General features: G+C 40.1%; 59 protein-coding genes, 1 tRNA gene and 1 pseudogene (1 of these 61 only partly in view). 30 read left to right on the top strand and 31 right to left on the bottom strand.

Annotated features, from left to right (window positions below; translation table 11 throughout):
* Nucleotides 1-66, bottom strand: partial view of a 50S ribosomal protein L9 gene (gene rplI, locus QUB80_RS00885; protein ID WP_289787615.1) — the beginning only. Its footprint begins 393 nt before the window's first position; the window shows 66 of its 459 coding nt (coding positions 1-66); it begins with the start codon at nt 64-66; the stop codon falls past the left edge of the window.
* Nucleotides 67-570: 504 nt separating this feature from the next.
* A complete protein-coding gene (gloB, locus tag QUB80_RS00880; RefSeq protein ID WP_289787614.1) occupies nt 571-1407 on the bottom strand; it encodes a hydroxyacylglutathione hydrolase in 837 nt (278 codons plus the stop codon).
* Between the two features lie 363 nt (nt 1408-1770).
* Here gloB and QUB80_RS00875 point away from each other — a divergent pair, with 363 nt between their 5' ends.
* From QUB80_RS00875 to QUB80_RS00830, 10 genes are all read left to right on the top strand, one after another.
* Nucleotides 1771-1980: a hypothetical protein gene (locus QUB80_RS00875; RefSeq protein WP_289787613.1), complete on the top strand. Its 210-nt coding sequence runs from the start codon at nt 1771-1773 to the stop codon at nt 1978-1980.
* 75 nt (nt 1981-2055) lie between these two features.
* Entirely contained in the window at nt 2056-2979 is a 924-nt protein-coding gene (locus QUB80_RS00870; RefSeq protein WP_289787612.1) for an alpha-1,2-fucosyltransferase, read from the top strand.
* 21 nt (nt 2980-3000) lie between these two features.
* Nucleotides 3001-3849: a glycosyltransferase gene (locus QUB80_RS00865; protein ID WP_289787611.1), complete on the top strand. Its 849-nt coding sequence runs from the start codon at nt 3001-3003 to the stop codon at nt 3847-3849.
* 10 nt (nt 3850-3859) lie between these two features.
* The gene (locus tag QUB80_RS00860; protein ID WP_289787610.1) at nt 3860-5035 is read left to right on the top strand and encodes a glycosyltransferase family 4 protein; all 1176 of its coding nucleotides are present in this window, start codon (nt 3860-3862) and stop codon (nt 5033-5035) included.
* A gap of 191 nt (nt 5036-5226) precedes the next feature.
* Nucleotides 5227-7482: an ATP-binding cassette domain-containing protein gene (locus tag QUB80_RS00855; RefSeq protein WP_289787609.1), complete on the top strand. Its 2256-nt coding sequence runs from the start codon at nt 5227-5229 to the stop codon at nt 7480-7482.
* Entirely contained in the window at nt 7479-8690 is a 1212-nt protein-coding gene (locus tag QUB80_RS00850) for a glycosyltransferase family 4 protein (protein WP_289787608.1), read from the top strand. The genes QUB80_RS00855 and QUB80_RS00850 overlap by 4 nt, the downstream gene beginning before the upstream one ends.
* Nucleotides 8691-8803: 113 nt before the next feature.
* Nucleotides 8804-9766: a glycosyltransferase family 10 domain-containing protein gene (locus QUB80_RS00845; protein ID WP_289787607.1), complete on the top strand. Its 963-nt coding sequence runs from the start codon at nt 8804-8806 to the stop codon at nt 9764-9766.
* A 3-nt stretch (nt 9767-9769) separates the two neighbouring features.
* Nucleotides 9770-10744 carry an Npun_R2821/Npun_R2822 family protein gene (locus tag QUB80_RS00840; RefSeq protein WP_289787606.1) on the top strand — a complete coding sequence of 325 codons (975 nt, stop codon included), beginning with the start codon at nt 9770-9772 and terminating at the stop codon, nt 10742-10744.
* A 7-nt stretch (nt 10745-10751) separates the two neighbouring features.
* Entirely contained in the window at nt 10752-11624 is an 873-nt protein-coding gene (locus QUB80_RS00835; protein ID WP_289787605.1) for an Npun_R2821/Npun_R2822 family protein, read from the top strand.
* Between the two features lie 22 nt (nt 11625-11646).
* Nucleotides 11647-12681 carry an Npun_R2821/Npun_R2822 family protein gene (locus QUB80_RS00830; RefSeq protein ID WP_289787604.1) on the top strand — a complete coding sequence of 345 codons (1035 nt, stop codon included), beginning with the start codon at nt 11647-11649 and terminating at the stop codon, nt 12679-12681.
* 97 nt (nt 12682-12778) lie between these two features.
* Here the strand turns inward: QUB80_RS00830 and QUB80_RS00825 are convergent, their stop codons facing one another.
* The 5 genes from QUB80_RS00825 to QUB80_RS00805 form a co-directional block, all read right to left on the bottom strand.
* Entirely contained in the window at nt 12779-13165 is a 387-nt protein-coding gene (locus tag QUB80_RS00825) for a type II toxin-antitoxin system VapC family toxin (RefSeq protein ID WP_289787603.1), read from the bottom strand.
* Entirely contained in the window at nt 13162-13398 is a 237-nt protein-coding gene (gene vapB / locus QUB80_RS00820; protein WP_289787602.1) for a type II toxin-antitoxin system VapB family antitoxin, read from the bottom strand. Before vapB ends, QUB80_RS00825 begins: the two co-directional genes overlap by 4 nt.
* A gap of 313 nt (nt 13399-13711) precedes the next feature.
* On the bottom strand, nt 13712-13960 hold the full coding sequence (locus tag QUB80_RS00815) for a hypothetical protein (protein WP_289787601.1): 249 nt from the start codon (nt 13958-13960) through the stop codon (nt 13712-13714).
* Nucleotides 13961-14120: 160 nt separating this feature from the next.
* Nucleotides 14121-14495: a hypothetical protein gene (locus tag QUB80_RS00810; RefSeq protein ID WP_289787600.1), complete on the bottom strand. Its 375-nt coding sequence runs from the start codon at nt 14493-14495 to the stop codon at nt 14121-14123.
* Between the two features lie 70 nt (nt 14496-14565).
* Nucleotides 14566-16302, bottom strand: a complete 1737-nt coding sequence (locus tag QUB80_RS00805; RefSeq protein ID WP_502875265.1) for an ABC1 kinase family protein — start codon at nt 16300-16302, stop codon at nt 14566-14568.
* A 470-nt stretch (nt 16303-16772) separates the two neighbouring features.
* Here QUB80_RS00805 and QUB80_RS00800 point away from each other — a divergent pair, with 470 nt between their 5' ends.
* From QUB80_RS00800 to QUB80_RS00785, 4 genes are all read left to right on the top strand, one after another.
* Complete coding sequence (locus QUB80_RS00800; RefSeq protein ID WP_289788111.1) at nt 16773-17729, top strand: 50S ribosomal protein L11 methyltransferase; 957 nt, start codon at nt 16773-16775, stop codon at nt 17727-17729.
* A 32-nt stretch (nt 17730-17761) separates the two neighbouring features.
* A complete protein-coding gene (locus QUB80_RS00795) occupies nt 17762-18649 on the top strand; it encodes a helix-turn-helix domain-containing protein (protein ID WP_289787598.1) in 888 nt (295 codons plus the stop codon).
* An 86-nt stretch (nt 18650-18735) separates the two neighbouring features.
* Nucleotides 18736-19428 carry an O-methyltransferase gene (locus QUB80_RS00790; RefSeq protein ID WP_289787597.1) on the top strand — a complete coding sequence of 231 codons (693 nt, stop codon included), beginning with the start codon at nt 18736-18738 and terminating at the stop codon, nt 19426-19428.
* Nucleotides 19429-19639: 211 nt separating this feature from the next.
* A complete protein-coding gene (locus QUB80_RS00785; protein ID WP_289787596.1) occupies nt 19640-19834 on the top strand; it encodes a DUF2795 domain-containing protein in 195 nt (64 codons plus the stop codon).
* A gap of 50 nt (nt 19835-19884) precedes the next feature.
* Here QUB80_RS00785 and QUB80_RS00780 read toward each other — a convergent pair whose 3' ends face one another.
* Both QUB80_RS00780 and QUB80_RS00775 read right to left on the bottom strand, forming a co-directional pair.
* Nucleotides 19885-20316 carry a cytochrome P450 gene (locus QUB80_RS00780; RefSeq protein ID WP_289787595.1) on the bottom strand — a complete coding sequence of 144 codons (432 nt, stop codon included), beginning with the start codon at nt 20314-20316 and terminating at the stop codon, nt 19885-19887.
* Complete coding sequence (locus QUB80_RS00775) at nt 20264-20509, bottom strand: hypothetical protein (RefSeq protein ID WP_289787594.1); 246 nt, start codon at nt 20507-20509, stop codon at nt 20264-20266. The genes QUB80_RS00780 and QUB80_RS00775 overlap by 53 nt, the downstream gene beginning before the upstream one ends.
* A 270-nt stretch (nt 20510-20779) precedes the next feature.
* Here QUB80_RS00775 and QUB80_RS00770 point away from each other — a divergent pair, with 270 nt between their 5' ends.
* Nucleotides 20780-20956: a hypothetical protein gene (locus tag QUB80_RS00770; RefSeq protein ID WP_289787593.1), complete on the top strand. Its 177-nt coding sequence runs from the start codon at nt 20780-20782 to the stop codon at nt 20954-20956.
* An 8-nt stretch (nt 20957-20964) separates the two neighbouring features.
* Here QUB80_RS00770 and QUB80_RS00765 read toward each other — a convergent pair.
* Nucleotides 20965-21363: pseudogene (locus QUB80_RS00765) on the bottom strand (hypothetical protein); the annotation flags it as partial.
* A gap of 1124 nt (nt 21364-22487) precedes the next feature.
* On the opposite strand from QUB80_RS00765, the gene QUB80_RS00760 reads away from it, so the two are divergent.
* On the top strand, nt 22488-23336 hold the full coding sequence (locus QUB80_RS00760; protein ID WP_289787592.1) for a lysophospholipid acyltransferase family protein: 849 nt from the start codon (nt 22488-22490) through the stop codon (nt 23334-23336).
* Here the strand turns inward: QUB80_RS00760 and QUB80_RS00755 are convergent.
* Both QUB80_RS00755 and QUB80_RS00750 read right to left on the bottom strand, forming a co-directional pair.
* Nucleotides 23333-24463, bottom strand: coding sequence for an NAD-dependent epimerase/dehydratase family protein (locus tag QUB80_RS00755; RefSeq protein WP_289787591.1), 1131 nt, complete (start codon nt 24461-24463; stop codon nt 23333-23335). The genes QUB80_RS00760 and QUB80_RS00755 overlap by 4 nt on opposite strands.
* A 56-nt stretch (nt 24464-24519) precedes the next feature.
* Entirely contained in the window at nt 24520-25431 is a 912-nt protein-coding gene (locus QUB80_RS00750) for a hypothetical protein (protein WP_289787590.1), read from the bottom strand.
* Nucleotides 25432-25500: 69 nt separating this feature from the next.
* Here QUB80_RS00750 and QUB80_RS00745 point away from each other — a divergent pair, with 69 nt between their 5' ends.
* Nucleotides 25501-25692 carry a hypothetical protein gene (locus QUB80_RS00745; RefSeq protein ID WP_289787589.1) on the top strand — a complete coding sequence of 64 codons (192 nt, stop codon included), beginning with the start codon at nt 25501-25503 and terminating at the stop codon, nt 25690-25692.
* Nucleotides 25693-25713: 21 nt separating this feature from the next.
* Here QUB80_RS00745 and QUB80_RS00740 read toward each other — a convergent pair whose 3' ends face one another.
* Both QUB80_RS00740 and QUB80_RS00735 read right to left on the bottom strand, forming a co-directional pair.
* The gene (locus tag QUB80_RS00740) at nt 25714-26325 is read right to left on the bottom strand and encodes a DUF4126 domain-containing protein (protein ID WP_289787588.1); all 612 of its coding nucleotides are present in this window, start codon (nt 26323-26325) and stop codon (nt 25714-25716) included.
* A 216-nt stretch (nt 26326-26541) separates the two neighbouring features.
* Nucleotides 26542-26751, bottom strand: coding sequence for a hypothetical protein (locus QUB80_RS00735; protein WP_289787587.1), 210 nt, complete (start codon nt 26749-26751; stop codon nt 26542-26544).
* A gap of 175 nt (nt 26752-26926) precedes the next feature.
* Here QUB80_RS00735 and mnmE point away from each other — a divergent pair, with 175 nt between their 5' ends.
* A complete protein-coding gene (gene mnmE / locus QUB80_RS00730; RefSeq protein ID WP_289787586.1) occupies nt 26927-28309 on the top strand; it encodes a tRNA uridine-5-carboxymethylaminomethyl(34) synthesis GTPase MnmE in 1383 nt (460 codons plus the stop codon).
* 359 nt (nt 28310-28668) lie between these two features.
* Here mnmE and QUB80_RS00725 read toward each other — a convergent pair whose 3' ends face one another.
* On the bottom strand, nt 28669-28839 hold the full coding sequence (locus tag QUB80_RS00725; RefSeq protein WP_289787585.1) for a hypothetical protein: 171 nt from the start codon (nt 28837-28839) through the stop codon (nt 28669-28671).
* Between the two features lie 198 nt (nt 28840-29037).
* Between QUB80_RS00725 and QUB80_RS00720 the strand changes: the two genes are divergently transcribed.
* The 3 genes from QUB80_RS00720 to QUB80_RS00710 all read left to right on the top strand — a co-directional run bounded on the left by QUB80_RS00720 (nt 29038) and on the right by QUB80_RS00710 (nt 31214).
* A complete protein-coding gene (locus tag QUB80_RS00720) occupies nt 29038-29457 on the top strand; it encodes a BlaI/MecI/CopY family transcriptional regulator (protein ID WP_289787584.1) in 420 nt (139 codons plus the stop codon).
* Nucleotides 29457-30296, top strand: a complete 840-nt coding sequence (locus tag QUB80_RS00715) for a M56 family metallopeptidase (RefSeq protein ID WP_289788110.1) — start codon at nt 29457-29459, stop codon at nt 30294-30296. Before QUB80_RS00720 ends, QUB80_RS00715 begins: the two co-directional genes overlap by 1 nt.
* Nucleotides 30297-30428: 132 nt before the next feature.
* The gene (locus tag QUB80_RS00710; RefSeq protein ID WP_289787583.1) at nt 30429-31214 is read left to right on the top strand and encodes a 3-hydroxybutyrate dehydrogenase; all 786 of its coding nucleotides are present in this window, start codon (nt 30429-30431) and stop codon (nt 31212-31214) included.
* A 14-nt stretch (nt 31215-31228) separates the two neighbouring features.
* Here the strand turns inward: QUB80_RS00710 and QUB80_RS00705 are convergent, their stop codons facing one another.
* The gene (locus QUB80_RS00705) at nt 31229-32041 is read right to left on the bottom strand and encodes an alpha/beta fold hydrolase (RefSeq protein WP_289787582.1); all 813 of its coding nucleotides are present in this window, start codon (nt 32039-32041) and stop codon (nt 31229-31231) included.
* A 246-nt stretch (nt 32042-32287) separates the two neighbouring features.
* Between QUB80_RS00705 and dhaL the strand changes: the two genes are divergently transcribed.
* Nucleotides 32288-32911: a dihydroxyacetone kinase subunit DhaL gene (gene dhaL, locus QUB80_RS00700; RefSeq protein WP_289787581.1), complete on the top strand. Its 624-nt coding sequence runs from the start codon at nt 32288-32290 to the stop codon at nt 32909-32911.
* A 111-nt stretch (nt 32912-33022) separates the two neighbouring features.
* A complete protein-coding gene (locus tag QUB80_RS00695) occupies nt 33023-33601 on the top strand; it encodes a sugar O-acetyltransferase (protein ID WP_289787580.1) in 579 nt (192 codons plus the stop codon).
* Between the two features lie 255 nt (nt 33602-33856).
* On the opposite strand, the gene QUB80_RS00690 is transcribed toward QUB80_RS00695, so the two are convergent.
* From QUB80_RS00690 to cysS, 6 genes are all read right to left on the bottom strand, one after another.
* Nucleotides 33857-34153 (bottom strand): S1 RNA-binding domain-containing protein, encoded by a 297-nt coding sequence (locus QUB80_RS00690; RefSeq protein WP_289787579.1) that lies wholly within the window; start codon nt 34151-34153, stop codon nt 33857-33859.
* A 123-nt stretch (nt 34154-34276) separates the two neighbouring features.
* The gene (locus tag QUB80_RS00685; protein ID WP_289787578.1) at nt 34277-35215 is read right to left on the bottom strand and encodes a geranylgeranylglycerol-phosphate geranylgeranyltransferase; all 939 of its coding nucleotides are present in this window, start codon (nt 35213-35215) and stop codon (nt 34277-34279) included.
* Between the two features lie 344 nt (nt 35216-35559).
* Nucleotides 35560-36906, bottom strand: coding sequence for a TldD/PmbA family protein (locus QUB80_RS00680; RefSeq protein WP_289787577.1), 1347 nt, complete (start codon nt 36904-36906; stop codon nt 35560-35562).
* Between the two features lie 213 nt (nt 36907-37119).
* Nucleotides 37120-38562, bottom strand: coding sequence for a TldD/PmbA family protein (locus tag QUB80_RS00675; RefSeq protein WP_289787576.1), 1443 nt, complete (start codon nt 38560-38562; stop codon nt 37120-37122).
* A 116-nt stretch (nt 38563-38678) separates the two neighbouring features.
* Nucleotides 38679-39809, bottom strand: a complete 1131-nt coding sequence (locus QUB80_RS00670; RefSeq protein ID WP_289787575.1) for an AI-2E family transporter — start codon at nt 39807-39809, stop codon at nt 38679-38681.
* 73 nt (nt 39810-39882) lie between these two features.
* Entirely contained in the window at nt 39883-41397 is a 1515-nt protein-coding gene (gene cysS / locus QUB80_RS00665; RefSeq protein ID WP_289787574.1) for a cysteine--tRNA ligase, read from the bottom strand.
* Between the two features lie 132 nt (nt 41398-41529).
* On the opposite strand from cysS, the gene QUB80_RS00660 reads away from it, so the two are divergent.
* The 4 genes from QUB80_RS00660 (at nt 41530) to QUB80_RS00645 (ending at nt 44398) form a co-directional block, all read left to right on the top strand.
* Nucleotides 41530-42636, top strand: a complete 1107-nt coding sequence (locus tag QUB80_RS00660; RefSeq protein ID WP_289787573.1) for a CobW family GTP-binding protein — start codon at nt 41530-41532, stop codon at nt 42634-42636.
* Nucleotides 42637-42884: 248 nt separating this feature from the next.
* Nucleotides 42885-43337, top strand: coding sequence for a D-aminoacyl-tRNA deacylase (dtd, locus tag QUB80_RS00655; RefSeq protein WP_289787572.1), 453 nt, complete (start codon nt 42885-42887; stop codon nt 43335-43337).
* Nucleotides 43338-43450: 113 nt separating this feature from the next.
* Nucleotides 43451-43786, top strand: a complete 336-nt coding sequence (psb28, locus tag QUB80_RS00650) for a photosystem II reaction center protein Psb28 (RefSeq protein WP_289787571.1) — start codon at nt 43451-43453, stop codon at nt 43784-43786.
* 93 nt (nt 43787-43879) lie between these two features.
* Nucleotides 43880-44398, top strand: a complete 519-nt coding sequence (locus tag QUB80_RS00645) for a MogA/MoaB family molybdenum cofactor biosynthesis protein (protein ID WP_289787570.1) — start codon at nt 43880-43882, stop codon at nt 44396-44398.
* Nucleotides 44399-44890: 492 nt separating this feature from the next.
* Here the strand turns inward: QUB80_RS00645 and ilvC are convergent, their stop codons facing one another.
* Nucleotides 44891-45886 carry a ketol-acid reductoisomerase gene (gene ilvC / locus QUB80_RS00640; RefSeq protein ID WP_289787569.1) on the bottom strand — a complete coding sequence of 332 codons (996 nt, stop codon included), beginning with the start codon at nt 45884-45886 and terminating at the stop codon, nt 44891-44893.
* Nucleotides 45887-45944: 58 nt separating this feature from the next.
* Nucleotides 45945-46817, bottom strand: coding sequence for an aldo/keto reductase (locus QUB80_RS00635; protein WP_289787568.1), 873 nt, complete (start codon nt 46815-46817; stop codon nt 45945-45947).
* 185 nt (nt 46818-47002) lie between these two features.
* Here QUB80_RS00635 and QUB80_RS00630 point away from each other — a divergent pair, with 185 nt between their 5' ends.
* Together QUB80_RS00630 and QUB80_RS00625 are read left to right on the top strand one after the other, a co-directional pair.
* Nucleotides 47003-47542 carry a DUF4359 domain-containing protein gene (locus QUB80_RS00630; RefSeq protein WP_289787567.1) on the top strand — a complete coding sequence of 180 codons (540 nt, stop codon included), beginning with the start codon at nt 47003-47005 and terminating at the stop codon, nt 47540-47542.
* Between the two features lie 162 nt (nt 47543-47704).
* Nucleotides 47705-49237 (top strand): SagB/ThcOx family dehydrogenase, encoded by a 1533-nt coding sequence (locus QUB80_RS00625; protein WP_289787566.1) that lies wholly within the window; start codon nt 47705-47707, stop codon nt 49235-49237.
* A 693-nt stretch (nt 49238-49930) separates the two neighbouring features.
* Here QUB80_RS00625 and QUB80_RS00620 read toward each other — a convergent pair.
* The 7 genes from QUB80_RS00620 to QUB80_RS00590 form a co-directional block, all read right to left on the bottom strand.
* Nucleotides 49931-50007: transfer RNA gene (locus tag QUB80_RS00620), tRNA-Met, on the bottom strand.
* Nucleotides 50008-50047: 40 nt separating this feature from the next.
* Nucleotides 50048-51001, bottom strand: a complete 954-nt coding sequence (locus QUB80_RS00615; protein WP_289787565.1) for an asparaginase — start codon at nt 50999-51001, stop codon at nt 50048-50050.
* A gap of 96 nt (nt 51002-51097) precedes the next feature.
* Nucleotides 51098-51598, bottom strand: a complete 501-nt coding sequence (locus QUB80_RS00610; RefSeq protein ID WP_289787564.1) for a CGLD27 family protein — start codon at nt 51596-51598, stop codon at nt 51098-51100.
* The gene (rsfS, locus tag QUB80_RS00605; RefSeq protein WP_289787563.1) at nt 51595-52056 is read right to left on the bottom strand and encodes a ribosome silencing factor; all 462 of its coding nucleotides are present in this window, start codon (nt 52054-52056) and stop codon (nt 51595-51597) included. The genes QUB80_RS00610 and rsfS overlap by 4 nt, the downstream gene beginning before the upstream one ends.
* 122 nt (nt 52057-52178) lie before the next feature.
* On the bottom strand, nt 52179-52775 hold the full coding sequence (yqeK, locus tag QUB80_RS00600; protein WP_289787562.1) for a bis(5'-nucleosyl)-tetraphosphatase (symmetrical) YqeK: 597 nt from the start codon (nt 52773-52775) through the stop codon (nt 52179-52181).
* 197 nt (nt 52776-52972) lie between these two features.
* A complete protein-coding gene (locus QUB80_RS00595; protein WP_289787561.1) occupies nt 52973-54244 on the bottom strand; it encodes a glycosyltransferase family 4 protein in 1272 nt (423 codons plus the stop codon).
* A 575-nt stretch (nt 54245-54819) separates the two neighbouring features.
* A complete protein-coding gene (locus QUB80_RS00590; RefSeq protein WP_289787560.1) occupies nt 54820-55821 on the bottom strand; it encodes an anti-sigma factor antagonist in 1002 nt (333 codons plus the stop codon).
* A 289-nt stretch (nt 55822-56110) separates the two neighbouring features.
* Here QUB80_RS00590 and QUB80_RS00585 point away from each other — a divergent pair, with 289 nt between their 5' ends.
* On the top strand, nt 56111-56908 hold the full coding sequence (locus QUB80_RS00585; RefSeq protein WP_289787559.1) for a 7-carboxy-7-deazaguanine synthase QueE: 798 nt from the start codon (nt 56111-56113) through the stop codon (nt 56906-56908).
* Nucleotides 56909-57301: the final 393 nt, after the last annotated feature.

Genomic DNA, 57301 nt, shown 5'->3' with positions numbered 1-57301 from the left:
TAAGTCGCCGGATCTGCCCAGCTTTCTGACATCCTGAGTTAAAACTAACTGCACGCGTTTCGCCATTGTTTTTCTTTTTTCTCTGTTGCTTGTAAAATCTCAATATCTTGGGGTTCAGCAAGATAGTTCACAACAAGTGTAGCTTTATCCCCAGGAGCGTTTGCTTATAGCCAATCAACCTAGAGATCCTAGCGAAATATAGGGTGCGATCGCAAGTCTTAAAACTCCTAATTTTATTTATGGGTTCTGACTGTGCTTGCTGCCTCCTGTCTTGAAAATGGGTGTGGGGGAGCCACTGCGGTGGTGAACCAGCACTGCGGGAGGGTTTCCAACGGACAGTTCCTACAACGGGGGAGACCCCCCCAACGGACTGTCCTCCTCCACAGGTGACTGGTGAAAGGGTCTCCCGGCATAAAGCACGTGGCGTCATCTGGCGTGTGTAAGGGTTTAGGGGTGTAGGGGAAGAAATCTGTATAACTACTGCCCAATGCCCTTTTTCATACTTGGTGGTGTACTAAGTTCATAGGGACTACCTTCTGCCGTCTGCCTTCTGCATAGCTGCCTTCTTCATTAAAATCTATCTTTCATTCCTCGCAGGCGGGCAAAGGTTTGCACCGAATCTTTACTCTTAGTTGCTGATTGTAATGCTGGCTGATCCCAACGTAAAAAGGGATTTGTACGTTTCTCAATTTCTAGCAGTGAGGGAACAGTAGCTTCTCCTCGATTGCGATATGCCTTCACTTCATCATATCTTTGCTGTAAGTGGGGATTATTACCATCCACTGTGAGAGCAAATTGTAAATTTTTTAATGTATATTCATGAGCACACCAAACTCGTGTATTCTCAGGCAGAGAACGAAGTTTGCTTAAAGATTCTACCATTTGCGTTGGTGTGCCTTCAAATAAACGACCGCAGCCGCCAGCAAAAAGTGTATCACCACAAAATAATTCTCCTGTCTCTTCTGGGTTCTGAGGAGGGAAGTAGTACGCGATATGAGCGCGGGTATGCCCAGGTACAAAGATTACTTCTGCAACTCTATCTGCAAACTTAACGCGCTCGCCTTCTTGTAAAAATACTTTTTGTCCGGGTATTCTTCCTCGATCCTCTGCTCCACCGTATACTTTCACATCCGGAAACAGTTGTATCAATTCTTTATTGGCACCCACGTGATCTGAATGATGATGTGTGTTAAATATTGCTACTAGATTTAACTTTAATTCATGAAGTTTTTTTAAAACTGGCTGTGCTTGTGCTGGATCGACAACAGCAGCAATATTTTTTTGGCGATCGCCGTACGCGCCCGCCGATGCTGTGGTTGTATAGCAACCACAGTCACCCCTGTTCGGGCGATCACACAACAAAAAAATATAATTGTCAGAAAGTGCTTCTAGACGAAGTACTTGCATTTTCTGTACTCCCTGATAAATCAATAAGGTTTATATTGTTGAGATTAGATCTCGCATTATTGTTAAAAAAAATTAACTAATAACTGTAATTTTACTGAAAGTTTGTCCGACTCAGTAAAAGTGTCTTAATTTATCCGTAAAACTTCTGTGGGTGTAAAAGTAGATACAAAGATAGATTTAGTATTGTGAGCACCTAAAATCTGCTCATAAATTTTAGTTAAACAGCTTCAATAAACTTGCTATCGGATGTTAATGTTCATAATTTTTATTATGACAATAATTTTCTCCTGTAAGCAAAGGTTGAGGAAATTTTGGCATGAGAGTTTTACACACATTATCAGATATATGAGTAATCAAAATTTAATGTATAAAACTATTGAAAACCAAGCAGAGTTAGCTGTTGAAAAAATTGTTAACAGAATTATCGCATCAGGAAAGATGAGCCGTAAAGACCATCTTTTGCTAACTTCAAGCGCACTTGCTAATGGTGAAATTAGTGACGAAAGTCGTCGCCAAATTAATCGTGTATTTGACTATCTTCAGACAAGTCGTTTGAAATTAGTTGATTGGTAAGATATAGAATGAATAACTACACAATTGCTCAGTTATTTATATCAAGCCAGTACAGCTCTTTTGTAAGTTATAAGTATGTTGGTAATATCTGCAAAGTCTGGGCAATTGGGAAATAGGCTCTTACTATTTGCTAATTTTATAGCATTTGCGCTGGAAAATAATTTGACAGTTTTGAACCCAGCATTTGAGGATTACGCGGAGTTTTTTGCAGCTACAGCTAGAGATTTACTTTGTTCTTATCCTGCTTCGCAATTTCCTATTATTGGTAATAAAACTCTACGCAATTTATACTATAAATTAAATCGCTATTTAGTTGATAGTAGGTATTTTGAAGTTATCGATATTAAGCGAGATAAACCATTTAATTGGAGTAATTCCAATGTCGTGGAAAAATTGCAACCAGGAAAGCTCACTTTTTTCCAAGGATGGTTATTTCGTGATGGATGGTTTGTAGCTGAAGTAGAGAAACTCCGCAAATATAAAGAAGCTATTCGTACCTACTTCCATCCTTTAAAAAAATATCAAGATAATGTATCACATCTAATATCTAGTATTCGTCAGAAAACTGATATTGTAATTGGCGTTCATATTCGACATGGAGATTATCGCCAGCATCAAGATAGCAGATATTTTTTTGAAGTGGAGCAGTACGTAAAAGTAATGGAATCGGCACAAGCTCTATTTCCGAATCAAAAAGTTACATTTTTGATTTGTTCTAATGAACAACAACAATATCATCACTTTCAGAAGTTATCTTATGTATTTGGCAATAATCATATAATAGAGGATTTGTATTCATTAGCTGAATGTGATTATATTATTGGCCCTCCTAGTAGTTATACTATGTGGGCATCTTTTTATGGGGAACGTCCTCTCTACATGATTAGGGATATTAACAAAAATGTAAATATTAAAGATTTTATTCAATTTTATGAATGGCAGGGTATTTTTCACCATAACGAAGACTGGAGTAAGAGTTACTGGGAATGGACGCATTAACAATAAAAAATTAAGAAATATATGACATTAAAAAGTAGAGGATTTATTACTATATTGACAGGTCTTTACTCTTTTCAAGATTGTATTCATTTTTTAGCATCAGTTAGAAAATTTCATCAAGAACCAATAATTGTTTTAATTGACCGTGTTCCCAAGATTTTATACCCTTTGCTCACCATTTTCAAAAATGTAATTCTCAAACCTGCTCCTGCAAATGAAAATACAGTTTTGGCATCGCGATTAGCAAAGCTAGCTTTATATGAAGCGTCTAATGAATTTGAGAAAACTATCTACTTGGATGCCGATATTTGCTTGCTTTCTGATATTAACGATGTATTTGAGTATTTAGATGAATATGATTTTTTATTAACTGAAGATGTACAACCTTCAATTGCTAAAGCTACAAACTTAGTGCGAGGCAAACAAGAAGATACTTTACCGAATGTTTTATCGATACTGCAATCTGTCGGTTTACCACTACAAGAAGATAGCATTCAGTATAATGGTGGTTTTATGGCTTTTAAAAAAACAGAGTCAACTAAAGTATTTTTTGAAAAATTTAAAGACTACTTTGAAATTGTCAGAAGCAATCAAGATAAATTGCTGTTAAAGGATCAAGGGGCTTTTGCTTCTGCGATCGCTACCGTGAAGCCAAGCATAAAAATATTATCGCCTACCTATAATTATCTGAGTAAATGGAAAGATTGCTATCAAAAAAATGACGAGCCTATTAAAGTGCTGCATTGTACTTACCCTTATAGACCTCAATATGCCAAAGATATTACTAGCTCAATTTATACCAAAGTAATTGATAAATTAGCTAAAGTGATTTTACCAAATCAAATTAAAAATCCTTGGCGGAAAAAATAATTATTTATATATGGTAAAAAGCAAAGAAAAATTAAAAATATCATTACTTGTCTGGAATTTATCAACCAATGATGGCTTTATTCGTGCTTCTTTGTTACAAACAGCCTTGCAAAAGCTGGGATATAAAACAGAAGTCCTGGGATTTTTATTTGGTAAAAATTTGTATGAAGCAATTCCTAAAAATACTGATATCTACGCTGTAGAAGGTGCAAGTTATCCCAAATTTTTCAAATCTATTGGAAAATTATTCAAGCATATTCAAGGAGATATTATTTATGCAATTAAGCCTCAACCAGCCAGTTTTGGCGTTGCGCTTTTAAATAGATTTTATACTCACCGTCCAGTAATTGTAGACATAGATGACTGGGAAATGAGTTGGCATGGTGGCGATAATTGGTATTACCGTCCTACACTCAAACAGTTTGCTAGGGATTTATTGAAACAAGATGGTGCTTTGAGAAATCCTAATCATCCTTTGTACTTAAAATGGATAGATAATTTAGTAAAAAAAGCTGATGCAGTAACGGTAAATACAAAATTTTTGCAGCAGCGTTTTGGAGGCACATTTATCCCTAATGGTAAGGATACCTCATTATTTAATCCTGCTCAATATGACAGTGATGCTAGTAAAAATCGCTATGGTTTATCTGGATATCGAATTTTAATGTTTCCTGGTGCGCCAAGACCATATAAAGGTTTAGAAGATGTTTTGATAGCGTTAGATAAAATTAATCAGCCTGATTTAAAACTAGTAATAGTGGGTGGCAGCCCCTATGATGACTATGATCGAGAACTTCAACAGCAGTGGGGACGTTGGATCGTCAAATTACCAAAGTATCCTGTTGATATAATGCCTGATGTGGTAGCTGCTGCTGATGTCATTGTTGTTCCACAGCGAGATACTCCCGAAACTCGTGCTCAATTTCCTCTAAAGTTAACAGATGGAATGGCAATGGCTAAACCTATACTATCAACAAAAGTAGGAGACATTCCCGATATTTTAGGTGAAACTGGATATTTAGTTGAACCTAGTTCTCCCGCACAAATTGCCGAGCAAATTGAATCAATATTTCAAAATTTAGATGCAGCAAATGAACTTGGCAGAAAAGCTAGAGAAAGATGTATTGAAAAATATAGCTTAGAGGCAATGGCATCTAGTCTAAAGTCGGTAATTTCTCGGTTGTGAATATACATATATAGTATTGAAAATTAAAGATTAGTTAGATGTAATTCACTTGGTTTTTATAATCAAGCTGAATAGATATGTATACGTGTTATAACGGCTCGCCAGTATGATAATTTTTTAGTTTAATTTTGCATGGAGCCTGACAAAGATGAATATTTTTAAGAATAAGTAAACAGTCATAATTGTCCCCAATGTTTACCAAAAAGCTACTACTAAGATTTGCCAAACCCTATCCAGGCTTAATTTTTATCACGATAATATTGGGATTTTCTGGAGCTTTGTTTAATGGGGTTGGTACAGCTTTAATTGTGCCAGTAATTTTAAAAATAGTGGGACAAGAGGTAGACTTTAGCAGTGCTCCTCCCAGTCTCAAAGCGATTATATCTCCGTTTGAGCAATTACCGGAAAATCATCGATTATGGGTAATGGCTGGGGCAATTATACTGACAATTTTTTTAAAAAATATAGCGATTTATTCTAGTACTTTGTCATCTAGTTATTTAACGCGTCGATTAACTTCTGATATGCGTGAAACAGGTGTGCAACTCTTACTAAGAGTTGATTTAGATTATTACACCAAAATGAAAGTTGGTGATTTAATCAATCGCCTGGGGGGAGAAATCGGACGTGCTGCCAGTACTATTGGCAATAGTGTGAAATTAATTATCTTAGGAATTACAATTTTAGTTTTTGTAAGCTTGCTATTATCTATTTCCTGGCAGTTGACGCTCGCAACTACAGTTTTGCTGTTTTTTGTAACTTTAGTTAATCAATATGTGATTGGGCGTTCTCGCAGATTTGGCAAACAACTCAGCGAAATGTCAAAAGCATATTCAATAGCTGTATTAGAGATTCTGAGTGGAATTAGACTCGTAAAGGCAACAGCTAATGAAGAGAAAGAATTCCTAAAAATTAAACAGCTGATTCGCGATCGCGAAAAAGCAGATTTCCAATCGCAAATGAATTCAGAGGCGATCGCACCAATTAGTGAAGTAATGGGAATTACTGCTTTAATGCTAATTGTCTTTTTAAGTCGCACGTTTTTTAAAGAGCAAATCGCTTCGCTATCAACTGTACTCCTGACATATTTATTACTTTTACTAAGATTACTACCTCTAATTTCTCAGTTAAATACTCTTCGCAATAACTTTGCCAACACATCTACCAGCATGGAATTAGCTGTTGATTTTTTATGCTGGGATAATAAACCTCGGATGAATGAGGGTAATATCCCTTATACCCAATTAAATCAAGGTATCCATTTCAACAATATATCTTTTGCCTATCCAGAGCGGGAAAAGTTGGTACTCAAGGATGTGGATTTATATTTGCCACGGGGAACGACTTTAGCTTTAGTAGGTAGCTCTGGTGCAGGTAAATCGACAATAGCAGATCTCTTACCCAGATTTTACGATCCGATTTCTGGTTCGATTACCATTGACGGCATCGATCTGCGGGATTTTACTCTGACATCTGTGCGCAAAGCAATGGGAATTGTCAGTCAAGATACCTTTCTTTTTAACGATTCGGTGCGGAATAACATTGCCTACGGAAAACCAGATGCCAGCGAAGATGAAATAACTACCGCAGCCAAAAGAGCAAATGCTTACGAGTTTATCAGCAAATTACCGCAAGGATTTGATACTTTAATTGGCGATCGCGGCGTCATGTTATCTGGGGGGCAAAGACAGCGTCTGGCAATAGCGCGGGCGCTGCTACAAGATCCAGAAATCCTGATTCTCGATGAAGCTACCAGCGCATTAGATACCGTTTCTGAACGTTTAGTACAAGCGGCGATTGACGATTTAAGTCGCGATCGTACTACCTTAGTCATTGCCCATCGTCTCTCCACAGTGCAAAAAGCCGATCAAATAGCCGTATTAGATCAAGGATGCGTGGTAGAGGTAGGAACCCATAAGGAACTTTTACAAAAAGGTGGTTATTACTCGCGTTTGTACTCAATCCAATTTGGTAAACAAGAAGAAACAGCCAGCAAACGTCAGCAAAGTTTAATCCAAATTTCTCACGAAATTCGCACGCGACTAAACTCAATGATTGGCTTCCTACTATTATTAATTGATAACTTTAAAGATAATCCCCAAGAACGGCAGGAATTAATTACAGATGCTTATAAATCTGCTTTAGGTATTATTAATATTCTTGATATTTTTGAAGACATCGTTAACTTGCAAATTAAATGGCAGCCCTCTCTTACGGGAGAGCTAGATTCCGATGCTACTATTAATCATCCAAGTTATAGCAGTATATCGAGTGAATTTCGTACAGATACCAATGAAATAGTAAATTTAATGCGTTTAATTTCTGACAATTATACAGAAAGCATTGAGCAAGAAAATCAATTTATTCAAAGTGCTTTTAAATCTGCCATACATTTACTCAATAGTCTAGAAGTTTTTGAAGATAAAATTAAATATTTAAAATTATGAAAAATACTAAATTTAAAAAGCACTACATTTTTTTCATCCAAGAAGATTTACCAAAGCCAGAAGCCCATTTAGTACAATCTACAAATGCAGCTAATGCAGCCGCAAACTTAGGTTATTCAACAGTTTTGGTATATCCTTATAAAGGATTTAAAGCACTTAATCCAATTAATTTAGCTCGTCCTTTTTATCCTCAACAAGTTCCAGAAACACTTATTAAATATTATAACCTTCATGACAAACTAAAAGTTGCTCCCTTAGCGATGCCTTGGCCTGTTGATTATTTTCCTAGTAAATTTAATAACTCAAATACTATTACCACAAAATATTATTTTCCATTTTACATACTCCCTACTACTAAACTTGTTCACAGTCGCAATTGGAATTTTATCAAAGCTGCAATTAAAAATGGTGTACCAGCAATTTACGAACATCATCACCACGAAGATAAACCATTTGAACAAGAAATAGTTAAACATCCACTATTTCAAATTGCTGTCACAGTTGCCGATACCATTCGCGACACCATGATTCAACATGGAATGCCACCAGAAAAAGTAATTAAAATCCATAATGGCTATAATCGTTTATTTATGCAAAGACAACCAGAAAAAGCAACAGCATGGCGTCAAAAACTGCTCAAAAATGGGAGAAAAAAACTAGTTGTCTATGCAGGAGCGCTACGAAAATTTAAAGGTATTGATGTTCTAATTGATGTGGCTTTGGAAATGTCAAATATTCAATTTGTTTGTGCAGGTGGTAATGAAACAGAGGTAAAAAACTATCAGCAATTAGCTCAAGAAAAGCAAGTTAGTAACATTACATTTCTCGGCTACATCTTACATGAAGATTTACCATCTCTGCTCCAAGCAGCCGATGTTTTAGCTCACCCTCATTGTTGGGGAGAAGCAGCAACTTTTACATCTCCTTTAAAGTTATTCGATTACTTCGCCTCTGGCACTCCGATTGTGGCAACAGAAATTCCCTCTTTAATGGAGTTTAAAAATACTCAGGCGATCGCTGCTTGGTGCGAACCTGATAACCCAACTAAATTTGCTGCATCTCTCAGGCAAGTTTTAGAAAATTATCCTCGCAAAATCGAAGGCTATGCTAACAGCATTGAATTTGTCAAACAGTTTTCTTGGGAAAATCGAGCAGCAAAAATTCTCAGCTACGTTGATGAGTCTTTTCACCCTCAACTAGTCGCTTAACAAGAAAGAAAAGAACTCTTGAAATAACTAGCCAACATTAACTGCGTATACCCTTTTCCTTCCTTCTGCCTCCTGCCCTCTGCCTTCTGCCTTCATATTAGAGTGATAAAAAAATGACTATTAAAACCATTGGCATGATTAGCAGCTATCGCAGTTTAGAAAATAGAACTGATTGGCTGTGGCAACAAACCCCTCATGCATTTGGAATTTGGAACAATATACAATTACAAGCTTTGGCAGAAAAACCAGATTACTTAGTAATGTATCAATTTGATTTTCCCAAACCTCAAAAACAGCAACAATCCTGGTTAAAAAGATTTAGTAAACAACAAAAACAATCAGACGTAAATATTACCTCTCTCTTACGTAATGTTCCCAAAGAAAAAGTTATTTATCTTTTACGAGAACCACCTTTAGAAGAAATTATTGAGATAAATAAATACAACTATCAGCAAGCACAGCAGTATTGTGGCTACATTTCAGGGGCAGATGATTTTGCTCCCAATCCTGACTATATGCCTGCAATTTGGTATCACTCTAACTCATTTCAAGACTTAAATGAAATGCCTCCATCCAAAAAAGTTGCTCCTTGCAGTTGGATTACTTCTGGAATTAATCGTACTGCCAATCATCGCCAGAGGTTAGAGTTTTTGTATGCACTGCAAGCTAGCGAAATTCAATTTGATTTGTATGGGCGCGGCTTACCTGCACGAGCAAAAACCTTGGGAGAATTAGGTAATAAATGGTATGGTATGGCACCCTACTATTACAACCTGGCAATTGAAAATTACAGCAGTAATAAATGGTATGTCAGTGAAAAATTATGGGATGCACTCTTGGCATGGTGTCTGCCAATTTATTATGGCGGATCGGCAGCTGATAAATTGTTGCCTGCTGGTAGTTTTTTACGATTGCCTAGCTTGGATGAAAAAGGCATTGCTTATATTAAAGAAGTCACAGCTTCTCCTGATGCTTGGTATGCAGCAAAAGAAGCAATTCAAGAAGCTCGTCAAATTATCTTACACGAACTCAATCTCATTAACTGGCTGTCAAAATTTATTGCTAATAACTCATAAATTATGGATGGTATTTGTACCCTTGGAAATGACTACGTTTACGACCAACTGATTGCTTTACTCAACAGTATTGATGTCATATTAGGTCGAAATACTCCAGTATGTATCTATCCTTTTGATGAACAAATAGAGCGTATTACTGAAGAAATTACTAAGCGTCCTAATGTATTGATTTACAATAATCAAGAATCAATAAATCGTTGGGATAAATTTATGTTAGAGGCTAGCCCTGCTAGCATGAATAGAGATAAGTATAGAATTTATGGCGGACATCGGCGATTTTGTGCTTTTGACGGCCCTTTTGATAAATTTGTTTATATGGATGCCGATACTCTAGTGATGAATTCACTAGATTTTGTTTTTAATAAATTAGATAAATATGACTGTATTGTTTATGATTTTCAATTTTTATATCCAGAAAAAGTATATAACATAAATTCAAATAAATTACTAGAAACTTTTGACGAAAACCGACTCAAAAATGAAATCTTTTGTTCTGGATTCTATGCTTCCAAACAAGGCTTATTTAATCCGGAAAAAATTGCAGAATTATTATCTTATCTCAGAGCAGGTGAGAGGGAAATTCTCTATTCTACAGGTGATCAGCCAGTTCTCAACTATATGTTTATGAAATCCAGCTTATCTATTTATAACTTTTCCCATCACCTATCGGATAGCCAGAAAACAGGGTGCTGTGTGACTTCCAATCATTTTGAAGAGAAAAATCGAATTCTTTATGACAAAGGCAATCAACTCACCTACCTGCATTATATTGGTATTCCTCCTCGGATCATGACAGCAGTGTGCGCCGGAGAAAATATTGAATTTCCCTATCGAGATTTGTTCCTTTATTACCGTTATCTCCACGAACCAGAGAAATGCCCAGTATTTACAAAACCTGCCAAAAAATATAATGCTCCTCCACCAAGTTTGTTACAAAGAGCATTGAAAAAGTTGAAATTAGTTAATCAAGGATAATTTATTTATGCAAAGGGGCATTTATATTGTTGCTAATGACCGCGTTATCGATAATGCGATCGCCTTACTTAATAGTATTCGTTTTTATGACGAAAAAGTTCTGGTTTATCTCATCCCATTTAATGAAAATTACCAAAATGTAGCTGATATTCTGACTTGTTTCCATCAAGTACAAATTTTTCCCAATCTAGAATTTTTAGAGCAATTTACCCAAACTATAGGAGAAATTTTTCCTAAAGATTTTTTAGCTCTACCCAACAAAATGCGAAAATTGGCAGTTTGGTTTGGCCCTTTAGATGAATTTATTTATATTGATACTGATATTATTGTTTTTGAAAAAATAGCTGATAACTTAAATAAACTTGCAGAAGTAGATTTCTTTTGTTGCGATTACCATCACCGTAGTGAGGGGTTGCGGAATATCTTTTCATCAATTGTGAAAGAACAGCAAATTTTTACTGAAGAACAACTTCAAGACGTTTTCAATAGTGGCTTTTGGGCTTCTAAAAAAGGAATCATTACACAACAGATGATGGGAGAGACATTGCGCGAATGTGCAATGCATAAAGAGTATTTTGATTTTTCTTGTGGAGTCACAGATCAGCCTATTCTTAACTATTTAGTTCTCAAACACATTACCAAACGTCGTAATCTTGTCAAAACTCCGGAGGGAGAACCCGGTAGTTGGGCAGGCTCCCCTCATTTTCAAGAAAAAGACTATGTTCTTTATGATGGCGATCGCAGGCTGAAGTATCTGCATTGGGCTGGCACTCCAATCAAACCTGGTGGCTCCTATTGGAAATTGTGGGAACACTATCGCTATCTCCACGAAGTTAGGGAAGATAAAGTTCCTTTACTGCAAAGACTGTTTCACCGTTAATTTCCTCGAATGGAGGGGCAAAATGACAGATGGCATTTACACGCTAGCCAATGATGTAGTCTACGATCAATTAGTTGCTTTGCTCAATAGCATAGAAGTTAATGCTGGCAGAGAAATTCCTGTTTGCGTTATTCCCTATGACGATCGCCTAGATAAAATCCGTACAGAAGTTGCAACTAGAAAGAATGTCACCCTGCTAGAAGATGTAGCAGCGATACATTATTGGGAAAACTTTGCCACCCAAGCATGGAAAGCTCATCATCGAGCGCAAAGAGTGTGGCGAGAACGAGGTTTGCCGCAAGTCTATCGTCTAGCTATGCACCGGAAGCTCTGTGCGCTGCATGGTATTTTTGACAAGTTTATTTACTTTGATGCCGATACCTTATTAATGGGGCCTGTAGATTATATATATCAAAAGTTAGATGATTATGATTGGGTGACAAATGATTTTCAATATAAGTCTGACTTGAAATATATTTTTGATGGTAATTACGAGCTTCAGAAACAAGTTTTCAATGACGATAATTTGCAGCTTAAAGTATTTTGTGCTGGTTGGTTTGCAGCTAAAAAGAATATTTTTTCTGAAGCTATTTTAGCAGATTTACTAGATACATTAAAAGCTGGTGAAGCTGATATTATGGCATTAGGAGGCCCAGATCAATCTTTATTCAATTATATGGTTTGCCGTAGTGGAATTACTTATTATAACTTTGCCGAGTGTGAAGTAGAACAAGTTACTGGCAATCACTGGAGTTCTAAATTTGATGTTATAGACAACGTTTTATACGATCAAGGGCGTCGGTTGACTTACCTGCATTATATGAGTATACTAGCATCACAATTTACACGTTTATGTGCTGGTGAAGATGTTGATATACCCTATAGAGATACATTTTTACATTATCGATATCTGAAGTCTCCGGAATCTAAACCTCAAAGCTATACTCGTCCTAGTCTACCAGTACGCTTGCAAAGATATACTAATAGTTTTTTCAGGCAAAAAGCTAGAAATATTACACTCAAATATCGCAATTTCAGGGATAAAATTTTCCACTGATAGCGCTTCTTAATTGGGTGAGGGAAAAAAGGGCGATCGCACCCGTAAAAGTGTTTAGTGAAGTTTGGGGTGAGGTGTGTTATAACTCAGGGCTTGATTACCAGAATTTTTTAATGGGGTAAGCATCAAAAATTTCATCTTTACTTACCAAGGGTATATTTTCAACAATCGCTTGAGCAACCAAAATTCTGTCAAAAGGGTCGCGGTGATGATTGGGTAAATCTTGTAATGTATATATGTGATTTAATTTAATAGGTAAAATTTGTAAATCGTTGGTTTGACGTAGACTTTCTATCAATTCTGATAACGGTAGAGCTAAATTTAGCTTTTTAATCTGAAGTTTTATTTGCATTGCCCAAATACTAGCAATACTGACAAGCCAATAATTATTGGTATCAGTCAGCAAATTTGTAACCTTTTCTGAAAGTTTTTCTGGGTTTCCAGTACACCAAATCAGTACGTGAGTATTTAACAATAATTTCATATTTCACCTTCACCTAACCAAAATTCATCTGGTAAAGGTTCATTAAAATCATCACTCATCCAAATTTGACCTTTATGTAAACCCAATACCCGTTTTTTGGGTTTTTCTGGAGGTTGAACATATTTCTGTACTAAAAATTCTACAAAATCTAACACCTGTTGTTGCTGTTCTGGTGGTAGGGTTTGCAGCTTTATAATTAATTCGGAGTTAGTATCTACAACTTGGGAAGTCATAACATCATTCTCCTGTTAAGTAGTTAATTATCGAGTAGATAACCCATGATTAAAATTCTATTTCATTAGGTGGTAGCAGCTCATTCCGATAGGATTCAAAAATGATACTTTCTGCTACACCTTGATGTTGTATAATTGTTTCTGGCCAAGTGGTGGGTTTATTTTCTAAGAAAGTAACGAATACACGGCTTTAGGTAATACCGTGTGGCGTTTCGGCAAGCTCAATTTTACCGTTTTTATATATTCCTTCAACTGTTTTAAACATTTTTGGAAACAAAGTAAACTGTTTTTATTTTAACGACTGTCAACTAAACTACGACTGTGCTGTTTGCAGAATATCTGATAAGGCTTGAACTGTCTCACGATCTGCTTGAGGAGACCATACAATAGCTTCAGTTGATGATAGTTGATTTAGAAGTGCGCTCTCTGATTCAATATCTGCAACAGGTTCTAAGCTACATCCTTCTTCTTTTGCAACTGCTAAAAGAAGAAAATGGATCAACCGAAGTTTATCTTGATGAGAAAGTTGACTGACGGTTGGTAAAATTTCGCTTAGAAGCATATAGAAAAACAAGAGGGACTGAAAGCTTCTCTAATTTTAGCTTACCTAATTATGACAGCTATGAAGAATATACACTACTACCAGTATTAATTTTTTCAATCTGAAATCAGAATCCAGAGTAATTTATTCTGAATTCTGAATTCTTTAATTTGCTGCAACTCTATCTCCAAGAATCTAAATCTAAAGATTCGATTCCTCTTTCTTCCGCATAAACCAACATACTTCTCAACTGCAACCACACAAACAAGCAAGTCACAATCGCCAATGGTATGCCAATTCCATAGGAAAGCAAGGGTGGGAAACCAAATATTTCAAATCCTGAACAGAGAAAAAAACCTACACCACCAGTTATACCTAAAAAAGGCAAAGTTAATTGACTTTTCGACAACTGATCATCGGAGTTTTCTGCACCCTTATTTTGCCATTTTGCTGCGATTAATTTTAGTGTTCCAGCTAGCGCTAAACCAGATGTTAAGGCAACAAACAAACCGAAAACTAGAAGCAAATACGGCGGTTGTAGCTGATAGTAGTACATGAATCTCCTGATTAAGATTGCTAATTGCTAACTGCTCATTGTTTTTTATTTAACCATTAGCTGTTAACCATTAGCTAGTTTTACTATGAAAAGAAGTCAAAGCAGTAACTGATGGTAAGATTGCCGCCACTCCTTCTCTAGATAATTCTGTCAAAACTCCGATCGCTACATCAAACAATCGATTTGGTGTTAAGTCGTCTTTCACCAAATTCCACAAACGTTGCACTTCTTCAGTATGCAAGCGATCATCTTCAGTCAGAGCTAATATTAACTGACGGCGCAAAAACTTACCTTCATCAGACAAGAGATATTGCAACCCCAACTTAGCTGTGGGCAATACATCAAAGTCTCCATCAGTGCGAGCGATCGCAATCATATTCTCTAATCGCTGCCACTGGAATTTACCTTCTTTGAACAACACATTCAACAAGCGTCGGCGTAATTGAGGAGATTCGCCAGTTAGTAACCGCCGCGCTACGTAGGGATAGGCTACTTCTACAATTTTGAAATTTGGGTTGAGACTAAGGGCAATACCTTCTTGCGTCACCAAAGAACGAATAATTAAAGCGAATTTGGCAGGAACTCGAAAAGGATAATCATACATCAATTCCGAGAACTTATCTGTAATTGTTTTGAAGTTAAAATCTCCCACGTTTTTGCCAATGGCATCTCCCCATACTGCTTCTAGGGCTGGCACAATGGGACGAATATCTGTATCTGGTGTCAAGAAACCCAGATTCACAAAGTCTTGTGCTAAGTCGTTATAGTCTTTATTGATCAGATGCACCAGCGCATCCACCAGTGTTTCTTTGGTGGTTTCATCCAACTGATCCATCATGCCAAAATCGATGTAGCCCATCCTCCCATCAGGCATGGCAAATAAATTACCTGGATGGGGATCGGCATGGAAGAAACCGTGTTCCAACAGTTGCTGTAAACCCGAAGTTACCCCAATTTCGATAATAGACTCCGGATCTAAGCCAGCTTCGCGAACTCTTTTTGTATCAGTAAGCTTAAAGCCATTCAGCCACTCCAGTGTTAAAACACGGGTGGAAGTATAACGCCAGTAAATAGCTGGAACTTTAACACGCGGATCGTTACGGAAGTTAGTGGCAAATTTTTCAGCGTTGCGCCCTTCATTGAGGTAATCAATTTCCTCAAATAACTTGATCCCAAATTCGTCCACAATCAAGCTTAGATCGTGACCGAGATTGAGAGGTAACCAAGGAGATAGCCACTTAGCAGCCCAACGCATTAAATAAAGATCGAGGCTGAGAAGTGGGCGTAAATTGGGGCGCTGCACCTTCACCGCCACTTCTTCGCCACTGTGCAAGCGACCGCGATATACTTGACCCAAGGAAGCAGCAGCAACAGGAGCCTCAGACAACTCGCTATATACTTCCTGTAATGAACGCCCTAGTTCGGTTTCAATCAATTGATAGGCGATCGCATTATCGAATGGCGGTAATTGATCTTGCAGTTTTACTAGTTCTTCTAGGAAATCTTTACGTATCAAATCTGGACGCGTAGATAAGGCTTGACCAACTTTAATAAAAGTAGGGCCAAGACGTGTCAGCATCTGTCGCAGTTGAACAGCTCGTTTTAACTTGTTCTGTTCGACTTGATTTAGCCATTCGTCCCACTTGAGACCGAGAACAAATCCGGTAAAATTCCAGATAATCACCAGTGCTCGCGCCCAAGCAAGCCAAGGACGATAGCGGTAGTAGCGAGCGATCACATCTGGATCGTAGCGTCGATTATTTTGTGTAAGGGTTTGCGAAGTCACTCCCTTATTTACCTCTTTCATTTAAAATTCAAAATTCGCTGCACACAGATGCTGTGTGGCATCCTATCAGCTCAACAAAACTCAGTTAGACTATTCCCCTACTGCTTTGTGGAATGTAGTCAAACTTTACTAAAAGTTACTTTTTATCTTTTATTTTATATTACTATACAAAAGTATATATACCTAATCTAACTTAAGGAAGGTATATCGTAACTAAACAAAAAATCTATAGTATTCATTTTATCTTTTAATTACAGCCAACAAATAAACCACAAGAGGCTTTAATAGAGGCTTCATAGAAGACTTTGTTACTAGTAGATAAAAGTGTTAAAAAATACCAAGATATCTATCAAAAAGTAACATTATCTTAATAAATTTTCAAAAATTTAGTTTAAGCATGAGCTACTATTGAAAAGCTGTTTGTCACCAACTAATCTCACTGTCAGGTTGGTATTCGTGCAATAGTGATGCAGCTACAACAGGGGAGAAATATGCCTTGGATGGAATTGAGCCTCGATACAACACATGAGGCGGTTGATTGGGTTTGTACGCTGCTTGCTGAGACTGTCGATATTAATGATATTCAGATTACACAATATATTGATCGGGATTTAGAACACTCCCAATGGACATTTACAATTTACATATATCTACCCTATGATGCCACTTCAAGAATACGTGTAGAAAAAATTGTAAATTTACTATCGCCTTTGCACCGCACGGGGTTAACAACTGAGATGCAGATGAGTGTGGTTGAAAAAAAAACTACAGATGCAGATTTACTCAACCCCCTTGTAAATAGAATTGGTAAACGATTTGTTGTCCTTGCTCCTGATACTCCTTATCAATCTGAGGTAGCAGGCGAAGTCATCTTGAGATTAAAGAAAACTCTATCTTTTGGTAGCGGTTTACACCCAGCAACGATTGTCTCTGTGCGACTACTTGAGAGGTATATTGTCCCTAACATGAATGTCCTTGATTTGGGTTCAGGTTCAGGTATTTTGAGTGTAGTGATCGCAAAGTTGGGAGCTAAAGTTTTGGCGCTAGACAACGACAGTACTGCTGTGAATGCAACTCAGGATGCTGTACGTCGTAATGGAGTAGAACAACAGGTGACAGTTATAGAAGGAAGCCTGGGAAGTGGAAGCGACTTTGGGCATTGGATGGGAGGAGATACCATCGGCAATGTAGAAAAAATCGAAGTTACAGAGACATTTGACTTGATTGTTGCCAATATTCTGGCACGAATGCATATTGCCCTCGCTAGTGATTTTCAGCGTGCACTACGTAATACTCATGCACACCAAGGACTATTAATTACCTCTGGGTTTACAAGCGATCGCGAAGATGATGTTGTCACAGCTTTAACAGAGGCAGGATTTGAAGTGATTGATTGTGAACGAATCAACGAGTGGGTAGCACTTGCTCATCGCTTGAAAGCAGAATAATGGGCGAGGGGAAAAATCAGGGGTAACCAAAGATGCCAAAGGAAAAATCTTTTCTGAGTTCTAAGTTTAAAGATATATACCACCTCCCTCGCTTACCCTTGATTTCCAGCCAGCCAGTTGGTTGGAGTGGAATTAATCTTGAATATCACTGCCAACCACCCCATGAAACTCCCAATCACATCGATGCCGCTCACGAAATTAATATTCCTATTTTTAAGCATCCACAGCAAATAGAGTGTGCGATTGATGGACACCACTACAATAAGTGCATTAGCAGTGGTGAAATTGCAATCGTGCCTGCAAAGGTGTTTCACAGCTTATCTTGGAATTTGGAAATTGAGTGCATCACACTCTCTGTTGAACCTGCTCTAATTGCCCTTACCGCTTACGAGTCAATCGATCCCGATCGCGTCGAGATTACACCCCAGTTTGCAAAAGCCGATCCGCTTGTTTATCAAATTGGGCTAGCACTCAAGTCAGTATTGGAAACAGACAAAACAGGTAGCCGCCTTTACGCTGAATCAGCAGCAACAATGCTAGCAGTGCATTTATTACGACACTATTCTGCCAAACAACACTGCATTCAAGAATACGCGGCAGGACTTCCTAAATACAAGTTGCGTCAGGCTGTTGAATATATCAACGAGCATCTAGCAGAGGATTTGTCATTGGATGCGATCGCTTCTCAAGTTGGCATGAGTCGATACTATTTTGCACACCTATTTAAACAGTCAATGGGGGTTTCGGTTCATCAATACGTGATTAGGCAACGTGTGGAGTATGCCAAACAATTACTTTTGCACAGTAACCTGAATGTAACTGAAGTAGCCTTTCAAGCTGGTTTTGCTAATCCAAGCCATCTCAGCCATCACTTCAAACGACTGGTTGGTGTCACACCCAAAATCTTTCTCAGAAAATAGCAAGAATCTGTTGCAGCCAGCAAGAACCTATCAGACATCAACCTGTCAAACATCTTATCTTTAAGGCAAAGACAGGGAGAAACATAATGGAATATCTAACACAACAGGTTTGCTCACTAAGATGTCAACAAGTATACACAGTTCTCAGTCGTCTCCATGACGCAGCACGGGGCGATCGCTGGCGTTTCTTACAACTTTTACCCCAAGTTATTGCTGGACGTCTAGCAGGCAAACAGATGTTTGAAATTCTTACTCCTCAAACAACCAAAAACCTTTATATTCCCATTTCACGGGAGCAAGGTAAGTTTCTGTATCTGATGGCACGCTCAGTTGGGGCAAAACGAGTGGTTGAGTTTGGCACATCGTTTGGAGTTTCAACAATTTATCTTGCTGCTGCTGTTCGCGACAATCAAGGAGAGGTAGTAGTTGGCACTGAATTCGAGCCATCAAAACATGAGCGTGCAGTTGCCAATCTTGCTGAAGCAGGTTTATCTCAAGTTACAGATATCCGTTTGGGAGATGCGCTCGAAACCTTAAGGGATGTGCCAGAACCTGTAGATCTTGTTCTGCTTGACGGATGGAAAGATTTGTACATACCAATTCTTGAGCTACTCAAACCAAAATTACGTTCTGGTTCCGTTGTTTTAGCCGACAATATCTTTACTTTTAAAAAGACTCTCCGCCCTTACGTGGAATATATGCGATCGGGGAAAAATGGTTTTGAATCAATGACTCTGACAATAGGAGCAGGTTTTGAATACTCTTACTATGTTGGTTAGAGAAGTCTAAATACTCTCCAAGTACAGGCTGTTCAGTTGTATTGTAAAAAGCTTACCCATCCTGTTTATATTTTGAGCAAGTCAAATCTCTACCTTTAGTCTGATGTCAAGAAGCTATATATCTCCAAAATAGTATAGGAGATTACAAAGGACTAACTGATTTAGTACTCCCTTTAGCAGTACACAGAGTCGTACCCTAAGGAGAAAAATCATGACAGACTTGAACCTGAGCCAACTACAGAAAAACTTGAACGAAGTTGTCTACCCAATCAGCAAAAAAGACTTGATTATGCGTGCTGAAGAAAAAGGTTTTGATGAGAAAGTTCTTCGGACTTTGAAGCAGATACCGATTAAAGACTATGAAACAGCAGCGGCTGTGAACCAAGCCATCAACAATATCGCGTAGTGATAGTAGAGACGCGTTATTCTAAGCGTCTCTACCTGACTAGAAAATCTTTACATCAAGCTCTCACATTTTTGCAGACTAATTTCATAATCATTCTTGAGTTTCTTAAGCGGAAACTGTACAAAAGTTGCTTCTTGTGTCAGTTGCCAATCAAATAAATGCAGAATATGAGCGGCAAAGATTTTAGTCACCACCATCGCCATCTCCGCTCCTAAGCAGGCGTGTACACCCCCACCAAAGGGGATAAACTCGTACATTTTGCCTTCATTACGCGGAGGTAAAAAGCGCTCTGGCTCAAATTTATCCGGCTCCGGAAAATGTTCTGTCATCATGTGCGCTAGTCGTGGTTCAGCCATAACACTACAACCCTTGGCATAGAGTACTCCATCCAAAATCACCGATTTGGTGAGGCGGCGTTTAGCAGTAGAGCTAGGCGGTAAAGTCCGTAAAGTCTCTTTGATAGTTGCTTGTGAAACTGTCACCCCGTTTTTTTGATTTCATTTTGGGGAAACCATGAGCAAGACAATTAGTAAACCATGTTTTATCTTCATAGATGTTTCCTAGATACTTAGCAAGTGCTTTGGCGATCGCATTTCCTACCAATGGAAAATTTACACCATCAACTGGCCTGATAATTTCTTGATTTTCTAATAATTGATTATGGCTAGTAATCATTTTAATAACTATTTGGTTTAGTCTAGAGTCAAACCATCCCCTGATAGGTGAGTTTCTATTTTTTAATTCAGATGTTAAGCTCACTTTTTGATTTTTCGCTTGAAATAGTACATTGAGTATCTGCGTGAGCTTTACGTAGTAATTTCTCCTTAATTAGTGTTATTTAAAACAATGAACTAATCATTTAAATAAATGAAAAGCTTGTTGAATTTGAAATTTGCAACTGATGTAAATTTGCGTAACTTCTAAACCCAAGTTTTTATATTGCCAATGCAACTTTGCAAACTTGTTAAGCTCATCCCCCGACTGAAGTCTGGGGGATTTCGCGGGCATCGGGAATTGGGAATTGGGCATTGGCCAATGCATGAATGCCCCTTGCCCCAAGACGACGGACGACAATTCCTCCCGCCCCTTAAAGGAACGGGCTTCCCCGTCGTCTTTTGGTGACGGGTAATTTATAGTTCAACTTCTCTTGACTTGGTTTTAGGTGCAGCAGCAGCGACAGTTTGCTTTTGAGGGGAGGGTATGTGTTCAGTAGGGGTATATTGCTGCCGAATTTCTTCTCCTCGCCATACTTGTAAGTCATTCATAATATCTTTAAGCGGAACAAAATCGACGACTGTTTCTCCTTGCTTTTGTGCCTCAGTTGCCTTGTAGGTCATAATCTTGAAGTACATCTCTCGCTGGTCGGCAATTGGTAACTTGCCTTTGTTCTCATTTATCCGTTGAAGAATTTCTTCATTGCCTTGATTCATTGCCCCTCCCCAGTTAGAGCCACCATGCTTGACCATATTTGCCCATTCCTCGGCGATGTAAGGGTGAACTGTGACAGGCAGATCGCCAACTGCTTGTATCGGTGCTTGTGGGATAGGGAACTTCCGATCTACTTCCTTGACTCGTAAATCTAAATCTTCCTGTGTGGGTTTTTTCTGGGTACTTTTCCTAGCAAGCTCTTTGATGAGTTTATCCCAGTTATGATGGGCGTGCATCTGTGCAGAAAGCGAAAACTTCTCTCCTCTGCCCCCTCTGTTGACTTAATGATAAGTCTTTAACTGAACACGATATGATCCATCTGTTGCAATCATTTTCTAAATTAGAATTACATTTAATTTGCAAATAAAAAGCCCACTTTTGGGAGTGGGTTCGGGGAGTTAAATTAACAGGATTTAGTCTGAGTCAATATTGCACCTGTTTCCTGAAGAATAAGCTTTTTTGACTTGCATGAAAAGTGAAAATCTTGATTTTAAGTTTTAAAATAGCTTTTTTTGATTGTTTACGGTACAGTAATTGTAATTTTAAAAAAAACTAAAAAATAGCTAATTGCTCACAAAATCGTGGTTTAGCCTTTATGCCAATTGTATGTAAAATGAGATTTCGTGTCCTTATAAGAGTTTAAAAATGCGATCGCACTCCACAACAAAAAACCCCGGTGAAATCAACCGAGGTAATGGAGGTACGAATAACGATGAGAGATACCGATACAAGATGCAGAAAATCTTAGCTGACGCCCAAAATAATCAACTATTTTTTATTCCATTTTAGAAATAAAGACTGAAGATATTACAGCGTAGCTAGCTAAAAAAATAACAGCAGCAAACATATAAAACTCCTCTTTGTATTCTGATAATCGTAATAATTAATACTTTCAATATATGACTAGTGCCAAGTGCAGACATCTACTCAAAAGATTATTCTATTGAATGTCTAGTGGATGAGGTTGTGTTAAAAAAAGTTGATTTCTACTAAGTGCGAAGTATTTCTGGAGGATTATTGATTGCTGTTACATGGTACTAATACCAATTAACTTTTTGCAATAATACATATTTAACCCCTCCCAACCTCACGCCACTTTGTACCTTGCACCGAAGCCGAAGAAGGCGCGTCTACAAGTCGGGAAACCCTTCCTGTGCAAGTGGCTCCCCTTACCTTTGAGTCTATTCGTATATCTACCAGCGCGTAGGTAGTCTACATCAGAATTATGATTAATCAAAATTCAGCTACATCATTTACATCATTACCAGGTTGGACGTTATCAGCGCGAGATTCCCAATTTATCGAATCCTTAATGCCGATATGGGAGTGGCTCTATCGCTACTATTTTCGGGTACAGACTTCAGGTTGGCATCACATTCCAGATCATGGACAAGTTTTGCTCGTTGGTTCGCATAATGGCGGCATGGCATCTCCTGATTTACACATGATGATGTACGATTGGTTCCGTCGCTTTGGAGTGCAACGTCTGGTGTATGGTTTAATGCACCCTTATGCGTGGAAAGTAAGTCCCCCCATTGCCAACCTGGCACAAAAACTTGGAGCCATTCCTGCCCATCCAACAATGGCAAGTGCAGCTTTTGATATTGGTGCAAGTGTACTTGTTTATCCGGGAGGACAATACGATATGTTTCGTCCCCATCAAGAGCGTTACAAAATTCACTTTGCCAATCACAAAGGATTTATTAAGCTGGCATTAAAAAAATCAGTACCAATTATTCCAGTGATTTCTGTCGGCGCACATGACACTTTGATTGTTTTAGGTGATTGCTACGAACAAGTAAAACAACTACATTATTTGGGATTACCTTGGTTATACGGCATAGATCCAGGTGTGTTTCCCATATATCTAGGTTTACCTTGGGGTTTAGCAATTGGCCCGTTACCCAATATACCTTTACCTGTACAAATCCATACCCGTGTTTGTGCTCCGATTGTTTTTGAACGTTATGGTAACCAGGCAGCACGCGATCGCGGCTACGTGAATGCTTGTTATGACTTAGTTTATACGCAAATGCAACGGGAATTGGATATTTTAGTAATGAATACAGGTTAAGTTTTTAGAGTTTTTCTTCTAATATTTTCCACAATAGACCAATACCAATTCTTCTCATTTAATAAAGCATGAATGATAAATTTTAGGTTTTCTATGTGATTTGTAAACAGAGGTTTAAAGCCTGAGTCAAGTAGCTTTTGTGGATTTCCCCACGTATGAACAACATAGTTTTTCATATATTGAGGAACTTCTGTTTCAAGAATAATAGGTTTCATTGTTGATGGCACAAGTTCTTCTATTTGTCCTATCATTTCTCGAACGGAGACGGGTTTACCTTGTCCAATGTTATATGTAAGACTGGAGATATCATCAACTCTCGGACTAGGAGCAGGTAAAGTCAGCAAATGCAAAATTGCGCGTGATACTTCAGGCGCAAAAATTATATCTCTTGTCTGGTCACCTGGTGCAAAATAATTTGATTGTCCCCAGATTTCAAATGGTTTGCTTTTGATGGCATACCAGAGAATTTGGGTATACAGATTGCCAAAATTATTTTTGTGTTGCTCTGTGACACCATAAACAGAAAAGAATCTGCAAATTTGCACTACTAAATCATTACAAAGAGCTTGTTGAATAGCCATTTCTTCCATCATCAGTTTTGCGAGTTCGTAAAGAGAACCAGGCCAAACTCTTTGTGTTTCAACAGAAGGACGCTGCTTACATAAACTGCTCGTGCTTGCAAATATTAATCTAATTTTTTTAGCAACACACCATTCTAAAGTTGCCCTCCACATTTCAATTTCTTCCATAACATCGTTCAAATTTTCAAAGTGAGGAGCGCTTGATCGCCCTCCTACAAAAATGACTATATCTGACTCGTGTTGAGGATTTTGTGAGTATTCAAGATGGGTTCTTGTATCTAGGCGATCGCGTAGAGGTTCTGGCAGGTTTTCTCGCTTGCCTAATCGCAAATCATCGTTGATGTAAATATTTTCAATTGGAAAGCCAAATTCATATAATTTTGCTATGACATGGGAACCAACTTGACCACAGCCTCCCATAACGCTGATTTTTTTATTTTTTAATTCCTGAATATTTTCTAAAAGTTGATCGTTTACAGTTTTGTTGATATACCAACTTCCTACTTCTTCTTTGGTATATGGTAGTTCTATTTCTTGTTTAGACATGATTATTTTTACTAAAAAGCCTGTATACACAGAAATAGCAGTTGCAACCAACAACCTCAGCTACTTCCACCCAAAATGTACACATACGAACCCAAATTTTCATCATCCGTAGCGACGATTGCACCACCTTCTGCACCTGGAACAATTTCTATAGCTTCAATCTTGTGGTAATCACAACGGTAGAGAGGAAAAAGTTGAGGATTCTGCCGCCATACAATTTTGTTACCGCGAAATCCCAGGTAACCAGCAACGTATACACCCGACTGAAACGGCCCGTCATTTCCTGGATCACTTGCAGAAGTGATATATACAATTCCAGCAGGATCTACCCTTAGATCCGAAATATGGCGAATATTTCCAGATGGAAACGGTACTTTTAGATTGGCAAAACCAACAGAAGTAATTTGATACGTAGCTATGTCAAGTGTTCCCCAGTAAATAACTGCTGGTTGTTCCCCTTCGCCTCGGTGCGCCCAAACAGCAACTAATTTACCCTCGATATTTTGCAGGGCAAATGCTTCAAAATTACTTCCTTTGGGAATTTCTGGTAAATTAAATTCCCTTATTAACGAAATTGCCCCTTTTGTGCGCTCTAGTCTAATGTGGTAAGCTTTTCCCGAACTACTTAAAGCTATAAAAGAGGAGTTTATTGTCCCTGGAATAGATGTTAGTGCCTCTAAGTCGATTGGTAGTTCGATGTTGTTTTGCCAGTTTAAAGGAAAGTACTCAGGTTGGTTTTTACCTTTAATACTGATGATTGCTAAACGTCCTTGGTTTTTTTGTTTGTTGTCATGAACAACTAAAAAATCTAGAGAATTCCTTTGCTGCCCAACTAAAGCCATACCACTGATACCGAAAGGAATACCACCACGAACAGGACGCCAATTTTTTGCCCAAACTTGCTGGGATAAAAGTAATAATGCTGCTAAGACTACTATGTTTATAATTAACTTGAAAAAACGAGACATATTAATTTATCCAATTTTCCTCACACCGATCGCAGTTTCACCTACATTAAAGATGTCTGCTTTTAGGTCATGTCAAATCTTAGCAGCGAACAAATTCTCTACTTACTACTGCTCACTCATAGCCTTGTGGGTAGCATAGCAGCAGTTATTGCTTGGCGTAAGGGCCGTCCTTTAGGACTGTGGATATTTTTAGGTCTTTTTTGCGGTGTGGCTGCTTTGCTTGTAGCACTCTTGATGAAGACAAAAGTTTCAGTTGATTAGGAAGCCAAAAGCAATCAAGTATTAGTTTGGTTGGGAAGATGGCTTGCTTGTAAAGAACTTCCAGATTCGTTGAAGAGCAAATATTAGAACACCAATTACAATGATTCCTGCTACTGCTGGGGTTGCGATCGCAAGTACAGACAGCCCAATGGCAATGACTAGCTCAATCGTTGACAAAACAGGATTGGTTAATCCACCTGAGACGCCTGTAGAAGTTATTCGTAAGATATTCATCAATCCCTTAGTTAACCCCGCAGTTCCACCACCTATAACTAAAGCTAACGTCCATTGCACTATTGGACTCATTTCCGGGGCAAAGGATGCCGCGACAATCGTTCCAGCGATAAATGCCGCAGGTGTGGCAACAGTATCCAGCAGATGATCCAGCCAGGGAATATAATAGCCGATAATTTCAAGCAAACAAGCAACTGCAAATACAGCTAAGGCTTGAGGCGTTTCTACCCAATCCAAATCAGTTGGCAAATTTATATGTCCCAAAACCGATGCCATACTTAATGCCAGCAGTGGTACAAATACTCGAAAGCCAGCCGCCGCACTCAAGCTAATTCCCAGCAGAAGTTCAATCAATGTATCGAGATTGAATAAAGTATTTAGCTCAATGGTGGTACTCATTATTATCCTCGTGCCGATCAAGTTGAACGATCAATTTGCTTTTGAGTACTGCTGCACTCCAACCTCAGAATGCCTACCCAACAGCAATTCCGAGTTAACGGTAACAAATTGTCCTTAAATCTTCATCAGCCTTTAGATTTTTATGAGGGGCTTGGAAACGTTTGCCCCTACAAAAGTTATGAGTGATAGGAGAATGAGCTTAAGCTTTTGAAAACTTTAGTTATCGTCAGGGAAAACCCATTTTGGTGGTTCCATCAACTTTCTCATTCTGGCTTCTTCAGCCATCTCTAGCATCTTGTCTAAAGAAGTTTCTTCAATAAACTTGGCTGCGGCTTCTCTAAATTCAATATTGGGACATTTATCACCCAAAACGCAGCCGTTAACACAGGCTTCTTTACAATTGATGTTGAGATTACTGTCTTCCATGCAAACCTCCTTGTGTGATTCTCCTTCGGACACCAGCAGACAGCAATTACGGCTGCTAAGTACAAATACTTTTCCTAGATAAATGTTATCGTCTCTTTGATTCTATTCATTAATCAAAAAGCTATATTGCTAACCTGGCCAGTAGACATAATTTGATATTTAAAAGAAAGCGCTCATGTCAGAAATCTTTGCTACCACTGGAACTATCGCTGCGATCGCCACTGCCATTGTTCCCCAGCAGGGTAGTGTGGGGATTGTCCGCGTATCCGGCTCGGAAGCAATGCCGATTGCCAAAACTCTTTTCCATGCTCCTGGGCGTCAAGTCTGGGAAAGCCATCGCATTCTTTATGGTTATATTCGTCATCCCCAGACACAACAATTGGTGGATGAAGCACTGCTGTTAATTATGAAAGCACCCCGTTCCTATACCCGTGAAGATGTTGTGGAGTTCCATTGCCATGGTGGAATTATGGCAGTGCAGCAGGTGTTGCACCTATGCTTAGAAAACGGCGCCAGATTAGCTCAACCAGGAGAATTTACTTTACGGGCATTTTTAAATGGCAGATTAGATTTAACGCAAGCAGAAAGTATTGCCGATTTGGTGGGAGCGCGATCGCCCCAAGCGCAAACGTCTGCTTTGGCTGGTTTGCAAGGTAAATTAGCTCATCCAATTCGACAGTTACGCGCTCAATGTTTGGATATCTTGGCAGAAATTGAAGCGCGGATCGATTTTGAGGAAGACTTACCTCCGTTGGATGATAAAAGTATTATCTCAGAAATTGAGAGAATTACCGCAGAAATTACTAAACTACTTGCAACCGCCGATCAAGGCGAACTGCTCCGCACTGGATTAAAAGTGGCAATTGTTGGGCGTCCAAATGTCGGAAAATCAAGTTTGTTGAATGCGTGGAGTAAAAGCGATCGCGCTATTGTTACCGATTTACCTGGTACAACCCGTGATGTCGTTGAATCACAGTTAGTAGTGGGTGGAATACCCGTGCAAGTACTAGATACCGCAGGCATTCGGGAAACAGAAGACCAAGTAGAAAAAATTGGTGTTGAACGTTCCCGCCGTGCTGCGAGTGCAGCCGATTTGGTACTTTTGACTATTGATGCTTCTGTAGGCTGGACGGCAGGTGATCAAGAAATTTACGAACAAGTAAAACACCGTCCGTTAATTTTAGTTATCAACAAAATCGACCTTGCATTAGTAGAAATAGTCCATTATCCAAATGAGATTAATCAATTTGTCAGAACATCTGCCGCACAAAATCAAGGAATTGATGCTTTAGAAACAGCAATTTTAGAAATAGTTCAAATCGGAAAAGTACAAGCTGCTGATATGGATTTAGCAATTAACCAAAGACAAGCAGCTGCATTGGTAAAAGCGAAAACATCTTTAGAACAGGTGCAAGCAACTATTGTCCAGGAACTACCTCTTGATTTTTGGACAATTGACTTACGCGGTGTGGTTCATGCTCTCGGAGAAATTACGGGAGAAGAAGTAACAGAATCGGTTCTTGATAGGATTTTTAGTAGGTTTTGTATTGGTAAGTGATGTGAGTATACAAAGTCTTTCTCACTGAAATCTAATCACAACTTTTGTAGATTTAACCCCTACTTAGTAAGAAATAGCTTATTGTACTCTGTTGATTGAGTAAAGCAGATAGCCAAATACAAATATCAATAATCCTCTTTTATCGCTTTCGGGAGATAATAATCTGGAATGCCTACAGCATAAGACTTTTACCAAAAACATTGATTTCAAGCATTCTGGAACGAAAATAAACCTCAAATGCCCCTTGTATCTACAGTTGAAAATTTGGCTCTTATTTTTATTTTCCCAGAGTAACAAAAGAGGAATAATCAAGCTTTTAAAATTCGGGATGACAAATACTAACACCAATAAAAAAAAGATTAGGGGCAGATGGATTTACCTAACCCAGATACAGAAGGTAATTTCCAATCCAAAATCGAAAACTTGTACTGAGCTTGCCGAAGTATCCAAAATCCAAAATAGTATAACTCATCTGGGGACTCTAACCAGGTTGATGCCACCAAGCATAGTAGTGTGATGGCAAGTGGCATGATAATTAATAATGCGATCGCTTACAAAACAGGTAAATCAACGATAATCTGAAAAAAGAACAGATTGAAGAAGTTGTGTTTGCTCTCTTCATCGGGTAAAAATATCAAATCTATCAGAAATTAAGTTATTTGCAGCGAAAGATCATCAGTATAACCTGTTCCTACCAACTACCAAATATCAACAACTAACAGTAGACAATGGCACCTTTACCTGACTACCGCCCCAAACAAATGTCTTTAGGCCCTTTGGAAGCAGAAATTTTGAACCTGATTTGGGAGCTTGGTTCGGCTACAGTTAAGGATGTACATGATCGCATTCTGGCAGATCCCAACCGAGAATTAGCTTATACCTCAGTGACTACAGTGCTGCGCCGCTTAACCGAAAAAGGTTGGCTAGCCTGCGACAAAAAAGGACGAGCATTTTACTGGCGTCCTTTGCTGTCAAAGCAACAAGCCCAAGTAATCAAGGCGCATGAACAATTGCAGCAATTTCTGGCAGTAGGCAATCCTGATGTTGTTGCCGCTTTTGCCGATAGTCTAGATGAAGTAGCAAGTGAGAAAATACAAGCAATAGCAAAACGCATTCAAGCTGCACGGCAAGCGAGGGGGGAAAAATGATGCATCTATTGATGATTTGCGCCGTCATTACAGTTTGTTGTTGGCTTCGATTCTCTTGGCAGCAGCCCCAAGGCAATTGGGCTGTACGGTGGCAACGAACGTTATTTTTATTTCTTTTTCCTCCATTGTTGATTTTAATGACAGCGATCGCCTTGCTTTGTATGGGATCTCAAGGGCAAATGGGTGGCTTACAGACAGGCTGGTTTAGCTATGTATTGGCGTTAAGCTACCTAATATTCTCTGGCATTTTGGGGATCAAGCTGCTATGGGAAGGCTGGCAGTCTGTAAAATCTACCCGCAACTGCCCTGTTGTAAATCTTGCTGGTAGACAAGTGCGCCTATTGAACACAGGAGCCTTATTTGCAGCTTCGATTGGTTTTTGGCAACCCGAACTCGTTCTCAGTCAAGGATTAGTAAAAACTCTCTCAACTGCTCATTTAGAAACAGTTTTAGCTCATGAGCAAGGGCATTGCCATTACCGAGATACATTCTGGTTTTTCTGGCTGGGTTGGGTGCGTGCTTGCACTCATTGGTTACCGAATACAGAAAATTTATGGCAAGAACTGTTAATTTTACGCGAACTACGTGCTGATGCCCACGCGGCATCAAAAGTAGATCCCTTGTTGCTGGCAGAGTCACTTTTATTGGTAGCTAGCACTCCACCCGTAACCTCCCTAATTTGCTGTGCAGCTTTAGGTTCCAGTGCAACAGATCGCTTAGAACAGAGGATAGAAGCTCTTTTAGAACAACCACAATCTACGCCAGAATTTAATCTCACCTCTTGGCATAGCTTTCTGTTAGCATTTTTGCCCTTGGTGACAGTGATATTTCACTCGTGAGCGATCGCAGTAGAGAAGAGACGCGAAATATCGCGTCTCTAAATTTAGAGTCAATTTAACCACTTTTCGGTTCTTCAGCATAGCCAACTAGAAAGGTCTTAGCACAAGTCTCTAAGGTAAAGGAGACAATGCATGATGAGATTACAAGGTAAAACAGCCCTAATTACTGGCTCGCTGACTGGCATCGGTCGCGGTATTGCCTCAGCAATGGCGCAAGAAGGGGCGAATATTATTTTGAATGGGATCGATACGCCACAAGAAGCAGAAAATACCCGTCAGGAGTTGGAAAAGATGGGGCAAAGAATCTTATATTACAAGGCCGATGTGGGTAATGTGCAAGAAGTTACGACAATGATTACTGATGCACAAAAGAAACTAGGTAGCATTGATATTCTGGTTAATAATGCTGGTATTCAGTATGTCGAGCCGATAGATACTTTCCCCATCGAGAAATGGGATGCGATGATTGCCACCAATCTTTCTTCGGCGTTTTATACCATCCGTGCTGTATTACCGTTGATGAAAGAGAAAAAATGGGGACGGATCGTCAACATCGCCTCTGTACATGGTCTGGTAGCATCAGCTTACAAGTCAGCTTATGTAGCTGCCAAGCACGGACTAGTAGGATTGACCAAGGCAGCAGCGCTAGATTTAGCCGAGTTTGGCATTACCGTAAATGCCATCTGTCCTGGCTATGTTGATACTCCTTTGGTACGTCAGCAAATTTCCGAACAAGCCAAAGCCCATCACCTGTCAGAGGATGAAGTGATTCCTAAAGTTCTGCTGGCGCATCATGCCATTAAGGAGTTTGTAACTGTAGAACAGATTGCAGCTATGACCATTTATCTATGCAGCGATGCCTGTAAAACTGTGACTGGCACAGCACTGCCAATTGATGCAGGTTGGTTAGCGCAGTAAATTTGAACTGCAAATTAGCCAGCAAAGCGTGCCACTTCAGCATTGAAACGCTCTGGTTCTTCCCAAAATGGAGAGTGACCGCTGTATTCAAACATAATCAGCTGACTATTATGGATACGTTCGTGCATATGTTTGCCCAACTGAGTGGGATAAACTGCACTATGTGCGCCATAACATAGTAAAACAGGAACTGGGATTTGCGCGAGATGGGAACGCCAGTCGTAGGTCACCATATCCAGCCAAAAAGCGACCATCGCACTGTTTGGTGTCAACATCGACTCTCGCATCCACGATTCCCTAAGCGCCGGATCTACTACTTGATTAACGTTGAAGCAGCCTGGGACAAACTTTTCCGCAATTTGCATTCTGTCTTTAATGATACTGGATGCTAGATTCACAGCTGCCTGAAGATCCATTTTACCAAATACGGCATGTTCCCAATCCTCCGTCTTGAGCAGATAGGGTGTCATGTCAATAAAAACGGCTCCTTTAAGCTTCTCGCCTCCAAATTGGTCAAAATAATTGTGAATAAGAGTAGTTCCCATTGACCAGCCAACGAGGATCACCTCACTCAAATCCAGATAATTGACGATCTGGCGCACGTCCCTAGCCGCCTGCTGCAATGTCCAGTTAATCTCCTGCTTTCCCGAATACCCATGACCGCGAATGTCCATAGTTACCACACGATGGGTTTGGGCTAGTACCGGAATGTTGTATTTGAAAAATTGGTGGTTCATCATCCAGCCGTGAATGAGGAAGATAGGGATACCTTGCCCCTGATCTGTGTAGTAGATAGGAACACCATCATCAGCAGTGAGAAACGGCATTATTCCATTCCTTTGATTCGATTTTGTTTTTCGTTTTCTCAGCTATGTAGCACCTCTCTGCAATTGTATTACGTGAGGAAAGCAATGCGATCGCTTAGTGTGGCTGTTTTGAAGAGATGCTTTTTATCTGTCTATGAAGCCTAAAATTATTATGGTTCGATAATTACAGGCTTTAACCATTCTCAAAACACCTGAGATAATTTTCCGTAGTATTAAAGTACACATATTAAGGCTGTAAGGTTAACTATGGTGAGCAAGGAGCAGGTTGTGAAATGGTTGCAGAAATTTGCAACTGTACTGGAGGAGAACAAAGACTATTTAACAGAATTAGATGCAGCCATTGGTGATGCTGATCATGGTATCAACATGGTTCGCGGCTTCCAAAAGGTGATAACTCAACTGCCGAGTGCAGCAGACAAAGATATCGGCAGCATTTTGAAAACGGTGAGCATGACTCTAATTTCCACAGTGGGTGGTGCGAGCGGGCCTCTCTATGGCACTCTATTTTTACGAGCCAGTACAGTAACTACAGGCAAACAAGAACTAACCGAGCAAGATGTGCTTCAAATGCTGCAAGTCGGTTTAGAAGGCGTAATCGGACGCGGCAAAGCACAACTAGATGATAAAACAATGGTGGATGCTTTATCTCCGGCTGTAGCGGCTTTTGGGCAAGCGACAAAAGAAGGTAAACTCATGCTGGAAGCAATGCAAAAAGCTGTAGCTGCGGCAGAACAGGGTATGAAAGAAACTATTCCCATGCAAGCAAAAAAAGGTAGGGCTAGCTATTTAGGAGAACGCAGTGTAGGGCATCAAGATCCAGGGGCAACCTCTTGTTATTTAATGTTGAAGAGTTTGTTAGATATTATTTGATAATTAATCATGTCTACCTAATTGCTCATCAGAAAAACTCTCCGCGTCACCGTGTCCCCGCGTCAGCCCTAATGATAAGTGTTCAACCGGACTTGATTCTCTGTGCGATCAATGCAAGATTCACAAAAGACTGAAAAACAAAAAATGCTAGCAGGAGAGCTGTATCTTTCCACCGATCCTGAACTAGTGATTGAGCGTCAAAGAGCGCGTCGGCTGACTCGTTTTTACAATGCTACTACCGAAGAAGAATTAGAACAGCGATCGCAAATTCTCCAAGAACTGTTTGGCAAACTAGGTCAAAATTTTGAGGTTATACCACCATTTCTGTGTGACTACGGTAGCAATATATATGCTGGTAAAAATTTATATATGAATTTTGGCTGCGTAATTCTAGACTGTAACACCGTGCATATAGGCGACAATCTTCTTTGCGCTCCTTACGTGCAGATTTACACTGCCTATCATCCCACCGATCCGATCCAACGACTTAGGCACAGAGAGCTAGAATTAGCTGCTCCTGTCACGATTGGTAATAATGTCTGGATTGGTGGTGGTGCAATTATTTGTCCGGGTGTGACGATTGGTGACAATACTACTATTGGTGCCGGGAGCGTTGTTGTCAAAGACGTTCCTGCTAATGTCGTTGCTGCTGGCAATCCCTGTCGCGTCATTCGCTCTTTGAAATCCTAATATTCCGACACCCTAGAAGGGTGCGGCTATACAAACTAAGCCTGCGGAGGCAGGCTAATTAAGCTTACTTTTATAGAGAATTGGTCTAACTATTTATTCAATTTGCCAGGTTTAATAAAAGTAACAAGAAAGTAACAAGAACTTTAGCGCGATCGCTCACATCCTGCGGTGTCTAATTCAGTTCAGTTTGCCCATTTTTATAAATGCCTCCGACAGTTCTTAGCATTGCCAAACAGCATAGTTATGTTTGTTTTTCTATTGAACCAATCTTAAGTCTACTTCTTTGTTGTATTCCCGATAAGCAATTACTTTGCAATGAATTCGTTGACCAACCTGCGGCCACAAAGAATTATCCGTCGGTAAGCCAGATGAATCACTATCCGATTGTGTAGCAATATCTATTATTCCGCTGAATTTATAACCGTTCACAACTTGATAGCCCAGATACACAAAAACACCAAAAGGCTTGATGCTTGCAACCTCGCCATAAAATTTGTGTCCAATAGGAAAGTTACGCTTCAACTCTTCCCACTGTTTATCTACATCACTCATATGTCTATCACAGCTAGTTTTGTGCATGATAGCTTTCTTGTGGGATGAGCTTCTAGTCCGTCCGGTGCAGACAAGATGTCCGCACCACAAGATTTATATTTATGCGTTCATCTGCATCTGATATTAAACTGCCGGAGCAGCCCCCAACAAACCTACTGCTCCCACAAGCATACCTATGCGATCCCAAAACACAAATCCTTCGTAAGCATTCACACTATCTTGATATTGATAACGTGCCAGTGCCATTCCCATCATCAGCAACATAACTGAGGAGAAAACTCCAAATATCAGAGGATGTGCCATTGGTAGCAGTAATACTGCAAGAGGAATTGACACAAGCAACATACCAATTAATCCCCAACTAATTGAGAAAGCCTTTTTCTTTCCCCAAGAATTGACAACGGTGATAATTCCCTGGGCGCGATCGCCTGCTGCATCATGCACATCCCAGATGATTTCTTTGGCGAGGGTGTAGCAGAATGCAAAAGCACTAGGATACAGTAGCGCCAAAGGGCGATTTACTACTAAACTACCCAGAAAAATGATTGCACCTGCGATCGCTGCCACAATAAAATTCGCAAAAATACCGTTACGGGCTAACAGATGGGAGTAATTCCATAGCAAGATGGAACTCACGGCTACTAGGATCAAGCAATAGATCCCAAGAGGAATTGCTGCGATTAGAGCGCAGACAAACAGAATAGTAGCAGCCCACCAAACTTGTTGCAGAGAAAGACGCCCAGATGGTAAAGGTCTTTGTGGATGATCTATTTTATCTTTCTCTACATCCCAATAGTCATTGATTGCACAGGCGGCAGAGTGTGTGCAAACTAAAATAATTGCCGTCAGCAGGTATTTATATAATGGAACTGCTGAATTTAACGCATAGATAGTAGCACAACCTACTAAAGCAGCCAAGATCGCAACTGGTAATCGGAAAAGTTGAGCAAAATCACGAATTAGGCGAATTTTGTCACTAGAGTCAGGTAAAGAAGAATTATTATTTCCTGATGCAGAAGTGAACGAACCAGTTTTTTTGTCAATCTGTAATTGTTCGCTCATCGTTAACCTCACATATTCAACTATGTGGGTAATAAAACATACTATTTCACTCCCATAGCCATTACCCCTAATACCTGGATAGAGTTTTTTGCTCGGTAAATCTGCGAGCAAAAACTTCTACTCGTTAAACCCAGGCATTAGGCTATAGAGCATTGGGTATAGGCGAAAAAACTCTTGAATACTTATTTTTAGTTTGTTTTATATACACCTATTTACTTAGTCTATCTCATGGATATTGATATGGGTATTTTGTCAAGATGTTTGTAAAAATATGCAATATTTTGGAATGGGCAAAATTTACTGTTGACATAAAGCGAAATTTTGCCTAAATATACATCTTCGTACTAAAGCGTATATGTAAAGTCTTCAACCAACATACCAGGAACTATACTACCTCCGAGTTGACGACCTTCGTATGTTCCAACTTCTGAAATAAATTCTTGAAAATCAGTCAAATCTACCAGATTTTCTCCCCAAAACCGATAAAGACTCTCATCGAAGCGCAAATTTTCTATTGGAGCAATAATTTCGCCACCTTCTACCCAAAAACAGGCATAACGAGTCATACCAGTGATTCTTCCCGTGGGGCGATCGCTCCAATTTAAGTAATGCAAATTTGATACATACAATCCAGTATCCAAACTTGGCAGAATCCGATCAAATGCTAAATTTCCCGGACTTAATTCCGGCGCACGCAAAGACTCAGCAGTGTTAGCACCATTGGCAGTTTTTTGATATTCCTTAGCAGTACGAGAATTGATTAGAGTATTAACCAAAATTCCATTTGTAATTATTGGTAATTCGGGTGCTGCCATTTCTCCCCATTCATTAAAGCGCGGTACTAATCCCAGTTGAAAGTTTTCTTTAAGATTAAATGTAGGAGAAAGTAATTTTTCTTGACGAGATAGGGCTGCTAGAGCGCTGTTTCCTTGTTGTAAATCAGCTTCGCTCACACCTCCCCAAGAAAGCATACTTAATAAATCAGCAACTGCTGCGGGCGCAAAATAAGTTTTATAATTTCCTCGTGGTAATTGTTTAATAGATCGAGAAAGTAATTTTAGTTGCTTTTTAGCTTCATCAATTTTGGCTGTGTAAGCTTCTTGGTGCCAATTACTGCCTGCAAAAGTACCTTTGACAGCTTGTTCTTCGGGAGTGAATATAGAATAATCTAAAGTAAAAGAATCTGTAGCAAACCAGTGTTTCTGACCACTAGAATCAGCATAGGCTTTAACTACAGTTCCTCCGGCATAGATACCCGTAAAATCTAATTCATTCACCAATTCGAGTACCCTTGGCACTACAGTTTCTTCCGGTAACAAATTACCTATATGAATTTCTCTACTGGCATTAGTTCCTGATGGTAAAACTAAATAGGGATCTAAAGGTAGCAGAGGAACCTCTTCACGTAGTTCTTGCAAAGCTTTGTATGCCACCTGCCAATCCACTTCTCGATCGCCGGTGAAAGGAATTAGCCGAAAACTACTGCGCTGATCTTGCATTAAAGTCAACTCAGCCCAGCCATCAGCAACAGTACCTGTTTGTCGCACTTTGGCATGATTGAAACGCGTAAATTGACTATATTCACTGCTCAATTTCACAGTGAATTGTTCACTTTCTTCTTTCTTATTTAAAAGAGTTTCAATTAATTGGTTAAAGCTGGCTTCAAAAGCAGAGGGTTCCTGGTGTTTCATTTATCTTCCTATCTAGAAAAAAGGGGCTAGAGGCGCTTAGGCTAGGGGCTAGGGATTAGTAAGAGGAGTGGGAGAGTGGAGGAGGAAGAGATGAGGGAGATAGAGAAGATGGGGAAGAATTTACTCTTATTAATTCCTCAACTACCTCACCTTCTTCACCTCCCTCACCTCCTTGTCTCCGTGTCTCCGCGTCTCCTTGTCCCCTTGTCCTCTTCAAGTTCCGCCGCCAAATACTTCGACATTAGCAAACACACAAACGGGTGAACCATGTCCTACCCAAATAGCTTGATTTGGTTCTCCTTTGCCGCAGTAAGGGGTACCGTACATTTCCCAAGTCGAGGAGTTGCCAACTTTAATTAAGCTGTGCCAAAACTCTGGAGTTGTAGCTCGATAATTAGGATTGCGGAGTGTTTTGGTGAATTTGCCATTTTCAATCAATTTTGCATACTCGCAACCAAATTGAAATTTATAGCGGCGATCGTCTATTGACCAAGAGCGGTTAGACTCCATGTAAACTCCATGTTCTATGCCAGCAATAATTTCTTCAAAAGATGCTTTTCCTGGTTCTAAATTTAAGTTTGCCATCCGGTCAATAGCAGGTCGATTCCAAGAGCAAGCACGCGCACAAGCTACTCCTGGTATCCCAGCTCTTTTCTGACTTTCTAAACTGCCCAAGCCCCGCAGTAATACACCTTCCTTAATTAAATACTCCCGCGTTGCCACAGCACCAGTATCATCAAAGCCATAGCTGGCAAATTCTCCAGATACGGTAGGGTCAAAGGTAATATTCATCAGGGGAGAACCATATACCAAAACGCCGAAATCACTTTTGTTAACAAAGCTACCTCCGGCATAGTTGCGCTCGTCTCCTAGAATTCTGTCAATTTCTAGAGGGTGTCCGACACTTTCATGAATTTGCAACATCATTTGATCTGGGGCTAATACCAGATTTGTGCGTGTAGTTGGACACTCTTGGGCTGTTAGAAGTTCGACTGCCTGTTCGCCAATGTGCTGCACCCGTTGCCATATATCTTCTTGTTTGAATAGCTCTATGCCACCTTGGTAACAGTTAGCTTCCCAACCATTGTTAGTACGGTGCTGCACGATCGCTCCTTCTTGGGCGATCGCTCCGTAATGCTGACGTAAGGAAATAAAATTTTGATATACCTCAGAGCCATTACTGCTTGTGAACCAAGTTTCTCTTTCGGTAGTGGTAGCACTAGCTGTAGTTTGGACTATTTGTTCGGATACTTTCAGAGTATGGCAGGTACGGACTAGCAAATCATTGATTTCAGCAGCACTCAGAGCATCCAATGGTTCGAGAAAGGGGGAAATATATTCACCAACAACCTTAGGACGCTCAGTTGCTGGTTGAAATGGATGTATCCACCACTGACTTGCTGCTTGTGCCTGTTTATAAGCTTTTTCGGCAGCAGCTTGCAAACTCGCAAGTTCTAGATGATTGGTAGCAGCATAGCCAATGCAGCCATTTACCATTACTTCCAGCATTGCTCCAATTGTGAAAGATTTGCCATTACTTTGCGGTAAGGCATCGCGGAAATAACGGTGGGAAGAAGTTTCTTTAACTACCCTGATCCCAATCCAATCTGCGGGAATGTTGATATTGGCGATCGCTTTTGTTAGTTCAGACCACATATTTTCTTAAAATTCCAGTAAATATAAGTGGAAATCAATTACATTTATCAATAAATAACCTTTTCTTAACCTTATACCTCTCAAGAAACACAGGGAATAGGGAACAGGGAACGGGGTTATTTCCCAGATAATTTAGATGCTCCATCCGACAATTGTTGGTTATCTGAACAAATTACAGCTTCTGAGAGATTATCTTTCTGTTCTGCGATTAATTTTGGACGTAGATAAAGATTCTCTAGTAACACTGCCAAACCAGCGATCCAAGGTGGGACGATTACAGCACCAATAATTCCTAAAACTTGCGTTCCTCCTAGTACTGCTAAAAGTTGATATAACGGATGAACTCGCACTGAAGAACCTACCAGCAAAGGATCGAGTACGTAACTTTCTAAATTCTGGATAATGACAAATAACAATAGTACCCAGAGGAAAGTTAACCCTCCTTGAGGAATTGCGACTATTAAAGCTGGGATCGCTCCTAATATCGGCCCGACAAATGGTATCAAATTTGTAAAGCCAGCAATTACACCCAATGCTAAGGCAAACTCCGAAAGTCCCAAAATGCCTAAACCCAGTGTAATAGCAAAGGCTAAAATAGCGGACACCAAAACTCGACCTTGGATATAACCTCCCATCCGGCGAGAAATGGGTACAACTTGGGCAGCAAGGCGCTCATCCCAGGGCTTGGGAAACAGTGCCACCAATCCTTTAATCAAATTTTCGCTACCAGCAACCATGTAGGCAGAAATTACCAAAGCTAAAATCAAATTTACGACACCACCAACGATACCGCGAGTTAATCCAAAAGAACGCACCAACAACTGCTGGCTAGAACGAATCAACCAATTAGTGAGTGCTTGGATATCAAAGAATTGATCTATGGACTCTAGCTGATAAATTCCCATCCGCACGGCTAAATTTTCCAATGCCATCCGTAAATTGTCCAGATAGACTGGTAGTCTACTACCCAATCTTTGAATTTGATCGGCAACAGAGGGGCCAATAATTAAACCTAGCCCAACTAAGCTAGCGATTAAACCCATGTAAGCCAAAATTACACCCAACCAACGTGGCAAGCGCAATCTTTGCGCAGCATCAACTATGGGGGCGATCGCTGCTGCTAGAACGACTGCAATCATTAATGTCAACAGCAAGCTCCGCAGTTGCCACAATAGTACGACTAAAAAGAAAGTCGCGATAATTAACAGGAGATTCAGTAAAGATATCACCTGACGCTTTTCGGACATAAAAGTATTAGGGATAGGGGATAGGGAACAGCTATAGAAGGATGAAATATTGTATTAATTCATCCTTCATCCTTCAATTTCGATGCCACTCCGTGCCTTGGGGTTTATCTATGAGGGTAATGCCTTGGGCTTGTAGTTCATTGCGAATGCGATCGCCTTCAGCAAAATTCTTCGCTTTTCTGGCTTCCTGGCGTTTTTGGATCAAGGCTTCAATTTCTGCATCAGTTAAACCATCACTATTTGGTTTTTCCTCCTCAATTTGAGCTTCTAAACCTAAAACTCCCGCCAAGGTTAGTAGAGTTTGCCATTGTTCAAATAACTCCTCTGGTGGTGTGTCGGTTTTTCCTTCATGCACCAAAAGATTCCCCTCCCGACGCAGTTCTTTAGCTAATTCAAACAACACAGCTAACCCACCAGGAAAATTAAAGTCATCATTCACGGCTTTTTGGAAACGCTCTATGTAGGGATCGGGCATTGGGGACTGGGTACTGGTGATTGGGTACTGGGAAGAGTCTAGTTCACGTTGATTAGTTTCTTTCCTAGTCTCTAGTCCCCAGTCCCTAGTCCCTAGTTCTTTCCCATGTTTATAACCAAAAAGCAAGCCTTCTTTGAGGGTTTGCCAACCGTTGGTGGCGGCAGCGATCGCTTCATCGGTAAAATCAATCGGTTTGCGATAATGTGCCATCAACACAAACAATCGCAATGCCATTGGATCTACACCTCGCTCCAGTAATTCGCGAATGGTGATAAAGTTACCCAAAGATTTAGACATTTTCTCACCATCGACTTTCACCATGCCGTTGTGCAGCCAGTAACGAGCTAATGGTTTACCCGTCACTGCCTCAGATTGGGCAATTTCATTTTCATGGTGGGGAAAAATCAAATCAGCACCGCCAGCGTGGATGTCAATAGTTTCACCCAGGCGATCGCGTACCATCGCAGAACACTCAATATGCCACCCTGGACGTCCTTTACCCCAAGGTGACTCCCAATAAGGTTCTCCTGATTTTGCTGCTTTCCACAAGGCAAAGTCAAACGGCTCTCTTTTCTTCTGATAATCTGGATCGTCTACATTTACTCGTTCACTAGCACCAACCTGTAAATCTTCTAACTTGCGTCCAGAAAGTTTCCCATACTCAGGAAATTGGCGCACAGCGTAGTAGACATCACCTTCCGCAGGGTAGGCGTAACCTCTGTTTTCTAGATCGTGAATCAGCCGTTGAATGCCATTCATCGTGTGAGTTGCACGGGGATACTCATCAGCGTCTTTAATTTTCAACTGCCGCATATCTTCAAAATAGGCTTTGATAAAGCGATCGGCGACAGCTTTCATTGATGAGCCTTCTTGCCGTGCTCGATTGAGGATTTTGTCATCAATATCGGTAAAATTCTGGACAAAACGCACGTCATAGCCAATGAATTGTAGGTAGCGACGCACAACGTCCCAAACAATACAAGCTCTAGCATGACCCAAATGGCAATAGTCGTACACCGTCACGCCGCAGTAATACATTTTTACCTTTCCTGGTTCGACAGTTTCAAAGGGTTCTTGGCGACGAGTGAGAGTATTGTAAACAGTTAGGGTCATAACACAGTAATACTGAATGATATACGCAATAATAAATTAGAGTAGCTAGGATGTATGTCCAGTATCCCTATGCTAGAGTTTTCTGGACTCTCTGCGCTACATTTCTATTTTGACTTTTTTAACAGCAGCGCTATGCAAGCAGTTACCCCCGAATCTCATTCAATGGATTCTCCTAAACAAGGGTTACCAGTCACAATTATTACTGGATTTCTCGGTAGCGGAAAAACTACTTTACTCAATCACATCCTCAGCAATCAGCAAGGTTTAAAAACTGCTGTTTTAGTAAATGAATTTGGTGAAATTGGCATCGATAACGAGCTAATTATCTCCACAGATGAGAATATGGTGGAGCTAAATAATGGTTGTATTTGCTGCACCATTAATAATGATCTGGTTGATGCCGTTTACAAAGTTTTGGAACGTCAAGAAAATCTCGATTATCTGGTAGTTGAAACCACCGGACTCGCCGATCCACTACCAGTTGCCTTGACATTTTTGGGTACAGAATTGCGCGATCTAACCCGTCTAGATTCGATTATTACCGTTGTAGATGCGGCAAATTACAGCTTGGATTTATTTAATTCTCAAGCAGCTTACAGTCAAATAGCTTATGGTGATGTAATTCTTTTAAATAAGACAGATTTGGTTTCGCCAGAAGAATTGCAAGCACTAGAAGCCAAAATCCGGGAAATCAAAGAAGGAGCGAGAATTATCCACACCAAGCGATCGCAAGTGCCGCTTCCTTTAATTCTCAGTGTTGGTTTGTTTGAGTCAGACAAGTATTTTGATGCTGATGAAGCTCATGAGCACGAGCATCAACATCATGATCATCATCACGATCACGACCATTCAGAATGTGGTCACGATCATCATCATAACCACGAGCATCACCATCATCACCATCATTCCCATCATTTGGAAAATGATGGCTTTACCTCATTATCTTTTGAAAGTGACCAACCTTTGGCAATCAGGAAGTTTCAATATTTCTTAGATAATCAGCTTCCTGATACTGTCTTTAGAGCAAAAGGAATTATGTGGTTTGAAGAGAGTCCCAAACGCCATATTTTCCACCTATGTGGTAAGCGCTTTACTCTCGATGATGAGGAGTGGAAAGGCGAGAAAAAAAATCAATTGGTGTTAATTGGTCAAAATCTAGATCACGAGCAGTTACGAGAACAACTAGAAAACTGCGTATGTTTACCTTCTACATCTCGTGGCAAAGGCTTTGGGAAGTAGGGACTAGGGACGCTTGAAGAGGACAACAGGCAGGAGAGACAAGGGAGCCAGCGCGCCCTTAGAGGTTTCTTCCGTTGTCGCGACTGGCGTGGACATGGGGAAATCTTTCTCCTTTGTGTGTCACCGTGTCCTCTTCTTCCCAGTACCCAATCACCAGTACCCAGTCACCGATCCCCCGATCACGCCAGTCCGCTCAACGGGGCTTCCCCCCGTTGAGCGGCTGGCTCCCTAATCCCTAATCCCTAGTTATGCGCGTTATCATCCAACGAGTCAAATCATCTCAAGTTATCGTTGACGGTGAAATTGTCGGCAAAATTGGACGAGGATTAAATTTACTTGTTGGTATTGCCGAAACTGATACTGATGCCGAGCTTGACTGGATGGTACGTAAATGCTTGGAGTTGCGGCTATTTCCTGATCGCGAAGGTGGGGAGCGCTGGCAAAAATCTGTACAAGAAATTGACGGCGAGTTATTGGTAATAAGTCAGTTTACTCTTTACGGTGATTGTCGCAAAGGGCGCCGTCCTTCTTTCGACCGTTCAGCAGTTCCCCAAACAGCTGAAGATTTATATAACAGTTTTGTTACTAAGTTACGCGAAAGTGGTTTAAGGGTAGAAACTGGTAAATTTGGAGCTATGATGCAAGTGTCTATTGAAAACGATGGCCCTGTAACTTTGTTACTAGAAAAAGAAGCTAATTAGTTATTTTTACGTAGACAAAGATTTCAGCCGCATCAAGACTGCTTAATACTACTTAGTACTAAATAATGAGAGAATATTAGTTTAACCATCACAAAACTTTAAATTCACTCATCATGGCAACAATTCAGTTTTCTAAAGGTGTCAACGAGGAAGTAATTCCAGAAGTACGTTTAACGCGATCGCGAACTGGTAACAGTGGTACAGCGACGTTCATTTTTCAAAATCCTAAAGCATTAAGCAACGGCAGCACCGATGAAATCACAGGTATGTATTTGATTGATGAAGAGGGCGAACTAGTTACCCGCGAAGTTAAAGGTAGATTTATCAACGGTAAGCCAGAAGCATTAGAAGCCGTTTATGTAATGAAATCTCCAGAAGAATGGGAGCGCTTTATGCGATTTATGCAGCGATATGCAGAAGAAAATGGCTTGGGATTTAATAAAACTTAATAAACTGCTATCACTGTTTAAGATGACAGTGGGGAGTAGGGGGAGAAATCTCTCCCTATATTTCTATATTTTTATCCCCATATTTAAAAGATTATGATGTACCAGCCACACCCTGAGCAATCAAGAATCACAGTCATTTGTGCTGTTGTTACCGTCAGTGATACACGCTCCAAAGAAAATGATAAAAGTGGTCAGTTAATTCAGCAATTACTCAGTGATGCTAGCCACACGATAGGAGCTTACACGATTATCAAAGACGAACCAGTTCAGATTCAGGAGCAGTTAGAGGTGCTGGGTAAAAATTCTAATTTGGATGCTGTAATTTTCAATGGCGGTACGGGCATTGCACCTAGAGACACTACCTACGATGCCATAGAAAAATTACTTGAAAAAACTTTGCCTGGATTTGGGGAATTATTTCGCTTTTTAAGCTATCAAGAAATTGGTTCGCGGGCGATCGCATCTCGTGCTGTTGGCGGTATTTATCAAAGTAAATTAATATTTTCCCTTCCTGGTTCCAGCAATGCTGTACGACTGGCAATGGAAAAACTGATTTTGCCAGAACTCCCTCACTTGGTTGGGTTACTACGTTTGGAAGGCAGAAGGCAGTAGGCAGAGAGAAGTTTGTAGGCGCGGAGCGACTTCCCGCAAGGGTGCGGTGAGCAGCGCCTTGGGCGGGTTCCCCGACTTGTGGCGACTGCGTACACGCGAAGCGGGTTCTCGTTAGAGTACCCGGAGGGAGGTTTCCTCCGAAAGCGTTGCTCCTCTACAAGGAGGCTCAAAGCTTCAAAGAGGCAGAAGGAACATAATAGATAAATCCAGGAGTTTCAAACAAGAACACCTTTTGTCTGGCACTATGGATATCAAAAAAACCTTTTACCTTCTTCATTAAGAAATTCAGGGGCTTGAGATTTTGTGGCAGAAGAATCGTTACGTTAATCGAGTTTCCAGACTTGTAGATGTCTGTTACTCGGATTTGTGCAGGGTAGTATTATGGCATTGCAATTTGTATTGATCTCCTTCTGCCTTCTGCCTCTGGGCAATCGCACTCGACGCGCTTAACCCGCAAGGGTGCGCTGCTCTCTGCCCTCTGCCTTTATTTAATTAATCCTTCTTCATCCAACTAAACATAGCTCGTAAATCTTTACCAATCTCCTCGATGGAGTGTTCAGCTTCTTTACGACGCATAGCAGTAAATCCAGGTTTACCAGCTTGGTTTTCTAGGACAAATTCCCGTGCAAATTGCCCAGTTTGAATTTCTTGCAGAATCTTCTTCATTTCTGCTTTCGTTTGCTCATTCACAACTCTGGGGCCACGGGTATAATCACCGTATTCCGCAGTATTGGAAATACTATCACGCATTTTGGCAAGTCCACCTTCCACAATTAAGTCAACAATCAATTTGACTTCGTGAAGACATTCAAAATAAGCCAACTCTGGCTGATACCCGGCTTCAACTAAAGTCTCAAATCCGGCTTTAATTAAAGCACTCAAACCACCGCACAACACAGCTTGTTCGCCGAACAAGTCGGTTTCAGTCTCTTCACGGAAGGTAGTTTCCAGAACGCCTGCACGAGTACCACCGATACCTTTAGCATATGCCATAGCGCGATCGCGCGCTTGCCCAGAAGCATTTTGATATACAGCAAATAGACAAGGTACTCCTTGTCCTTGTTCGTAAGTCCGCCGTACTAAATGTCCCGGCCCTTTGGGTGCTACCATGATCACGTCAACGAAAGGAGGTGGCACGACTTGCCCGAAATGAATATTGAACCCGTGAGCAAAAGCTAACACATTTCCTTCTTCTAAATAAGGCTCAATTTCATTTTTATAAACAGCTTTTTGTACCTCATCAGGTAACAAAATCATAATTAAGTCGGCTGCTTTAGCTGCATCTGCCACACTTTTTACAGTTAAGCCTGCTGCCTCAGCCTTAGTCGCTGACTTACTACCCGGATATAATCCGACAATCACGTTCACACCGCTATCCTTAAGATTAAGGGCGTGGGCATGACCTTGGGAACCATAACCGATGATGGCAACTGTTTTTCCGGCTAAAAGGTCTAAATTTGCATCTGTGTCGTAATACATCCGAGCCATAAGTGCGTCTCCCGTCAGCAAGCATCCTGTTTAATCGCAGACTTGTTATTTTACCGGATCATGATGCCGTTTCTCGATCAATTATTTGCACTTGATCATGAGATAATTTTACTTCAAAAGCGTGAACCGAATCTTCTATGCTGGAAATCTTGCTAGCACCAGGAATAGGCAAGATACATGGTGATTTGGAACGCAACCACGCCAGCACAATACAATAAACCGATACACTTTTTTCCTTAGCTAACTTTGCGATCGCAGGAATATCTTGCAAGTTTTCGTGGCGGCGACTACCACCAAAGGGACTCCAAGGCAAAAAGGTCAAACCTTCTTTTTCACAGTACTCTAAGACACCATCAAATTCCGGCTGACGATGCCAAGGATTGTATTGATTTTGCACCGAGACAATGTCAACTATAGCTCGCGCCTGTTGAATTTGTTCTACAGAAAAGTTAGAAACTCCCACAAATTTAATCATTCCAGCAGCTACTGCTTCTTTAGCTGGTGCTAGAGATTCCTCAATTGTGTAGTCGGAATCGGGTGCGTGGTACTGCCAAACATCAATTGGTTTATTTCCACCCAAAGCCTCAAAACTGACGCGAATAGTTTCCCGTAAGTGTTTTGGATTTCCATTGCGTGTCCAGCTGCCTTGCGGGCGCATCAAACCGCCCTTGGTTGCCACAATTACATCAGTTGCATCTCCATTGTAAGTTTGCAACGCTTTGTGAATCAGTCGCTCGTTATGGTGCTTATCAGATTCGTCTTTGCAATAGGAATCAGCAGTGTCAATGAAAGTGATCCCCAAATCCAAAGCACGGTGAATAACATTGATAGAATCGGTTTCTGAAGGACGTCTACTTAGTGACATTGGCATTCCTCCCAAACCAATACCGCTAACATAGACATCCGTGTTTCCTAGTTGTTTTTTTTCCATGTTTCTAGCTTGTGTTTTCAGCAGCATTAACTATTTACTAACTAGTCAGACTTTTGAGCAGAAACCATCCTTCATATGGTTGATTGTCTGCTCAAAATCAATATAAACAACTAGGAATTCACAAAAATCTATTTCTTTTTATACTTGTCTTGTTTAGCTCTAAAATGTACTTCTTTCAAAATTTTATGTTAAACCTTCGACTTCTTAAAGAAGTCGGAGATCTATGTTTTGATGTTGACTTAATTACCTCAAAATTTTCAGAAATAGACATATACGCTGCTGTAGTTCAAAGTCAAATAGCCAATTCTTCCCTGAAACTATACATTAAAAACATTATGAAGATGATTTTACAAAGCCGTTTAGGTAAAAGTACACTTCTATTTATAACTATTGCTAGTGCAATGTTATTTACCAATCCTAAAAAAGATACTTACGTAGATTATGCTGCCAAAAGACTTACCACTGAAATTCAAACGTCTATTTGTCGCACTCCGAAGCTAACACAGGGTTTATTCTGGGAAGAAGTTAGTAAAATTACAAGCAATAGCTGTAAATCTGGTTTAGCTACAGGACTGACTTTTCAAAGTAGCAGCATTAAAGAATTTATCGCCAATTCAACCGAGCAACAAAACTTTTTTGTTTTCAGTGCCTACACAACAAAAGTTTCTCAATATAACTTCAAAACCATAGGTGTATTCGGTAATTTCCTCACGTTTCAAAAATAGCTAAGTTTTGATCCGATTGAGTGGTGTTGTGAAATGCTAATTTTAGTAAATAGATGCACCTCTGACGCTCATTCTATAAAAACCTAAGGTTTGTACTAATTATGACGAAATGATAGCGCTGAGGAATGCCAAGATATGTAGCAGCAACGTATTTAAACTCTTATGCCTGAACTCCGCCAATCGATCGCACAGCACTACCACGAGCGCACTAAATACGATCCTCAAACGATTGCTTCAAAAAGTAAGAGGTTAGACTGGGCTAAACAGCCGGTACCATTCAAAGAGTACAAGATTGGCTCCACTTTTGACCTCAAACCTTATATAGAAGAAAAACAGGAAGATTTTACTAATAATCCTGAGGCTCATTGGTGGCAAAGATTGTCACGACTTTTATTTTGTAGTTATGGACTGACTGCCAAAATGCCTTCTATGGGAAGTGCGGTGTATCTTCGTGCAGCGCCTAGTGCTGGTGGTTTATATCCAGCAGAAGTATATGTAGTTTCTCGTGGTACTCAACTGTTACCGCCAGGTTTATATAACTACCAGTGCCGCACTCATTCTTTGATGCACTATTGGGAAAGTGATGTTTGGCAAGCTTTGCAAAAAGCTTGTTTTTGGCATCCTGCCTTGGAAAATACTCAATTGGCAATTATTGTTACAGCTGTTTTCTATCGTTCGGCATGGCGCTATGAAGATAGGGCGTATCGTCGCATTTTTCTGGATACAGGACATTTGTTAGGTAATATCGAATTAGCAAGTGCTGTTTGTGACTATCGCCCTCATTTAATCGGCGGTTTTGTGGATGAGGCAATAAACGAACTGCTTTATATTGATCGCCAACAGGAGGGAGCGATCGCTGTTGTTGCCCTGGCGGATTTATTGGATATCAAACAAAATTTGCCTACTTGGCGAACTGCCCTACCCTCGGCTACTGAAACTAATTATCCTGAAATTCCTGATGGTGAGTTGTTACAGTACTTTCATCAAGCCACTGAAATTCAAGCAGGTACAACTGGCAAATTGAACTTGCCGGAAGTAAAACAAGAAAAATCTTTAGAAGATAAATACAACTTTCCTTTTTGTCAAAAGATTTCTACTGCCACCACACCAATTAGTTGGGGCGAAAAGTTAGAAGATTTAGAAGTAACTATTCTCAAACGACGTTCTACTCGTGCTTACAATGGTGATTATTTAACTTTTGATGAATTAAAAGCCTTACTTGACTTTACTTACCAACCTCAACATTACATAGAGCAGAATTTAGATATTTCTCCAGATTATTTTGATTTAAATTTAATCGAAACATTTATCGCTGTTTCTGGAATAGAAGGATTAGAGGCAGGTTGTTACTATTACGCACCTAAAGCCCAAGAATTACGACAAATTCGCTTTAAAAACTTTCGCCAAGAATTACACTTTCTTTGCTTGGGACAAGATTTAGGAAGGGATGCAGCAGCAATTTTATTTCATACAGCAGATTTGAAAGCAGCTGTTGCCCAATATGGCGATCGCGTTTACCGTTACTTACACATGGATGCAGGGCATTTAGGACAAAGACTAAATTTAGCTGCCATTCGCCTTGGTTTAGGCGTTAGTGGTATTGGTGGCTTCTTTGACGATCAAGTCAATGAAGTTTTGGGTATTCCTGCTGACGAAGCAGTGCTGTATGTTACCACTTTAGGAAAACCCAGATAATTAATATCGGGAGCGTTTCAGTTTATAAAATGCTCGTAGGCTATAAGCCTGGGGCTATAAATACGAAGCCTGCCTACCCTTTGGGAACTGCTAGCCTATGGCAACGCCAAGGGCGAACGCAAAACGCAGACTATGAGTTTTTATAGCTTGCGGAGGCAGGCTTTGTTTGTGTAGCAATACCCTAGAAGGGTATTAATTAAAAAAGTGGAATGCTCCCATTAACATCCTGCCACACCCGTAGAGGGAATAGCTCAACACTTATCTTGCACCTCACTCCGAAAACGCCTAGAACTGAAGTTTTAGACTTATAGTTCAATTCAGTGAAAACTGACTGAAAACCTTACCCAGTCACTTTAGTAGACTTTAGCTAAAAGCCCTCAAAATTTATTTCTTGGCGGACAAGAGCGTGGATGCGGGATATTAGTCAAGGAATCTCGTGGCAAATGACTTAAAAGTCGAGCGATCGCACTCGACTCATACCATTTTGGATTTTAGATTTTGGAAAATGGAATTGGAAATTATCTTCTGTATCTGGGTTGGGTAAATCCATCTGCCCTCAATCATTTTTTAAATTGGTATTAGAATACGTTCCTGTTGGCTAGTTCGTTGTTTATATTTGATATCAACAAATCTCTAAATAAAACAAATTCCTATCATCTAGCTAGATGATAGGAATTTAATTTAATTTTTATTTGGTGGCGGGAGATGGATTTGAACCATCGACCTTCGGGTTATGAGCCCGACGAGCTACCAGGCTGCTCTATCCCGCGTCGTCTTCTCTAGTATAACTAGAAGTCAGAAATTTAGCAACTACAAAATCGATAATTCTCCAATTACTTCTAAACGTTTGTATCTACCCAAGCTCATAAAGTTTTCTGATAAGGCTTCGGCAACAGACGGACTAATCCAGCCCATTTGTTGGAGCAAATGAATGGCAGCTGCATACTTTGCCCGTTTTGCTCCATCTATAACTTTAATTGCCAATCCCATTCCTTCACCGAGTCTGCCTATGCACTGCACTCCTTCCGCGCCAGCTTTACTTACCACTTCTCCCGGAGCTAAACGCATTAGTTCTGTGTCAAATTCTCCGTCTCCCGCTATCAGCGTGGGGTGATGAGTCATAGCACGGACAATACGCTCCATATCCAAACTACTGCTAGCAGCTAGTTGAGCATATAACGACGCCATTTGCCCAAGCTGCATGAGATAGGTGGGTGCGCCGCAATCATCGTGAACGCTGATAAATTCCTCGGCTGGCATTTTCAGCACTTCTGCTACTTTAGCGATAATCAGTTGCTGTACGGGGTGTTTACGCTGCAAGTAGTTATTTAAAGACCAATTGCACTGCTGACAAACAGCTAGCATTCCTGCGTGTTTACCAGAGCAATTGTATTCTAGAGGACTGCGTTTGCCTTCAGGAATCGGACATTGCAGTGCCGAAGGGTCAATATCAGCTCGCCAAAGGATATTAAATGCCTGTCGTACTTGCTGTATTGTTCCTTTATGGGAACTGGTGATAATTGCTAAGTCGCGATCGCTAAGGTCGTAACGTTCCAGGGTGCCTGTGCTGGTAACAGCAAGTGCCTGAAACGGTTTGAGTGCGGAACGGACAAATGTTGCAGTTTCAGCATTTCCGGCAACAGAAAGCACTCGTCCTCGGTCGTCGCATACAACAGCTTGGACTATGTGCTTTGATTCAATTATGCCTTCACGCAGCAACCTAACTTCCAATACGGCGGCTTGAGTTCGTTTTCCCATTGTCATGGGTGATTATCTATTGCTATTTTGTCTTGATGTGATTAGTCATTTGTCATGTGTTAGTTATTAGTTACTAACCATTAACCAATGACTTATGAGAATTTAAACTAATTGCCAAACTATCGTACCAGCAACGAACAACACAGCCAAGCTAGCAAAGCTAATTTGTAACCGTTGGATAATAGGTTTAATTTGGTAGGTAACAATTAAGCGATCGCGGGTTAGCAGTTCCTGTGGTTTTGTCCAAGTTTGGCCGTCATACCAACCAGATTCTTCATAGAATATGATTGGACTAGCTAGGCGATGTTGTATGTAAGACCAACCTAAGTATAATCGCAGCAGTGTAAGTATGACACCTAAACTTGCTCCGGCAGCACCACAGAGGAGAAAATGGGCAATTTGTTTATGTGGGGGAAAGCTGACTGCTGCTACTGCTGCGGCAATTGGCCAAGACAAACCCCAAATACAAGTTAATTTCGTGATATACTCGCGCCAATCTAGCGTGCAATCACGAAATAGCCAAGATGTTTTTAGCTCTTCGTACTCATTTAGCGGTTGTTGTTCGGAGGGAACAGGGCAATTTGAAACCGAGGACTTAATCATGTTTGTTTACCCCCACCATCATCAGATGTTGGAAACTCGATATGTTCTGCATGACCCCAGAAGGCTTCTAAATTATAAAACTCTCGCTCCTTGGGCATCATAATATGAACAATCACATCACCGTAGTCTTGCAAAATCCAATTTCCCTCGGTTTTACCTTCTACCCGTAGAGGACGCCTTTGCCAATCTTGTTGTACTTTGTCTTCTATCGCATCGGCGATCGCCCTCACTTGTACTCTTGAATAACCTGTCATCACCACAAAGTAATCAGCCAGATAAGATACATCTGCTACTCTCAGTAACAAAATATCACCCGCTTTCCGGTCTGATGCTGCTTCGGCAACGGTTTCGGCTACATTTTGACTTGTTGCATTAATATCAATTTGCGGGTTTTTTACCGCTTCTTTTTTCACAGCGACTGATTGTAATGGGAAGTTTGCTTGGAAATAATCAGACATTAAACCTCAGCTGCTTTTTCTTTTTTGACAATTTTTTACAATTACTTGGTTGGCAAAAGACCATGGAATTGCAACTGTATAATAATTAGGTTTTTTTGAATACTAACAAAAAATACAGATGTCTATGCAGTTGGTTGAGCAATTGTATGTTTAGCTTTCGATTTTTGTAAAAACCAATTGCGAGTAGCGATCGCTCGTGGATGAATCAAGCGAGGACTTTCGAGCAAAAACTTGAATGTGTAATCACAAGTCAACCAAACAGCCCGCTCCAAATTTTCACGACAAATTTGTCTTAATACTTGTAATTCTGAGGTATTGCCACGCCCTGGCTCTAGAGTATCTGCTAAAGATACGATACAGCACAGAGGACTCATGCCTGGTCTACCTAAGGTGTGATTGGCGATCGCTTGTAATACTTCTTCATCTTCAACACCAAATGTATCTCTGGCAACAATGGCACTGACATCTGCATGCAAAAGATGAGGAGACGCTGCTACTACTTCATCTATTTCCAATCCCTCAACCTCTGCCATCTGCAAAAGTTTTTGTGGCTGAAAATATTTTGCTAGATCGTGCATTAGTCCAGCTGTCGCAGCTTTTTGTTGATTCAAATTGTAATGCTGTGCAAGCTCCACTGCCATTTGCTCAACCCTGAGAATGTGGTTAATCCGCGAAGCCGGAACATTCTCTGCTAACCAAGCTAAGACTTTTTGGCGCATAATAGCTGAACACCTGAATTCAGGATTGTGGCAACAAATGTTATTGAATAGATATTTCTATTCTAACGGAGTTGTCATCTGAAGTTTGTTTGCCCAAATCTAGCCTATTTTTGTAGCGAAGGCTTATATTCAACAATTATGCCTACTGTGTTTAGGTGTAGCTGATCAAGATGACAGTGGTCTTAGCTTGAGATAGGTTAGACTTCTTGCTTTGAGACTACTGTAGAATCCATAACTGGGTTATTTGCTGTCACTGTATAGAATAGAGACTCATAATGAGTTAAAGCTTGCTCAAATGCATATTGCTCTGTGGCATAATGACGACTGTTATAACCCAGAGTTTGAACTTTGTTCGGATGTTGGTATAAGTCCAAAATTGCCTGAGCAAGAGCCTCTGGATCTTCTGGGGGAACGATAATTCCACCGCCACTTTGTCTGATTGCTCTTGCAGCAGTTCCGTTTTCGGGTACAGATGCAATCAATGCTCGCCCACTAGCAAGTAGCACTTGAATTTTCGATGGCATATTGAAGGAGATCACATTTTTCTTTTGTACTACTAAGCCAATATCAGCAGCCGCTAGCATCTCTGGTAAACGTTCACGGGGTTGAAAAGGTAGTAACAAAACATTATCTGCACCACAGCTTTGACATTCTTGTTGCAATCTTTGCAAACAAGAAGCCTCTCCTACAATCACAAAAGCAATATCTGGAATATGCCGCAACATAGAAGCAGTTTTGACAACAGTTTCTAAACCTTGGGTGAGAGCTATATTACCTGAATATAAGACTACAAATTTGCCATTCAGGTTATGAGCAATACGAAAAGCATTATCTTCTTTTGGCAGGGGACGAATGAAATTTACATCAACCCAATTGGGAATTTGCAAAAGTTTATTAACTTCGACATTTTTAGCAAGCAAATTTTCTATAAAACCATCACTAATAACACTTATTTTGGTGGCAGTGCGGTAAGCAAATTTTTCTAAAGCTGTAAAAACTTTAATCAGCAATTTGTTTTTAAGCAAACCGACGTGAATGGCAGCTTCTGGTAGTATATCTTGAAGGTTTAAAACGACAGGGCAACCATACAACCATCCCAATATAGTAGTTGGTATAGAAACCGGTAACGATGGAGAAGTGGTAAGAATAACATCAGGACGCCAACCGTTCAAAGCTGGTAGTAAACTGGTGAAAACAAAGCTAGCGTCTAGCAACATCCGATCTAAGAGGTTTGGTTGTGGACGAATCCAAACATAACTGCGTTGAATTTGAACACCATTTTTATACTCAGTAAAAAACAACTTCTTTCTATACCCTTCATAAATTTGACGCTCAGGATAGTTTGGCATTGCAGTAACTACGCGCACTTTATGTCCTCGCTTAACTAGTCCCTCTGCTAATTCAGTCATCAGAGGAGCAATGCCAATTGGTTCTGGATAGTAGTTGTATGAGTAAATTAAAATCTGCATATCAAAATTAGTCAGAATATGCTTGGTATTTGTTGAATCTCTTGCTTTATGAGCTTTGCGCTCTAAAACAACAGTTATACCTAAATTCTCTCTTTGAATTCTCTTGATGTCAGTAACTATTCATTAAACTTTCAGTAAATTTTTATACTTACAATTCAAGTATACTAAAATGTTTATTACTTTTAAATCACACTACAAAAAATAGTAGTTAAGTATTTATTCGTACGTAAAACTTCTATAAATATTACCTTTATATCAAGGTAATATTTCTATAGTCAGCGTTCCAATTCAGATAAGTACTCAGACAGAATTAATTACACACTCTTGTTTCTTTCCCAGGCTGGAGCCTGGAAAAGCATTGATTGAGGCTGTGCCTCTTATTCATGAGCCAAAGGCTCCAGTTTTCGTTACCATGCTCTGCATGGTAATGAGAAATTTTCTGTTAAAATTTCCCTTTTATTTTGCACTTTCTACCCCAATGACACTAACCCTAAAAAATATTTAGGAGTAGGGAAGTATGTGACTAAAATAAGCTCCCCTACTCCTAGCTTCTAGATTTGCAAATTTTAAGCTAGCTAAACAGCACCACTATTTTTGTGAAATAAAATGGCTACTGTTTTCAAAATAAGCTTTATATCGTACACCAAGCTCCAGTTTTTTTGATATTGCAAGTCTAGACGAATTACATCCTCAAATTTACGTATGCTAGAGCGTCCATTCACTTGCCATTCTCCAGTCATACCTGGTTTGACATCTAGCCGTTGCCACTCAGGTACTTCATAACGCTCTACTTCATCGGGTGTAGGTGGGCGAGTGCCGACTAAACTCATCTCTCCTTTAAGGACATTCCAAAATTGAGGAAGTTCATCCAAACTGGTACGTCGCAAAAAGGCTCCGACTTTGGTAACTCTGGGATCTTTATCAATTTTGAAAAAAGCCCCTTGTACTTGGTTGTGTTTTTCCAGTTCAGCTTTCCTAGCTTCTGCATCAACATACATTGATCGGAATTTCCAAATCCGAAAGCGCTTGCCCATCCAACCACAACGAGTTTGACTAAATAATATCGGGCCGGGATCGTCAAGTGTAATAGCAACTGCAATAGGAATAAATAAAACTCCTGTAATGACTAACCCTATGAATGCCCCAACAATGTCTATTATCCGTTTCGTCCAAGAACGTACGGAGGGATGTGTTGTTGGTAGCTGCTCCTCCAATAGTCGGTTGGAGGGCGTTTCGGTGTTACTACCAGATTCAATGTGAAAAACCTCCTCCAATCCTGTAAGGTTGAGTACTGCCATCACCTGAGGAGTAACATTCCGTAAGATCAGATCGATCCCTTTTTCCTGGGCTATTTTGTAATTGCTCACTAAAGCACCCAAACCACTACTATCCATGAAAGTAGTTTGCTGAAAGTCGATAATAATTCTTTTAAGAACTGGATTTGCTTGGATTAAATCTTGACAGGTTTGCTTAAATGCCACAGCTTCAAGCATGCTCAATCGGTTTGAGACCTGCACTACTGCCATATCATTTAATGACATTACCGGATCATCTACCTCTGTGGTTTGGCTATTCATGAAATCCTGTACTTTCATTGCCGTGTCAATATAATCGACCCAAAATTATTTTGTCTTAGCGAATCATCTAACCCGATGTTAGATCGGCTGGAACAATAACTAATTGCTAGTTATTGGAGTTTAGATTAGAGATTTTCAAGGATGGTTCACAATAGATTTATCCGGAAATTAAATTTTAACCTTTGATGTGTAAGGCTTCAAGGTTAATTCGCGGATATATCTAACAGAACAGGAAGTTAAATATCCTTACTATTTTGCCTAAATAGCGCATACGTACTGCTATCATCTGATGACTACTAAAACTTCTACTACACCTACAGCACGGCTGATTGAGATTTTTTCCGCAATCCAAGGGGAAGGGTTGAATGTTGGGACGCGTCAAATTTTTATTCGCTTTGCCCTTTGTGACTTGCGCTGTCATTTTTGTGATAGCGCCCATACCTGGAGTACACCGACAACTTGCAGGATTGAACGATCGCCTGGCTTGCGAGATTTTGAAATTTATTCTAATCCCGTTCCTTTAACCATACTAATTGAGTGGGTAAAGTGGCAAAATATACCTTCCCTACACGATAGTATTAGCTTAACAGGTGGCGAACCACTTCTTCATGCCCAATTTTTGGTGGAATTTTTACCGCAAGTACGTACAGTCACTGGTCTACCCATTTACTTGGAAACTGGCGGACATCGCCCAGAACTATTAGCAAAGGTTTTGCCTTATCTAGACTCTGTAGGTATGGATTTTAAGTTACCCAGTGTCAGTGGCGAAAGTCATTGGCAAGAACACGCAAAATTTCTCCAACTCTGTTACGAATCACAAGTAGAAGTTTTTGTCAAAATTATCATTTCTGACAAAACAAACACTGCTGATTTAGAAGATGCAGGTTTGTTAGTCGCAGAAGTTAGTCCACAAATCCCCATTTTTTTACAACCTGTCACTCCTTTAGTAGCATCTGAACAATTTACTCAAAACCCTATACTTGCACCTGCTCCAGAGCAAGTTTTAATGTGGCAGGCTTTGATGAAGCGGTTTGTCAAGGTTGTGCGTGTAGTGCCTCAGACGCATAAAATGTTGAACCAACTTTAAGTAAATCGGTATTGAACTTAAAAATATTTTTTGATTGGGCAGAAAATTGTGGATCTGTGTATATTTGCTTTGGCTCGCAAATAACTTATATTCCAGATTACTCCAGTCATTGGTGGGTATATGCAACTGAAATTGGCTCATATCTTTGAAGTCTGAGTTGAACTAGAAGCACCAAAAGCTGAGGTTTTTAAAGTTAACAGTCATTCTCTGTGGAAACTTGGTGGCTGATTATTCAAATCCACCTGTGATTCCAAAATGACAGCGTAACAGCTTAAGTAGCAATTGGAAGAAGAGGTAACAGCTTTGCAAAGTGGAAATTACTGATGACAGTAATTTTTGCAGGCAACGCAGTTGCTCTTCTGCCTTAATTCTCATAGGAGTTTTGTGAAGATA

This window comes from Chlorogloeopsis sp. ULAP01 (genome assembly GCF_030381805.1).
GTDB lineage: Bacteria > Cyanobacteriota > Cyanobacteriia > Cyanobacteriales > Nostocaceae > Chlorogloeopsis.
The sequence above is the reverse complement of the archived record's forward strand: the minus strand, read 5'-3'. Positions and strand labels throughout refer to the sequence as shown.

Coding starts and splice junctions, on each gene's coding strand:
- mnmE (WP_289787586.1), top strand. CDS start 26,927: ATGTCAGAAATCTTTGCTACCACTGGAACTATCGCTGCGATCGCCACT.
- QUB80_RS00690 (WP_289787579.1), bottom strand. CDS start 34,153: ATGAGTGATGTAGATAAACAGTGGGAAGAGTTGAAGCGTAACTTTCCT.
- QUB80_RS00790 (WP_289787597.1), top strand. CDS start 18,736: ATGGAATATCTAACACAACAGGTTTGCTCACTAAGATGTCAACAAGTA.
- dhaL (WP_289787581.1), top strand. CDS start 32,288: ATGGTGAGCAAGGAGCAGGTTGTGAAATGGTTGCAGAAATTTGCAACT.
- QUB80_RS00675 (WP_289787576.1), bottom strand. CDS start 38,562: ATGTGGTCTGAACTAACAAAAGCGATCGCCAATATCAACATTCCCGCA.
- dtd (WP_289787572.1), top strand. CDS start 42,885: ATGCGCGTTATCATCCAACGAGTCAAATCATCTCAAGTTATCGTTGAC.
- QUB80_RS00875 (WP_289787613.1), top strand. CDS start 1,771: ATGTATAAAACTATTGAAAACCAAGCAGAGTTAGCTGTTGAAAAAATT.
- QUB80_RS00825 (WP_289787603.1), bottom strand. CDS start 13,165: ATGAAATTATTGTTAAATACTCACGTACTGATTTGGTGTACTGGAAAC.
- QUB80_RS00695 (WP_289787580.1), top strand. CDS start 33,023: ATGCAAGATTCACAAAAGACTGAAAAACAAAAAATGCTAGCAGGAGAG.
- rsfS (WP_289787563.1), bottom strand. CDS start 52,056: ATGTCTGATTATTTCCAAGCAAACTTCCCATTACAATCAGTCGCTGTG.
- QUB80_RS00810 (WP_289787600.1), bottom strand. CDS start 14,495: ATGTACTACTATCAGCTACAACCGCCGTATTTGCTTCTAGTTTTCGGT.
- QUB80_RS00590 (WP_289787560.1), bottom strand. CDS start 55,821: ATGAATAGCCAAACCACAGAGGTAGATGATCCGGTAATGTCATTAAAT.
- gloB (WP_289787614.1), bottom strand. CDS start 1,407: ATGCAAGTACTTCGTCTAGAAGCACTTTCTGACAATTATATTTTTTTG.
- QUB80_RS00845 (WP_289787607.1), top strand. CDS start 8,804: ATGACTATTAAAACCATTGGCATGATTAGCAGCTATCGCAGTTTAGAA.
- QUB80_RS00860 (WP_289787610.1), top strand. CDS start 3,860: ATGGTAAAAAGCAAAGAAAAATTAAAAATATCATTACTTGTCTGGAAT.
- QUB80_RS00760 (WP_289787592.1), top strand. CDS start 22,488: ATGATTAATCAAAATTCAGCTACATCATTTACATCATTACCAGGTTGG.
- QUB80_RS00595 (WP_289787561.1), bottom strand. CDS start 54,244: ATGCAGATTTTAATTTACTCATACAACTACTATCCAGAACCAATTGGC.
- QUB80_RS00625 (WP_289787566.1), top strand. CDS start 47,705: ATGCCTGAACTCCGCCAATCGATCGCACAGCACTACCACGAGCGCACT.
- QUB80_RS00720 (WP_289787584.1), top strand. CDS start 29,038: ATGGCACCTTTACCTGACTACCGCCCCAAACAAATGTCTTTAGGCCCT.
- QUB80_RS00865 (WP_289787611.1), top strand. CDS start 3,001: ATGACATTAAAAAGTAGAGGATTTATTACTATATTGACAGGTCTTTAC.
- QUB80_RS00715 (WP_289788110.1), top strand. CDS start 29,457: ATGCATCTATTGATGATTTGCGCCGTCATTACAGTTTGTTGTTGGCTT.
- QUB80_RS00815 (WP_289787601.1), bottom strand. CDS start 13,960: ATGCTTCTAAGCGAAATTTTACCAACCGTCAGTCAACTTTCTCATCAA.
- QUB80_RS00635 (WP_289787568.1), bottom strand. CDS start 46,817: ATGGAAAAAAAACAACTAGGAAACACGGATGTCTATGTTAGCGGTATT.
- yqeK (WP_289787562.1), bottom strand. CDS start 52,775: ATGCGCCAAAAAGTCTTAGCTTGGTTAGCAGAGAATGTTCCGGCTTCG.
- QUB80_RS00770 (WP_289787593.1), top strand. CDS start 20,780: ATGCAACTTTGCAAACTTGTTAAGCTCATCCCCCGACTGAAGTCTGGG.
- QUB80_RS00735 (WP_289787587.1), bottom strand. CDS start 26,751: ATGGAAGACAGTAATCTCAACATCAATTGTAAAGAAGCCTGTGTTAAC.
- QUB80_RS00755 (WP_289787591.1), bottom strand. CDS start 24,463: ATGTCTAAACAAGAAATAGAACTACCATATACCAAAGAAGAAGTAGGA.
- ilvC (WP_289787569.1), bottom strand. CDS start 45,886: ATGGCTCGGATGTATTACGACACAGATGCAAATTTAGACCTTTTAGCC.
- QUB80_RS00805 (WP_502875265.1), bottom strand. CDS start 16,302: ATGAAAGAGGTAAATAAGGGAGTGACTTCGCAAACCCTTACACAAAAT.
- vapB (WP_289787602.1), bottom strand. CDS start 13,398: ATGACTTCCCAAGTTGTAGATACTAACTCCGAATTAATTATAAAGCTG.
- psb28 (WP_289787571.1), top strand. CDS start 43,451: ATGGCAACAATTCAGTTTTCTAAAGGTGTCAACGAGGAAGTAATTCCA.
- QUB80_RS00610 (WP_289787564.1), bottom strand. CDS start 51,598: ATGATTAAGTCCTCGGTTTCAAATTGCCCTGTTCCCTCCGAACAACAA.
- QUB80_RS00830 (WP_289787604.1), top strand. CDS start 11,647: ATGACAGATGGCATTTACACGCTAGCCAATGATGTAGTCTACGATCAA.
- cysS (WP_289787574.1), bottom strand. CDS start 41,397: ATGACCCTAACTGTTTACAATACTCTCACTCGTCGCCAAGAACCCTTT.
- QUB80_RS00745 (WP_289787589.1), top strand. CDS start 25,501: ATGTCAAATCTTAGCAGCGAACAAATTCTCTACTTACTACTGCTCACT.
- QUB80_RS00855 (WP_289787609.1), top strand. CDS start 5,227: ATGTTTACCAAAAAGCTACTACTAAGATTTGCCAAACCCTATCCAGGC.
- QUB80_RS00670 (WP_289787575.1), bottom strand. CDS start 39,809: ATGTCCGAAAAGCGTCAGGTGATATCTTTACTGAATCTCCTGTTAATT.
- QUB80_RS00630 (WP_289787567.1), top strand. CDS start 47,003: ATGTTAAACCTTCGACTTCTTAAAGAAGTCGGAGATCTATGTTTTGAT.
- QUB80_RS00585 (WP_289787559.1), top strand. CDS start 56,111: ATGACTACTAAAACTTCTACTACACCTACAGCACGGCTGATTGAGATT.
- QUB80_RS00785 (WP_289787596.1), top strand. CDS start 19,640: ATGACAGACTTGAACCTGAGCCAACTACAGAAAAACTTGAACGAAGTT.
- QUB80_RS00725 (WP_289787585.1), bottom strand. CDS start 28,839: ATGCCACTTGCCATCACACTACTATGCTTGGTGGCATCAACCTGGTTA.
- QUB80_RS00870 (WP_289787612.1), top strand. CDS start 2,056: ATGTTGGTAATATCTGCAAAGTCTGGGCAATTGGGAAATAGGCTCTTA.
- QUB80_RS00660 (WP_289787573.1), top strand. CDS start 41,530: ATGCAAGCAGTTACCCCCGAATCTCATTCAATGGATTCTCCTAAACAA.
- QUB80_RS00645 (WP_289787570.1), top strand. CDS start 43,880: ATGATGTACCAGCCACACCCTGAGCAATCAAGAATCACAGTCATTTGT.
- QUB80_RS00710 (WP_289787583.1), top strand. CDS start 30,429: ATGATGAGATTACAAGGTAAAACAGCCCTAATTACTGGCTCGCTGACT.
- QUB80_RS00795 (WP_289787598.1), top strand. CDS start 17,762: ATGCCAAAGGAAAAATCTTTTCTGAGTTCTAAGTTTAAAGATATATAC.
- QUB80_RS00775 (WP_289787594.1), bottom strand. CDS start 20,509: ATGATTACTAGCCATAATCAATTATTAGAAAATCAAGAAATTATCAGG.
- QUB80_RS00685 (WP_289787578.1), bottom strand. CDS start 35,215: ATGAGCGAACAATTACAGATTGACAAAAAAACTGGTTCGTTCACTTCT.
- QUB80_RS00800 (WP_289788111.1), top strand. CDS start 16,773: ATGCCTTGGATGGAATTGAGCCTCGATACAACACATGAGGCGGTTGAT.
- QUB80_RS00840 (WP_289787606.1), top strand. CDS start 9,770: ATGGATGGTATTTGTACCCTTGGAAATGACTACGTTTACGACCAACTG.
- QUB80_RS00615 (WP_289787565.1), bottom strand. CDS start 51,001: ATGACAATGGGAAAACGAACTCAAGCCGCCGTATTGGAAGTTAGGTTG.
- QUB80_RS00740 (WP_289787588.1), bottom strand. CDS start 26,325: ATGAGTACCACCATTGAGCTAAATACTTTATTCAATCTCGATACATTG.
- QUB80_RS00835 (WP_289787605.1), top strand. CDS start 10,752: ATGCAAAGGGGCATTTATATTGTTGCTAATGACCGCGTTATCGATAAT.
- QUB80_RS00750 (WP_289787590.1), bottom strand. CDS start 25,431: ATGTCTCGTTTTTTCAAGTTAATTATAAACATAGTAGTCTTAGCAGCA.
- QUB80_RS00850 (WP_289787608.1), top strand. CDS start 7,479: ATGAAAAATACTAAATTTAAAAAGCACTACATTTTTTTCATCCAAGAA.
- QUB80_RS00705 (WP_289787582.1), bottom strand. CDS start 32,041: ATGCCGTTTCTCACTGCTGATGATGGTGTTCCTATCTACTACACAGAT.
- QUB80_RS00680 (WP_289787577.1), bottom strand. CDS start 36,906: ATGAAACACCAGGAACCCTCTGCTTTTGAAGCCAGCTTTAACCAATTA.